Below are 43,709 nucleotides of genomic sequence, written 5' to 3' on the forward strand. Positions count from 1 at the left end.
GCCTGATTTCTTCCGTGTAGCACCCCTAATCGGTATATCTGCCAGGTCTGTTTTACCCTCCAATCATCTACAGCAACCCCATATCCCGGCCTTAAGGAAAACCCGATCATATTAAGCCACCGCGCTTCATATCTAGGATCCGTTCCTCTGCCTTTTTCGTTCTCAAGCAGCACTTCCCAGAGTGAACGCAAAAACGATGGCGGCCAGTTGGAGCGTTCTATTGCACATATATTTTCAACTCTTTTAATTAGATCATCAGCATTGCCTATTCGTTTAGAATCTGTTCTGAAAGTACTAATAACTTCATTCAAGCACAAATTCACTGTTTCTATATCGATCACTCCAGAAGCTTCACCGGCTCCTGAATGCTCTGCAATATCGGTGCGTGTTGCGGAACGAACATCAAACTGTAATCTCCAGCTTCTGTTACCGCCTTTTTCGGAGCACCAGAGGTCAAGAGTACCGATTTCCGTAAGTCGCACATGTACTATCACTTCAACTGTTTTTGCCTCCATGCTTTTTCCGGAACGAAGCACAGTGCGAATCGGAGCCAAAGCATGCATTTGAAGCGGATCTATTTCAACAATTTCTCCAGGCTGATCGGTTGTTCGAATACTCGATACGTACAGTGGAAATTCAACTGGTTGACGTATTAGCAGGTTAAAGGTTCGACTTGAAAGATCAACACTTTTACCCTCCTGAAGCCCAGCAGGAGCAAGGCAAAGTGCAGAGAGTGAAACGCCATCTTCTGCTTTTGTTTCAACCCCAATGTAGTAACTTCTGGCAAGCCCGGCAGATATCCTAACCCCTAATCCACGCCTGACTATTCCAAAGTATGAGGCACCTCTGCTCACTGAAAGCTCTGGTCTTTGATTTGAAAGTACCAGTGGAGACCAGGATTGATCTTGCTTTGAAAACCAGCTTCCAAGTACATCAAGAATTCTTTTTTGAATTAGTGGCGAAGAAAAAACGCCTCCGTTAAAAAGAATGATGTCTGGTCTTATGGCCTCGAGATTTTCACCTGTTTCTGTATCACCAGTGTTTGCTTTGGCATGTGAAGAGAGAAAGGAACCCAGATAACGGGTTACAGCTGCATCAGCTGCGTAAGGTAACCCAAACTCCTGGAACCCGGACTGACGGGATACGGGCACTTCATCTAATCCAACATGCGGAAAAAATCCTTCCACCAATACATCTTCGACCTCTTCTTTGGTCAAAGTTGTCTGAATTGCACCCCCAATTAATGATGTCCCGGTTCCGGCAATATTTACTGTAATCTGGGAAGGTGCATTATTCGAAAGAAGTGTTTCTTTGGCAAACTGACAACTTCTTACAAGTGATGTGAACTGTCTGGGGGTAAGTTTTTTCCCGTGCAGAAGATTTCTCTCAATGTGGTAGGCAAGTGCGAGATCCTGATTATCTCCCCCAAGGATTAAATGATCACCAACAGCAACTCTGTGGAAACTTATATCTCCATCCTGGGGCCTTACCTCAATAAGAGTGAAATCAGTAGTACCTCCGCCTATATCGCAGATTAAGATTTTCTGTCCGGCATTTACCCTTTCGTGCCAATCAGAAATATGCTGACTTATCCAGGAGTAAAAGGCTGCCTGTGGCTCCTCGAGCAGAACGATGTTGTTTAATTTTGCATCCGAAGCAGCCTTGACAGTGAGTTCTCTTGCGACTTCGTCAAATGAAGCTGGTACTGTAATTATTACATCCTGCTCTTCCAGAGGAAATTTTTGGTGTTCGTAATTCCAGGCCTGCCTGATATGTGAGAGCAGCCTAGCTGTTGCCTCTACAGGTGATATTTTTTCCACATCTTCAGTTGCATGCCAGGGAAGAAGTGCTGCAGTGCGGTCAACACCAGAATGACTTAACCAGGACTTGGCAGACACAACAAGCCTTCCGGGCACTTTGGCTCCATGTGTTCTGGCAAAATGCCCCATCACTACCCGTTTGTTGTTTTGATCCCAGGGGAGATTTAAAGCTCCGGAATTAAACTCCGCTTCAGACGCTTCATAATGAGATGAGGGAAACAGGTCTTTATTTGCATACTCACCCGGAGCGGTAACCTGCGGTACTGCAAAATTTTCTATCTTCGGATTTTTAGATTCGGTATCAACGAAAGACACTGCTGAGTTTGTGGTACCAAGGTCAATTCCTACAATATACCTGCACTGGTTTTCCTGATCACAATTCATTGCTTATCCCTTACACTGAACTCTAGTTTCCATGAATCATCTGAAACGGTACTTTTGCACCAGAGCTCAAACATTCCTAGTTCTGTAATTCGTGATTGAAATTTAACAGGCACATACCCCTCCTGAAACTTCTCATCACCTGGTAGATTTGCTTCGAGTGAATCAGTTTCATCCATCTCTGATTCGTTTATATAGGGTAATACATCACCGGCCTGATCCTGTTTTCTTACCGAAGAGCTGAAGAACCTGAATTTTGCCGGCTCTCCCACTACCAGTCCAATTTCCTCACTGGAGACATCGATTTCCGTTCCCTCTTCCATTCCAAAAGGTACTACGCACAAAGCCGAAAGCGGTCTTTCCATTCCCGGAACAGCTGGTCCTGCCGTTTCTATCCCCACATAGTAGGAGCGAGCAGTTCCGCCTCTTATTCTAAGCCCTTTACCTTGTTTTACTATTGCATAATAGGCAGCACCTCTTGATACCGCATAATCAAGATCCGGAGACTGCTCAAGAGGCAACACCTCTTTACCAAACCAGGACTGCACCACTTCAAGAGCACGCATTTTAAAGATATCAGCCTTAAATACTCCCCCATTAAAGAGTATATGGGTTGGGTGAACAGAATGCTCACCTTCCCCCTGAACTCTTAGAAAGCGAGCAAGATGCCGAGTAATACCGGTATCTGTTTCAAATGGAAGCCCAAGCTCCCTGAAACCTGAAGCCGCACGTTTTGCGGGTTGTGCATCTGCAGGACATAATGGAAAGAACCCATCAACAAGAAGCTTTTTTGTTTCATCCGCGGACAAATCGGCTGATACAGTACCACCAATAAGCTTAGACCCTCTCCCCAGAACCGTAACAGGATGTGTAGGTGGTCCTCCTATGCTTAAAAGCTGCTCTTTTGCATTGCGACAGGAATGCCAAAGTGCAACCGATTGCCAGGGATCAAGATTTACCCCCTTGTCTTTAAAAACCTGATGAGCATTGTGGGCCAAAGTGAGATCCATATTATCTCCTCCAACCAGCGTATGGTTGCCCACCGCGATTCGCTTTAGGACCAGATCCCCTTGCTCCTCCTCAACTCCAATAAGAGTAAAATCAGTTGTCCCTCCCCCTACATCAAATACAAGAAGAGTTTCTCCAACCCTTAACTTTTCCCTCCAACTATCACCAGAATCATTTAACCAGGCATACACAGCAGCCTGAGGTTCTTCAAGAAGCACCAGGTTTTCAGAAAGACCGGCCCTGTTTGCAGCTTCCATTGTAAGCTCACGTGCACTGGCATCAAAAGAAGCCGGTACAGTTAATACAACCTGCTGATCACCAATTGGAGCATCGGGGAAATTTTGATTCCATACATTAACCAGATGTAACAGATACCGGTTAGAAGCTTCAACAGGAGAGATCTTTTTCACATCCTGGGAAGCCCCCCAGGGCAATATGTCTTCTCTTCGATCTACCCGGCTATGTGCAAGCCATGATTTTGCAGCAGCTACAGTGCGTGAAGGAACATCAGCGGCCTGACGCCTTGCACACTCACCTACTACATAATCCCGTCCCTTTTCCCACTCCAGATCATAAACCCCTTTTTCTTTCTCCGCCTCAGTGGAAAGATAACAAAAAGAGGGTAAATTTAAACGGCTTTCCACAGTTGATGGAGAAACAAGTTGGGGTATTTCCAGAAGTTTTACTTCCGCCTGCTCATCATCAAGCTTAGCGTAAGCGATTACACTGTTAGTGGTACCAAGATCTATCCCAATTGCATATTGAGATTCCATATACTTTTCCACTCCTTATCTCTTAGACTCTGTTTATGCTCTCAGGGAAGTTCAAGTTCGGCGGGAGCCACAATATCTACCGATTCATCACTTCCCTGCCAAACGGGCAGTTCACACCTGCTTGCTTTCCATCCATGATGCCTTAAAACACCTTTATAGGGCGGATTTCCACTTACATTACCCGTTAAGCGATATTTCTCCGGGTCAAAGTCAGCTACTATTTCAATCTCTTCCCCTTCCTGCTTATCCAACACAGGCTCAACGCCAAAAGAGTTATCCAGCACCGTAGCACATCCCCGATGCACATCCCTGACCGCAGCGCCTATCTGAGCATCGCTGTAGGCATCTATTGGCTCCATAAAAAAATCGACCAGACGCCCCTCTCTCTGCAAAAGGGAAAGAAGGGCAATGGCATCTGAGCGCGCGGGCTTCTCTTCTTCCTTTGGCACTTCCTCGATTTCAGGCTTTTTTTCAGCTATCTCAAGGGGTCTTTCCTCAAAAAACGGGAGAATTTCCTCTCTGAATTTTTTGTTAAAGAAAATCCAGAAAAACGTTCTTATTGCAAGCTCAAACCTGTTCATTTTTTTCCTTTCGATAATTTCGTAGTGCATTTGAGAATTAAATTTTAAAAATGTTAGAAAGCTACGTTTTATAGGAATCAGCCAGATGTTGGATTATACACGAATATAATGGTCACAATCTTAGCGATAGTTATCACTTGCCCAATAAATTAAGAAACGGAATAGAAGGTTGCAATTAGCAGGCCAAAAAAAAAATTAAAATGTAAGCTTTATACCTGTTTCTGTTCCAAAACAGAATAGCTGTTTCAATTTTAAACGTTGCAAAATGAACTCCACACCTTTTGAGTCTCTGTTTCTGAAGGATAAAACGGTGCAGAGTACAGTGGCATACAAGTTGCTAATGTTTAGCGGCTTCAAATTTTATTGCAGGTTATTAAACTTTTTTAAGGAGGCATTCATAATGAACGTTAAGCCCATGGAAGACAGAGTACTGCTTAAAGCAGTTCCAGCAGAAGAGAAAACTTCCGGGGGAATAATTATTCCAGACAGTGCAAAAGAAAAACCTCAGGAGGCTGAAGTGGTAGCTGTCGGACCAGGAAAATCCAACGATAAGGGCGGGAAAGTAGAAATATCAGTTAAAAAAGGGGACAAGGTGCTTTACAGCAAATATGCCGGAACAGAATTAGAAATTGAAGGTGAAGAATACTTAATAGTGCGGGAAAGTGATATCTTAGCGATTGTCTGAATTCACTCTTAAGAGATTAGCTTTATCAGGAGGATATTGGATAAATGAGTGCAAAAATGATTTCATTTGATATGGATGCAAGAGAAAAACTTTTAAATGGCGTCGATACACTGGCTAATGCAGTGAAGGTAACCCTTGGTCCTCGCGGGCGAAATGTGGTGATCGAAAAAAGCTGGGGGTCACCAACTGTTACAAAAGATGGTGTTACTGTCGCAAAAGAGATAGAGCTTGAAGACAAGTTTAAAAATATGGGTGCACAAATGGTTAAAGAGGTTGCATCCAAAACAAGTGATACAGCAGGCGATGGTACAACTACTGCAACTGTGCTTGCCAAAGTCATTGCTCATCTGGGCATTAAAAATGTCACTTCCGGAGCAGACCCAATGGCTCTTAAGCGTGGAATTGATGCTGCTGTAAGAGAGGTAGTTAAAAAACTCAGGGAAGACAGTCGCTCAGTTGAAGGGAAGAAAGAGATCGCCCAGGTAGGCGCGATTTCGGCAAACAATGATAAGGAGATTGGTGACCTTCTTTCTGATGCTATGGAAAAAGTTGGTAAAGATGGAGTAATCACAGTAGAAGAGGCACGGGGTATGGAAACTAATCTGGATGTCGTTGAAGGCATGCAGTTTGACCGGGGTTATCTATCTCCATATTTTGTAACCAACTCCGAGAGCATGGAAGCTGTACTTGAAGATCCTTTTATCCTCATTTATGATAAAAAAATAAGTGCTATGAAAGATCTTCTCCCGATTCTTGAGAAAGTTTCTCAAATGGGCAAAAGTCTTCTGATAATTAGTGAAGATGTGGAAGGGGAAGCGCTTGCTACTTTGGTTGTAAATAAATTGCGCGGTACTCTGAAAATTGCAGCGGTAAAAGCTCCTGGATTTGGGGACAGAAGAAAAGAAATGCTTGAGGATATCGCTGTACTAACTGGTGGCGTTTTAATAGCAGAAGATGCTGGATTAAAACTCGAAAACACCACAGTGGATTCTCTCGGAAAAGCTAAAAGAGTAGTTATCGACAAGGAGAATACTACAATTGTTGAGGGGTCCGGAAAGAGCTCTGATATTAAGGGAAGAATCAACCAGATTAGAAAGCAGATAGAAGATTCCACAAGTGATTACGATCGCGAAAAACTTCAGGAAAGACTGGCTAAACTTGCCGGAGGTGTCGCTGTACTAAGAATTGGCGCAGCAACGGAAACAGAGATGAAAGAGAAGAAAGCCCGGGTTGAAGATGCCCTTCATGCTACTCGCGCAGCTGTTGAAGAAGGTGTTGTGGCCGGGGGGGGAGTAGCCCTCATTCGTGCTTCATCTGTGCTTGAAAAGCTCAAACTTAATGGTGACGAACAGATAGGCGCTGAAATAATAGCACGGGCTTGTGAAGAACCGTTGAGAATGATTGCAGTGAATGCAGGAAAAGAATCTTCTGTCATCGCAAATGAGGTAAAAAAGGGTAAAGGAGCCTTCGGCTATAACGCTTATTCAGATAAATTTGAAGACCTGATAAAAGCCGGGGTAATCGACCCTACCAAAGTAACCCGCTCTGCACTTGAAAATGCCTCAAGTATTGCAGGCCTTGTTCTTACCACAGAATGCATCGTTTCGGAAAAACCGGATAAAAAAGAAGCTGCACCTGCTGCACCGGCCGGAATGCCTGGTGGTGGCATGGGTGGTTTTTAAAACTCTCTAAGAGAAAAATGGAGGGTGTGCAACCAACGCGCCCTCCTTGCATTTAGTTTCTTTTATAAAATGTTCAATCAAGATAATTCTAAAGAATTATAGCCAATATAAAGGCTAATAATACTAAGGCTCCAATAATTGTTCTCCAGGGCAATTTAACCTTTGTTGAGGAGGATTTAGTAGTTCCAAACTCTTTTCTCCGTATCTCCTCATACATCTCCTCATCTACCAAATCTATTCCATCCATATAACTTTGATCAGACCAGCCTGTACGCTCATCTGAGCCACAATGGGGACATGCACTGGCATCAGAAAGGATATCCTCTCCGCAATAAGGACATGGGACAACCTGTTTTGCCATGTCAGATACTCCTTTCCATGACATTTTGTGTTATAAACGTAGTATAAAATTTTATTTCGAAGACACCTGGATCAAATTTTATCTTTTTTCTTCGAACGTTAAAAAAATCTATTCCAGCTATATATTTACGTCAGTTTTGTTAAATAGTGTCTTAAAATAATTGATAGGGTTTTGATTTTTTAAAGAATTACACATTTAATGCTACCAAAAAAGTGTTCATTATACCAAATTAGCTCTTTTTTTTTGAGCTGTTTATAGTTATCTTTGCTTTAGAATTTTCACATTTCTTTTTTATACTTATAATTTTTAAATGCCTAATCTTTTTCACAATGCCAACGCTCAAAAAACCGACACCTCTGAGTGTTTTTACTCAGAAGCCTTACAGGTTCTAAACTGCAGCGATCTAAGCATCAACTTCAGCAATCGACTAAAAAAGGGATGGCGAGTATCAGCCAAAGATTACAAAAGAACTCTTACTCTTCCCTCCTACTTTAAAGATGCCCCCAGACCTGTCGTGCAGGCTGTTATCTCCTGGGCTCTTCTTCCCCACTTCAACAGAGCCAAAAACAACAAGGTAGTGAAAAGCCAAAAGAGAAGTTTTGAACATATAATAAAGGAATACATCTCTAACTCAGATGGTTACGAAAAGCGATGTAGAAGTGATTTAAGTAAAATTGAGAACTTATCACAAGGCAGTTTTTACGATTTACGTCAAATATTTAATTCAGTAAACAACTCTTTTTTCAGTGGTCGCCTTGAGTCCTATCTCAGGTGGGGAAAAAGCGACTCCCGTACATCATATCACACTATTCGTACAGATAAAAGTGGTGTCGACTTTCACCTTATAACCATCGCTGGTGTATATGACTCACCCATTGTGCCCGAGTTTGTCATTAAAGGGATTATGTACCATGAAATGCTTCATATTGCAATCCCGGCATATCTAAAAAACGGGCGGAGAGTTGTACACAGCAGGGAATTTAAAGAAGCAGAAAGAAACTATCCCTTCTACAACGAATGGATAGAGTGGGAGCATAGAAACATGCATCGTCTGATCAGAATAAAGAAGCAAAAAAGAAGGAAAAAGAGTTACTTGAAGTAGGATTAGAACGGCTGCCCAATATCGATATGAAATTCCCATGCGCTTTCTCCACTTCTCCGATCCAGTTTAAAACCGGCATCAAATCTCACCACCATTAGAGGTGTTTTCACTCTTAAACCTGGCCCGGCAGCCCATCGTATCTTTCTAAAAAAATCCTCCGGTGTTTTTATGTCGCCTAAATTCCTCCACACATTTCCAGCATCAAGAAATAGAGCACCTTCAAACCACCAGAACAGAGGAAATCTGAAATCAAGAATATTTGCTACTACATAAAAATTTCCTTTTAAGGGATCACCGTCTGATTGTACTGCCAAATGGTTTTCTCTAAATCCACGAACAGTCCTTCTACCCCCAGCAAAAAACTGCTCCTGAACAGGAGCCTCCTCACTTCTTCCGTAAGGATTTATCCAGCCAGTTCTTAGGGCAGAAGAGAAGAAAAGGGTGGCGCGGTAATTTGAATAGAACCTTGTATCAAACCGAAATTTTAAAAACTGATTTGATTTTCTATCAAGCATGCCGGCAACTTCAGTTTCAAAAAGGGTGAAAATTCCATTTGTAGGTGAAAAAAGATCATTTCGTGTGTCATAATTTACACTTAACCCTAGCGAATGAGTCGGATTTCCGGGTATTTCCAAGGGTAATTTATCATCCTGGGGAGCCTCAATAGAACGAACGTTCTCCCACTTAGCCCACGTTCGAAGAGTTATATTATTATCCGTTTCATGACTTAGGCCCAATCTTAATCCATCGAATACCCCCACATATACATCGGGATCATTATACCTGTTGTAATACACACTGCCATCAAAAAAAAGCGGTAAACGGAAAAGCCAGGGGGTGGAATAGATCATTTCGCCTCTTTGAACCTTTTGTGACACCCTTCCACTTAAGGTTAGCTTATGCCCCAACCTGAACAAATTGCTATAGGAACTTCGAAGTGATGATCGAAACCCATCATCGGTACCATACCCAAAACCGGCCTGAATTCGAAAAAAATCAGCTTCATTCACTGCAACATTGATTTTGTAAGCTGAATCGGGAAGATAAAAACGTTGCTCGGTGGTGTCATTCAACACTGGTTCTATCGCCGCGTAGCTTAATAGCCCGGTTCTGTACAATCTTCTCTCTGAGTTTCTAATTTTGCTTAATGTAAGCGTATCCCCTCTCTCAAATGAAAGCTCTCTTTTTAAAGCTCTACTACGAAGCTTTTCAACACCATCCAATTCGATTTCACCTACCTCTATCAGTGGTCCCTCTTTTATTGTGAATTTCACTGCGGCTTTGTTATCTAACGTGTCGTATTCAATATCCGTCTCAACTAAAGTCTCCTGATATCCTCTCTGAGCCAATAACTCTCTTAGTTTTCTTCTATCCCTGATTAGATAGGAATTTTTGAGTGGTTTTTCTGATGCGCTACTGAGTTTACCCAACACCGTAGAGTCAAGTACCTGTTTTTGAGTTATCAAGGTGACATCAGAAATGAGTGTCTGTGGTCCCTCTTCGATGGTTATCATGATAGTTACCGTATTTCGTGAACTATCTCTATCCACTTCAGAATCAACCGATACACTAAGAAAGCCATTTCCCCTGTAAACTGCTTCTATTATATCTAAATCGGATCGTAATCTAAAATCTGTATAACGAATGCGATTAAAAGGCCACTGTGGCCTCATTTCCATGATGCTTAGCAATTCTCTTCTTAAGAACTCTCTATTCCCCTCAAAATTTACTCTGCGCACCCTCCATTGACCATGAGCAGTAAAAAACAAAACTAAAACGACCATTATGATTCTGTAATTAAATAAAAGATGTTCTTGCTTTTTAATCATAGAAATTCACCTGCTGAACCTGAATATAAGATCAAGTCCGCTGTTACCTTCACTGGTGGCCTGCCCTTCCAGATACAGATTTGGTGTTAATCTGTAGTGAGCAGTCGTTTTGTTATCTCTTAAGTTTTCTACCATCGTCTCATAAGTGACAATAAGGCGAGACGAAAGACGTTTTGTAATACTAACGCGCGCACTCTGATCTCCATTGCCTCCAAATATGTCCCCCGTTATATCGATTCTATCCAAACCCAAAAGCTGTTCGAGCTTTCTTGCACCAAAACCCGCAACCTGCTGAGTCGCAAAGCTTCTAAGACGCTCGCCTAAGTCCGAACCAACAGAACCAAATGTTTGTCCCAGAGTAAGAACACTTATGATATCAAGCTCATTAAGTTCAGGCTCCGAACTAAAACGAAACACCGGACTCTCAAGTGTTCCTGTAAGAGTCATTGTAATTAAATACGGATCCCCACCGGGACTGTTAGGTGATACCGCGATTACATCAGCTTCAGCCCTAAGATTAAGGTTAGGATTCAATTCAAATGGATCTGGGTTGTAAATAGTACCTTCGGTGATATCAAATCTTCGGTCCAGATACAATACATAACCATTTGTGACTGTCAGTTCTCCTGAAACAGCAGGTTCCGCAACAGTTCCTCCAACAGAAACACGCCCATCAATATCTATATTTCCAAGGTTCATATCGATCTGAAGATTATTAGCAAGATCAATATCTACCCTTAAAATCACCTTTTCTAAAAATGGATCAGGGTCACGCTGTAAACTCTGCCCAATCTGGATTTGCTCCACCACATCACTGATACGGACATCACGCATGTAACGAGTCTGACCCAAACTTAAACGACCACCTACAACATAATTTCCATTGCGGCTATTGATATTCATATTCGCAGATTCTATCCCCAGCTGAACTACATCAGGAAGATCCAAATTGAGATTAGTCCCTCTTAGATTGAGATCAACACTACTTACTCCACCAAGGTTCCAGGAGATGTCTCCCCTACCCCGCACCCTGCCATCTCCCCATCGAGCCCTTAACCTTTCGAGCTGTACCAAATCACCATTCAGAGCAATCCTGGCATTAACCGACCCTATGGAAGGGTGAATGTCAGGAATTGAAAACTCTCCGTTCTCTACTATCACATCACCGTTGAGAAGTGGTCTTCGACCTTCTGTAACAAAAGTTCCATTCGCATTCACAACACCCTGCTTTAAATCGTAATCAGGAAGCAATGATGAAAGGAAGCTAATGGGAAACTGATCAACTCTAAAGTCTCCACTGATACCGTCAGAAGTCAGAGGAGAATCAAATGTGCTAAAAGGTATCTTGACCCTGATATCAATATGGCCATCCTCAACAATTGAAATACTTGCAGAATCGACATGTACTGTTTCATGATCTGTTATACCTCTTAGTAGTATCCCTTCTGCCTGTCCCCAGGGTGTAACAAGCGAACCAGCGTTCAGATCAAAAGAAAGCAAAGGTTTATGGATAGTGCCACCCAGTTTTGCCGCTACGTTTATTTCCGATGCGTGAATATTTTCAGGCAAATACTTCAACTCTCCACCGGAGACAAAAATATCTCCCGCCAGGTTCCAGCTTTTATCGATAAATTGTGCATCCAAAGAAAAATTTGTAGGACCATATACCTGAAAATCATCACCAAACAGTAATTCAAAAGCGGACATATCTAAAGAATCACCTTTTGCAACAATCCACGCATTTCGTTCTTCTGATTCATCTACTTTCCAACCACTGCCCGGCTTCAAAGGGATCTCACCTGATACATTCATTTCCATAGCGGGGAAAAAACTAATCCATGAATCAACAGTAAGTAAGGAATCATGCAGTTCAGCACGTAATTCTGCGTCAACCAACCTGTTACCATCATACACCAATTCAGAAGCTTTAACACCTAAAACCATTGAAGGGTTCTCCATAACACCTTCTATCTTACCTTCTGAGTGAATTATTGCAGATAGATCCAAATCAACCGGCAACCAGGGACGTAAAAGCTCCATATCAATTTCAGAAACGGAATAATTTATATACAATGAATCGTTTGGTACACTTAAATTTAAGGAGATTTCACCTTTATTCCCATACTCACCAGATTTACTCCCTGTAACCACAGCATCGATTGAGCTCATTAGGTAGGGGTGTAAAAAAACTTTACCCTTGCCCGATACAGTAACACCATTATCCTGCATCAGCAGGTTATGTAAAAAGAGGGTATCGGTTCCTTTAGCTGTAACCTGGGCTTCTAAACTTTGGATTGCATAGTCTCCGAAAAAGAAATCTTTAGCGTTGATAAACATGTTCATATCCGGATCATACAGTTCACCCTGAACAGATCCTTTTACCTGAACAGTTCCACCTATATCGTGTTCGATCCGTAAAAAAGGTAGCAGTGAATCAATAGAAATATCACCACTTATTGAAGCATTACCAATATAGACACTGTTTATATCAAAACCGTTTGCACTTAAAGATGCGCTAACACTTTCAAGATTAGAGCTACGCCAACTTATATCATCACCTTTAATAAAAGCATCTATCTCAGGATTCAACAACGTTCCGTTTAGCGAAATTCTAGAAAAAACATTACCATAAACAGCTTCATTAATCAGATATTTGGATAAAAGTGATGGTTGATTTAAGTCGGCAGTGAACAAACCCTTTACAACCAGACTATCGGAATCCAGCAAAGACCCTATCCCCCGTAAAACATTTTCTCCCCAGTTAGTTTTTAACTGCCATCGTTTACCGTTTAGATTAGCAGATACTTTTAAAGGGTGTTTATCCAAAAACCCACTGTCTACAGTAGCCTCAAGCTCAATTATTTCTGGAAACGATTCTATTCCACTCCCCTGGATATCAAAATTAAGCTGAGCAGTTTCATCCAAAAACTCATTGGTAATGTTCCACTTATTTAACAGCTTATTTACATTTACCCGGTCCGCGAGACCAGTTAACCAGTATTTTCCAAAATCAGGCTTACTCATCAATGATTTTAACTCTAAACCACCGTTAATAGTGATTAAGCCAATTTTGGATTTTGAACGCACAGTACCTTTAAGCTTCTCATCCAAACCATAGACTGCTCTTACCAAGAGTGAATCGAGAGTGTAAGACTCATAGGTTAACTCATGAGCCTCAAGCCTTGCATTTAATACCGGATTATCAAAAGACCCCACCCAGGATGCTTCACCCTGAACATAGCCGGTATCAGCAAGTTCCGGAAGTGTGCTGAAAAGAACAGGTAGTGGTTTAAGAGTACTTGCAAATTCCGCATACAGATCCCAGTCCTCCTCTGTGGAATAGGTAATTTTACCGTTACCTCTGACGTTTGAACCTGAACCTGAGATCTGTAATGACTCTACGTCGATATAGTTAAAGGTAAGTAATGCGGCGCAGTCGATCCGATCGATTGTGCCGCTCCACCAGGGGCTTAAAAACCGAGCTGATGGAACGTTTAGATTCACCGAAAAAGAGTCGACCTGATGAAATTCCACCATAGCCTCCGCATCACGAATCTCAGCTAACATCTCTAAAGAACTGTCCCGATACACAGCATTGAGATTAACTATCCTGCCTGTGCCAAGAATAAATTTCCAGTCACTCTTCGAGGTATCGGGCTCTGAGGGGTGCTTTGTTTCAGTTTGGAGCGGCAAAAACGGCAACACTATCCCCTCATTGTTCATTAAAACGTTAGCACTAATGTCCCTAACCTCAAAAGACCTTACCCTTACAGTTTTCCGTAGAAGAGCTGCAAGGGAATACCGTACCGATATTTTTCCCACGGTTATTGAGTCACTAAAATCCTTACCATGTGCCCTGACTCCATGAAGCTCCACCCTACTTAAAAGATCGGTTTCGATTCTTTCTATGGAAATTTCACCTTTGAAATAACCATTGAGCTGATCCTCAGAAACACGAAGTACATGCTGTTGAACAGGTGGTAAAAGCAGCAAAAAGTAACCAACAACACTTACAAATAGTAACAGCCCTAAAAACAGGCCAGTGATTAAAGTACTCCAGAATAATAACCTTCTGCCTTTAATCACTGAAGTCCCTTTTTAAGTGGTTTAGTCTTTTTCCATTAACCATCTTTTTACTACTCATTAAGTTTTCCTGTACCCTGTTGCAACGTAAGAACCCAAAACAGATACGACTACTTTAATCTTTTCTCCAACTTTTTTTGTAACTAACCTTTTCTAAATGATTTATCTTAATACTGAATTAATGAAAAACCGATAACTCTATTATGTGCAATACTTATGATTTTTAACGATATAACAGATATAGTACCTCTTCTGCTGTATTCAGAAATCCATTTTCGCTTTTTTAAAGGGTTCCCAAGCCTGCTGTTTAAAAAAGAACCAGAAATTATTTTTGATATGCCACGACGCATAATGCACGGTAGATCGTTGCCTTTGGTTCTTATTCTAAACGATTGTGATCAATACCCAATAAAAATTTCACAAGTTTCGGTACGTGTGTGGTGGCACAACACCCCCCCTACAGTTTATTCTTTTTCGGATTCTCAACTTAAGCAGTACACCTATAAACATTCACTTAACAATTATAGCAAAATCTGGTACATATTATTAGAAGTTGATTTCCCTCCTGATACGGAAATTCACCTCACCGCTTCTCTTGAATTTAAAGAGGGAAATGGTAAGAAAGGTTCTTGTGTCAATAAGATTATTTACAATGATAATCTGCCAACATCTTCAAAGAAACCCTTTCGTTGTTATATAGCGAGCTCAAGCTACCCCGGACAGAAGTTTTGCAGCTACGGAGACCTTCACAGTCACAGCCTCTACTCCAGGAGTCACGTTGAGTTCGGTCCTCCAATTGGTATCCTCGATAAAGTTGCTGCTGCAAGCGGACTGGACTTTTTGGCTATCACAGACCACTCCTATGATCTTGCCTGCAATAAGGACAACTATTTAAAGCAGGATCCATCACTTAGCCTCTGGAAACTATACCAGGAAGAAATACAGTCACACACCTTTTCTACCATTATAGTACCGGGTGAAGAGATCTCTTGCCTCAACTCGCAAAACAAAGTAGTTCATCTTTGTGCTCTAAATGTAAAAGAATACATCCCGGGAACTCTGGATGGTGCACGAGCAAACACCATTTTCAAAAAGCAGTTAACAGTCGATGAAGCCGTAGGTCAGGTTCAATCACAGGGAGGAATCGCTTTTGCCGCGCACCCCGGAGCGCGTAGTGGTCTATTACAACGATTGCTTTTAAAACGCGGCGATTGGAGCAGCAATGATCTTGCGAAAACCCAGGGTATCCAGGCTGCAAACGGCAGCTTCAAAAAATCGTGGAATCGTGGTAAATCACTCTGGGTTAAGTTATTACAGGAAGGTATGAGAATACCCATTTTGGCCGGCAATGATGCTCATGGTGACTTTAACCGCTATCGGGCTATAGAAAAACCATTTATATCGGTGCATGAAGACTTCGAACGTTATTTAGGTTTTGTGCGCACCGGCATTTACGACAAATGCTCAAACTTAAAACAGCTACTATCAGCCATAAAAAAGGGTAAAACATTTGTAACCAACGGTCCCTTTGTCTGCCTAAGTTCCACTGCGTCAGAAAAAGACAGTGTCATTTCAACCAGCCCGCTAAAAAAGGTGCCACCGAAGCTTCACATTGTAGCATCAAGTACTAAAGAATTTGGCATGATTAAACAGGTAAAAGTTCTAAGCGGTCAAACCGGTAGTCCCAATGAAACTACCGTTTTTTTCAGGGACTATAAGCATGATTGCTACATGGCAAGGGAACATTTTTCTACTTCAGACCTCCCACTGAATTGCTACTTAAGAGTTGAAGTGAAAGGTGCTACCCATAATGGACACCCTGTCGCGGCTTTTACCAGCGCCTGTTTTATCCAAAAGTGTCCCTGAATGTTACGGTATGGTCATGTCCCCTATAATATCACCAGTTGTCCGTGTAGCGCACCAGCCTCTTTTATGGCCTGAAGTATTGCAATAACATCCCGTGGAGTAACACCAAGGGAATTTAAAGCTTGCGCCAGATCTGAAACCGTAGTGGTACCGTCCAGAACAACCATTTCTGCATCAGCTTCATCAACCATTATCGCGGGATCCGGAACCACCTCTGTTCTTCCAAGTGTTAGTGGATAAGGCTGCACTACTTCGGGAATATTAACCACCTCTACCTTAACACCACCGTGGGTAACTGCGATTTCTGCTATACGCACATTTCCGCCGGCTACTATAGTACCTGTCCGTTCGTTAATAACCACTCTGGCAGTCGAGGACGCTTCAAACGTCATATTTTCTACGGTAGAAAGAAATTCGATTATATTTAGTTGATCACCAACCAGTTCTTCAATGTGAGCAAAATCCAAACTCACTGTAGCAGCATCAACCGGACTTGCAATCCCATCGATTCCATATTGTTCATTTATAGATCTGGCCATCGAAACAGCAGAGGTAAAATCGGGTGAGTGAAGCGAAAGCGAAAGTTCTTTTTCGTTTATAGTATTGAAAGCGACCTCATTTTGTATTATCGCACCATCAGGGATTCTTCCCACAAGCACATGGTTTCTTTTTATATGACTAATGCCTCTGTTTCTAACATCGTAACCCCCTGTGGCCAAAGCCCCCTGCGCGGAGGCATATATTTGACCATCCGGTCCCTGCAATGGAGTCATAATCAGTGTTCCACCCTCTAAACTGCTCGCATCTCCTATTGAAGAAACCGTTACATCAATCCTTGTACCCTGCCTTCTAAAGGGGGTCAGATGACCGGTAACCATAACCGCTGCCACATTTCTCACCCGTATGTGACGCTCCGGAAGCTCTATACCCATATTTTTGAGCATATTAGTGATTGTTTGCTCAGTAAAAACGGTTTGATTTCTATCCCCGGTGCCACCCAGTCCCACTACCAATCCATAGCCAAAAAGCTGCACATCCTGTAATCCGGTAACCGAAGCAACATCCTTGATTCTCACCTCCTGTTGGGCATAGGACATAACAACACAAAACAGAATGACTAAGGCGGCCTTAAGCTTCATAAATTTTTTTCCTCCCGAAAAAATCAAAACAGCCAATTGATAAACCGTGTAAACAACCCGGGACGCTGAGCAGTATTAGCTGTCCCTGTTCCTGAATAGGTAATCTGGGCATCGGCAATACTTGAAGAGTAAACGATATTATTTTTCTGAATATCCTGTGGTCTGACAATCCCGGTAATCTTTATTATCTCTGTTTCCTGATTGATTTCGACCACTTTACTTCCCTCAATTACTAAATTCCCATTGTCCATAACATTGATAATTCTGGCAGAAACCGTAGCTACCAGATTCCCCTGGCGGCTTGTTCCACCTCTGCCATCGTAGTTAGACTTTTTCCCTCCGCTTGCTCCCAGTGATGGCAGAAAATCTAAAGCACCAGTGCCACCACGCCCTTCCACACCAAAACTGTTTTCCTTATTCGTGTTAGTTCTGCTTTCACTACCGGCTTTTGCCGATTCAACGATCATAACGGTTAAAATGTCATCAACACCCATCGCCCGGTGATCTGAAAAAAGACTATGGATCGGCATGGAAGAAAAAGCTGGACCAACTGATAGTATAATAGTAAACAACGCGGCTAATAGTTTAGTCATATGTTTTCTCCGTTCTGAAACACTGTCACAACCCCTCTCCCTGTTACCTCTGCCCGCAATACTCTCTTAGTATTTTGGTTTTGTACCCATATTCTCTCTCCTGCCCTTCCCTCTTCACGAGCTATTCCCAATACAGATACTCTAACTCTGCTATTGGTAAATGTTATCTGAACCTGATCACCACGCATTATAAGCGGAGCAGCACGAACAATTCTGTCATGTATAATTGTTCCCTCGTTTATTGTCCGCACGGCCTGTTTACCCTCAAGCTGCGAAAATCTGCGCAGTGGCGTATGTGCAAACGTTGTAATATCCAGAGTATCAACAGTGAAACATTCAGTACTAATTCGTTCACCTCTGGTTATAGGCTCTTTAGCAATCAAAACAGGAGAAATAACCCGTATAAAACATGATACCGGAATTCTATAAGTACGTGATCCCTGTGTAATCATCATGATTATATTGGTATTGCCTTTTGCGTGTGGAGAGTTAAGGCCGGTAAATTCAATTTCATACTCTTCATTGTACGCTTTCCAGGAACTTAAAGGGTTGTTGATTGTAACACTCCACTCCCCCTTGTTCCATGCGATATTTGAGGCAATATAGGAATGAATATGCTCCATAAACTCCTCTACCTTCATCTCACGGTAATCGGTGCTTATCTCTACCCTCTTATGCCCCGAAGTTACAAAGCGCGCATCCTCAAAGATAGACTGAAGGTAAAAGGTAATTATGTCTTCAGAACTTAAAAACCTTTTATATCCCGGTGGAGCAGCTTCCCCAACCTTTATTTTTTCTATCTCCCGAACCAAAGCGCTATCTTCAGACCTAACCTCAGCAATATCACTGAGAAGGATATGGGTTTGATCTACGGTTGCAGAATCGTAAAAATTCAACTCAACTTCCGCAAGCGAAGCAAAGGAGTGCCCTATAAATATCGTGGTAATAAGAGTTACGATTTTTTTTGTTGGCACTCTTCCCAGTGTGCTCAATGATTTTACTTTCCTAAACATCTTACTTATCTCTTTAAATTATTTGCTATCTGAAGCATCTCTTCTGCAGTCTGTATGGATTTTGAAACAATTTCAAAGGCTCTTTGTGCAGTTATCATTCCTACCATCTCTTCGACTATTTGGACATTTGAAGCTTCTGTATAGCCCTGTTCGATAACTCCAGCCCCCTCTTCACCAGGATAGGATACCATTGGCAACCCACTGGCATCGGTCATTGAATACAGATTTCCTCCAAGAGACTTAAGTCCCGATGGATTAACAAAACGTACCAGCTCTATTTGACCGATATCAATCGACGTTTCATCACCAGGCATCATTACCGTAACTCTTCCATCGGCTGCAACTGTAAGCTCCTGACTTCCTTCAGGTATCGCGATTTGGGGCTGCAGCATAAAGCCGGATGAGGTAACAAGTGTACCATCGCTTGAGAGCTTAAAAGAGCCATCCCTTGTGTAGGCAGTTGAGCCGTCCGGGAGCATGATCTGGAACATCCCTTCCCCCTTAACAGCAATATCCAGTGGATTTTCTGTGCGATTTAAGGAGCCTTGTTCAAAGATACGTTGCGTTCCGGCAGGCTTAACACCCAGTCCCACCTCAATTCCCGAAGGCGCCATTGCACCTTCAAAATTTCTAACCCCCGGCTCACGCATAGTCTGATACATCAAATCCTGAAACTCTACTTTTGAGCGCTTAAATCCGGTGGTGTTAACATTGGAAAGATTGTTGGAAATGGTGTCCATGTAAAGTTGCTGCGCTTCCATACCGGTTGCTGCTGTTTTCATACTTCTCATCATTGTGATCTATCCTGTTTTTTTAGCGTAAAAACGATTGTTTAACCAACTCTTCCGACCTGATTTACCGCTCTATCAAGCGTCTCGTCCTGCGCGTGAAGTGCCTTCTGATCAGCTTCGAAATTTCTGTGCGCTGCAATCATCTCAACCATATTGCGTATCACATCCACATTAGACTTTTCAAGATACCCCTGCTGAACAGAAAAATGTGATGGTTTCAACTCCACCGCACCAGGCATTTGAGGCCTGAAGTAGCTGTTTCCACCGCGGACAAACTGATATGGCTTGGGGAAATCAACCACATTAATGATCCCCTTACTTTCACTCTCCTGGATAACTTCACCACTCTCAGTAATTTGAACCGGTATGTTGCGCTCTACTCTGATATACCCCTCTGTGCCCATAAGTTTAGAGCCATCAGAAGTAACAATGAGCCCGTCTGGATTTAAAGAGAAATTTCCGTTACGGGTGTAGCGAACCCCATCGGGAGTCATTACCTTGAAGAACCCATCTCCTTTAATACTCAAATCAAGAGGGGATTTGCTTTGCTCATACACTCCCTCTCTATGATCAACGTATACCTCGTCAGCTTTTATATCCCTGTTGGCAAAATCCTGATCATTATCATTAGTTAAATACTTTTGAACAGCTACGGAGAATAATCCGCTTTGCTTATACCCGGTAGTATTCATGTTTGCCAGGTTATTGGCTATCTGGTCCTGTTTTTTGGAACGCAAGGTCATGCTTTGTGATGCTGTGTATATACCCTGTATCATTTTTCACCTCTTTTGCTTTTAAAACCGAATTGTTCTTTAGCATAAAGCGTGCCTGTTTTTATCACTCTTATAAATGATTGATATACAGTGTTTTATACCGATTTCATACTACATACCCTAACTGATAAACAATGAACTTTTTTCCGCCCGGGAGGCATATTTGTCCCGGTAGCGATGAGCCGGATAGCATTAGAGGTGAAAAAAGGGACGGCACTCAGATAACCCCTTCGGGGTATTATATCGACAGTGCCAATGGTTTGTATGTAGGTAGTTTGGCTGGTTTAGCAAAAAAGGAGCACCGCAATCGCTGTTTTATAAAGCAGAGTTGTTCGCGTTGGTATTCGGTCATTTAGTGGACTCCTTTATTTTAGCACTTCTGATTATACAGCCGTTCTGTAAAACCGTCTTCTGTTTCAAAGTCTTTGGCCAGGCGTTCGACCTGACGGTCGAGGAGGTACGTGGCTAGATTTAACAAAGACATTGCGGCATTGGCGGCAAGACAAGCAGAAGACAAGGTCGAGCACGGACTGGCACTGACGTGCCTCGCTGACCGGTTTTCATCATTGGTTCCGCTTGTCCGTTCCAGCCTATGTGTGTCCGTGCTCCTCTTTCTCTCCTGAACCACCCACCCCTGAACTTTTTCAAGGGTTTTGCACCGCAGCTCCTTGAAACGCTCAAGGGCAGGGTGCTGCGGCTCTTTTGCCTGGAACACACACCGTTTTTCTTACAACACACCCCGTTTTGCAGCCTGGAACTTACCCCATGCAGCCTGGAACATGCCCTGTGCAGCCTGGAACATGCCTGTGCAGCCTGGAACATGCCCCGTGCAGCTTGGAACATGCCCCGTGCAGCTTGGAACATGCCCCGTGCAGCTTGGAACATGCCCCGTGCAGCTTGGAACATGCCCCGTGCAGCTTGGAACATGCCCCGTGCAGCTTGGAACATGCCAAAAAACGTAGCACATTTAGTATGTTCCAAGATGTTTTACCCATGTTCCAAGCATTTTGGGCCGTGTTCCAAGGTGTTTTACCCATGTTCCAAGCCTTTTGGTGCATGTTCCAAATGTTTTTACCCATGTTCCAAACATTTTCGGGCGTGTTCCAGGATGTTTGACCCTTGTTCCAAGGATTTTGGACCGTGCGCTATGCCTTTTGTCCCCTTTTATTCTTTATTTGGACTGTTCCGTGGTAGTTTTACACTCATTCAACACTATCGATACCGTGTTCAACAAATTTTTGAAGCAGTTTAAGCGAAACTAAAGTGGTGTTTGTGGTACGTTGTAACTTCTTTTTCGGTTATTTATCGTTTTCTGGTAGGGTGTGAAGATTGTGGCGCAAGCTGCTGTGAAATCAAAAATGTGATGGAATATCATAAAACACATGTGTCGGCAGAGGTACTCTCAGGTTCTGCTCAATAGAGCTTACTATTTTTGGCCGGTTTATGTTGCACCTGTTATCGTTAAAAGAAGTGTGTTCGTTTAAAAAAAGCAGACGTTAAGCGTGCTGTGTGGTTTTATGGAACATTGGTTACCGTTTTGTTTTGGGAGTACCTTATGGATTGCCTCCTTCTTACCTTACTAACATAATTATCCACGTAATACTTCCTGTTTTTAACAAACGCTATTCTTGCGTACTTTTTAATATGCGCGGTGGCTCTCATGCTCAGTGTCAGTAATCGTTTCTTACGGGAGTAGACAGCGCTTACCTCCTTTGCTCCTATCACCACTGAGCCTTTCATCTTTATGAGCGTAAGCGCCCGTTGTTTTACTTCATCGAGGTAGCACTCATCAACACGAATCCCTGCCGGGCAGATCTGTGCCGCTTCAGTGGGATAATCTCTTATAAAGGCCACAAGGTCAACTACGGTAGTCGCGGCATTTGCCTTGCCCCGGTTTTCGATAATTCTGTTATAACTGTTTATCACATCGTCGTTTTTAGGGTTTGAAACGATATGCATTGCCACCTCTCTTAAGACAGAAAGGTTAAAAAGCAGCGTTTCTAACCGCTCATCATACTCTTTTTTGATCTCCGGCATCGCAAGCTCCGCGTTTACTGTTTCAGCAGCCGCAAGAAACAGTAACGCCAGGTACCTGTCATACTTTGGCATCAGCGACCAGTCAAATTGTGCCGCAACAAGTTCGGTTTTGTCCTTTTTTGCCTGTTGAAGCAGCGCGCTGTACTCATCCAGAAATTCATCGATTCTCATGGATGGACGTCTGAACTCTTTGCTGATCAGGGCAGCCATTTCCTCTTCAATTTCTTTATCAATTTCCCTACTGGTATTCATCGTTATATCTTACCCGCATACAGTTGGTAAAGTTAAGGACAGACCCGCGCTACTACGGGTCTATCCCCTTTTCTGAACTTTTTACAATCAGAGCGCTGGTACCACATCCGGTTCGGTGTCTTTAGCCATACAAATAGGCTGAATTTCAATTGGATCATCGTTACCAGAGCCACTACCGCCACTTCTTGTGGGTCGTGTATAGTTGCTGAAATAATAGGGCAGGTTGTTATAGAACGCAGAGCGCGCAAATCGCTTGATATAATCCATAGCCTGAACACAAAGGGTAATGATACGATTTTGATAATCTACACTTTCGCAACGAGGCATTCCATTGGTAACCACCAACCCCCGCATTTGCATCAGTGTAATTGCTCTAATCCTGACCTCTTTAATATACTCTTCATTTACCTCTCTGCCCCCTGGTCTGATTTGTTCAGCCAGATCCCAGTGACGGGAGATCATTGCTCCAAAAGAGATATTATCGGTCATGGTATCGATCATGCCCGCACCGCTTTGAACTTTACGATAAATACGGGCCAGTTGAGGATCATCGGTTTCCTGCAGTATGTGATGAGCCACGATTCTAAGGACCATTCGATCATCTTCAGCTTCAGCCAGAAGTGAATAGTATTTGGCTCTTTCTTCCGGTGATCGCGGTATAGTTGCCACCCGCTCACCATGAGCAATGAGCAGTGTTTCCAAATAACCATCAAATTTTTCCATATTATCCCAAATAAAACCTGAACTGATAAGGGCCTCTTTGTCTCTTCTACACTGCGCTAACAGATGGCTAAACTCCCCCAATCCATCATGTATAGATGAAGGCAACCGAAGGAAATCATCTTCACTCAACGCCTCCATCTCTGCCCTAATCTCCTTTTTTAACTCATCTGATATTGTACCCATTGTACATAACTCCTTCCATTAAAGAATGAAACATGTTTAGTTATTAGTAAGTGAGAAAATCAGAAAGAACTACCGGGCAAACCCTTTTTTTTGTAGAAAAGGGAACTGTTTAGCACTACTGCACTGTAATCAATTAATTCTGTAAGCGTAAGTGAAATAACTACTATGCGGGAAACGATTGGCTATCGTATTAAATAATTTAAATTTCCCGCGTTATAAATTTCAAGTTTTTGTTGATTTTTTTTTGAAGAGAGTTATTAGTAATTACTAATTAAGAAAACAGGAGTTTGAGAAGGTGAGAGAATGAAACAGTGGATGGTGTCCTTCATATTTAATTTAGAATGTATAGCACTCTTTTGAAAAAGAGTTCTTTTGACCCGGTGTAAGTAAATACTGTATTTTGCTGAGCGTGTAGCTATGATGTTAAGAGAAATATTTTGTCCCTACCTGTCCCCCGCACGCTTCGGAAGGTGGACGGGACAAGGAATTTCTATCTTTGTCTGTTTAGCTATAAATATGTAGTCCCTACGGACTATGAAGAAGGAAATATCTCTCCGTTAAAACAAACCTTTCACGCTTACACGAGGCAAGCAAGCCTCTTGGCGCCCCCGTGAGGAACCTATCACTTGCCACCAGACTTCTCTGGGGGGTGGCCACCTTCGCCTCGGGCGACACTGAATCATAAAATTCCTAATAATAATCATCATAAGCTCCCCCACGCCTTCAAAAAAAAGAGACGCCCGTGCGGACGTCTCAATGCAGTTACTATATATTTTTTGTAAATACTCAAGCAGTTCTGTTTAGTCTGCTAAACCAGCATCGGTAATGTCCCACCCAAACTCATTAATAAGGTAGTCCCGTGCATCTGCCGCAACTGAAGAGTATTGGCTGTCCCCACCAGTAAAACGAACAGTATCCTGAACACCCTTCTCTTTAGCCAGATTAGCCCAACCTATAAGCAAAGCGTCATAGTTTTCTACCGAAAGGGTTACATTATTAAACATCCAAACCATTGTGGTCACATTGGACACATCCCAGGAACCGATGTTCTGGTCAAAGGTGGAAGCCCTATCAAACATATAGGACATATCGTTGACATTTGAAACATCCCAGGCTCCAATATCAGAGTTAAAGACAGAGGAACTTCGAAACATATAGGACATGTCGGTCACATTGGACACATCCCAATCACCGATGTCCTGGTCAAAGGTGGAAGCCCCATCAAACATATTCGACATATCGGTGACATTTGAAACATCCCAGACTCCAATATCAGAGTTAAACGCAGAGGAAACTCGAAACATATAGGACATGTTAGTTACACTATTTGGTATATACAGCGGTACACTTTTAAGGTTGCGTGCAGTGTTAAAGGCTGCATAAAAGGAAGTTATCTCAAGATCACCAAAGTTTGTAACTTTATACAATTTTTCATACCCCGGGATGGGATTAGAAGTCGGTGCAAAATAACCAAACCGTTCTAAATTACCTGAAATTGATACAGTGTATAAACCTTCCTCATCATATGTATGAGAGACATTTCCGGCACTGCTGACAGTTTCACTACTGCCATCACCCCAATCCACCGTAACATCAACGACACCATACAGAGGAAGAGCTATCCTTGTTCCGGCTGAAAGTTCTGTGTCAAATACAAGAACCATAGCCGAACCATCCCACTGTGCTGTAAGAGTGACATTTTCAGCAGGCATGGTCTCAGGAAGCTCAGGTTTCCAGCCATCAAAAGTATACCCTTCACGCCTGGGTTCATCCGGTGGGGTCACTGTTGTGCCAAAGTCCTGAGTTATGGCTATAACTTCACTACCGCCGTTACTGTCAAAAGTTATAGTGACGGAGTTAATCTCCCACTGGGCATAGAGCGTTACATCCGCAGCTCCCATGGTAAACTCAGCTTCATCCTCAAAAGAATCACCGCTGCCATCAGCTTCGGTATTCCAACCGGTAAAAGCATACCCTTCACGGCTGAACAGGTTGGAAAATAAAGATGCAGTTTGATCGGTTGCTATCACCTGAAGCTCCATTGAGCCGGTTCCTTCGTTTGGATCGAAGGTTATAGTGTTATCCTTTGCACTCCACTGTGCGTACAGTAATGTCCCTTTTGTACCCATAACAAACTCTTGCTTATCTTCGTAAAATTCACCACTGCCATCAGCTTCGGTATTCCAACCGGAAAAGGTATAACCATCGCGGGTAAACTGGTTGGAGGGAAGAGAAACTGTTTGTTCGCTGGCTATAATTTTCACCTTGATGGCCCCCTTGCCACCGTTTGAATAGAAAGACAAAGCGTGTTTCTTTGCACTCCACTGTGCATACAGGATTATTCCTGTTGTCCCCATAACAAACTCAGAGTTATCCTCATAAGAATCACCACTGCCATCAGCTTCGGTATTCCAATTAATAAACGTATACCCATCACGGGTAAACTCATTTGGTGAAAGGACTGTTGTTTTACCTGTCTCTACAGTCTTAGATTCCATAGTGCCGTCACCCTCATTGGCATCAAAGGTAACGGTATTGGGACGTGGAGACCATTTTGCATAGATGGTGCGATCATTTTGTATCGAAATTTCCTGAAAATCAAATGGTATAGTAAGACTTTTGTCCCTGAACCAGCCACTAAATTGGTACCCTTCCCTTTGTGGAAGATCAGGCTCCTCTGCACTCTCCCCATGTTTAACACTCTGTGCTTTTACCTCCGAACCGCCATTACTCTCAAAATAAACAGTGTGATCCTTTTGCTTCCACCGGGCATAAAAATTTAGATTTTCATCGGTCATAACAAGTGTGTCACCACCGTTAAATATCTCAGACGAAGAGTTACCATCAACACTCCAGCCTAAGAATTCAAACCCATCTTTTGTAAGTTCTCCGCTGTTACCAAGAACAACTACCTTCTGCCCGGCTTCATAGGAGTTTGTATCTACTGGTAATATACCCGAAGAATAGCTGGTACAGTGATAAGCAGTACTGTAAACGGGAGGAAAAACATTCAGTGTCATTTCGGCCGTTCTTTGCTCGTTTCGAATAAAATCAACTGTTATGAAAAGTCTATATGTTTCGGGGGAATCATAGGTAAGGGTTAACAGCAGGTCTTCATCCCAGGTCTCAGTGCGAGTCTCTATACGTTTAGGGTCTCTTGAGTCACCAAACACTACTGTTATTAGCTCAATGTAATTGCCACCGACCAGATCCATTACGACCTTAAAAGGCTCACCCGCTCTAATTACCCTTTCTTCATCATAAAGGTATAAATCCAGCGAGGCGCGTTTAATGGGATCATTTGGCTTACTACATGATATAGCAATTATAATAAGTAAGCAGAAAAAAAACGGTAAGTGTTTCATGTTTTTACTCCTAAAGCAAAGCGAATAGTAGTATATAGTTTGGTAATATAATACATTTGCGCTACTATCGGAGTATATTACTTAATAATACATTTGATATTTGTTGTGAAAGAGAGGAAAATTGTTCTTGTTTCGTATTCTCAAAAAAGATTATCAGTGCACAGTGAACTGTGGATAGTGTCCTGTGCCGTAGGGATGCATCGTTAATACTGCTATACCTAGCAAAAAACACCATGTCTCATTGTAGCTGGGAAAGGAAATATTTTGTCCCTACGGGACAAGGAATTCTGTCTTTGTCTGTTTAGCTATAAATATGTAGTCCCTACGGGACTATGAAGAAGGAAATATCTCTCCGGTAAAACAAACCTTTCACGCTTACACGAGGCAAGCAAGCCTCTTGGCGCCCCCGTGAGGAACCTATCACTTGCCACCAGGCTTCTCTGGGGGGTGGCCACCTTCGCCTCGGGCGACACTGAATCATTTAAAATCCCAACGGGATCAAAAAAACTTTGTGCACTGAAAATGGAATAACATTTGTGTTTTTTGGAGAATGAGTACAAACCTCTCCCGGGAAAACAAACTTTTCACGCTTACACGAGGCAAGCAAGCCTCTTGGCGCCCCCGTGAGGAACCTTTCACTTGCCACCAGGCTTCTCTGGGGGGTGGCCACCTTCGCCTCGGGCGACACTGAGATTATGAGAAGAATTACTAAGAACTACCGTGACTATTTATCGCGCTGCCTCCGTAGCAGTAGCTACTGCGTAAGGAAACCGGGCGACACTTAATCATTAAAACTCATATTTATAAACATTATAAGCTACCCCGCTGCTCCGGGTTTTGTAGAGCACTGTATTTGCACCTACCCACTTAGCAATACCGAATGTAGCTACATCATTTCCCCACTTTTTCGTAACCAATAAACACCAACAGTGCAAATAAGCAAGATAACTTAGCATTTTGTTTAGGTTTATATTTATATTATCTAGACAACAATATAGAACAGAGGATTCTGACTTTGATAGCCAAAACCATTTTTCCTATCTCAATATTATTTATTCTGCTAAGCACTGTAGGATGCTCGGTCAACACACCATCTCCCAGGGCAGAAAACGGAGTAATTAATCTTAACAAAACCGGGGTCTCTAATCAGGTTGTTAAACTCAATGGTGAATGGGAGTTTTATCCGTACCAATTATTAGCTCCACATGAAATCGATACTGTTCAAACAGTGCCTCATTATTTAGAGATCCCCGGATCCTGGCGCGGTAGTACTATTGAAGGTGAAGCATTAGACGGTCGCGGGTGTGCGACATTTCGACTCAAAATCGAATTACCACGGAAGCAAAAAAACTACTTCCTTAAGCTCTACTCAATCCACTCAGCGTATACCGTATGGATTGACGGTGAATTATCAGGGTCCGTGGGCACAGTAAAGAGTTCCGCAGCAAGCGCAAGGCCTGTTCGCAAACCGCTCACCATCGAAATACCATCTGCAAAAGATTCAATAGAAGTTATTATTCAGGTATCCAATTTCCACTACAGAGCCGGGGGTATTAACACTCCTGTTGTTATAGGCAATTCAGTAACGTTTCTTGAAACTGCAGGTCAGCAGAAAGCAATCGCTTTTTTCCTCATCGGTGGTATTCTTATCATGGCATTATATCACCTGATACTCTTTTATCTAAGAAGAGAGGATCGTGCGTCATTATTTTTTGCGCTCTTTTGCTTTTTTGCATGCCTTCGAATTCTTATCACCGGTGAAATGTTTACCGCTACAGTTTTTAACCTGACCAACTACCGATTGTCGCTGCAATTAGAGTACCTGACGGTATATCTGATGGTTCCACTTTTCATTTTATACACCAAAGAGCTTTTTCCTCTTGAGATAAATAAGATATTTGTAAATCTATCACTCCTGATAGCGTCTGTTTTCACTTTAGCCACTATACTTTTTCCAACCTACCAGTTCACATATCTTATGCCTGTGTACCACCCGTTGCTCCTCGTGCAATTTATATGGCTTATTGTATCCCTGATTATTTCAAAAATAAGGAGTAGAAAAGGTGCTTCAATATTCCTTACTGGTTTTACACTACTGTTTTTTACTTCCCTTTATGATGCTCTTTTTACATACGTATTTATAGATGGAACCTATGTACTTCAATTCGCTATCTTTCTTTTCATTCTCTCACAATCATCCATACTTTCCATACGATTTGCGGATATCTACAAAACAGTGGAAAAGAATGAAAAAGAGTTACAACGCCTGATAAACCTGAAAAACGACTTTCTTGCCCGTGTGACTCATGAGCTGAGAACCCCCCTTTATGGAATTGTTGGAACAGCCGAAATGATTTTAGAAAAAAAAGAGTCCTCCCTTACCGATAATGATCGTAAATGTCTGAATATAATAGTTTCGGATGGAAGAAGACTAAACAGACTTGTTAATGATATACTGGACTTTTCTAAACTGAAAAGCAGCGAAATAATGCTTTTCAGGAAACAAATCGACCTTTTCTCCCTAACAGAAAGTATGCTTATTCTTCTTCGTCACTCAAGCGCGAATAAGAATGTCGAGCTCATCAATTTAGTCCCTCCTGATCTGGATCTTGTATATGCCGATGAGGACAGGGTGCAGCAAATCCTTTATAATTTGGTTGGCAATGCACTAAAATTCACTGATACCGGGAAGGTTGAGGTTTTTGCGCAAAACAAGCGATGTGGTTTCATCACCATTTGCGTTAAAGATACCGGAATCGGAATACCGCACGATAAACTTCACAAAATATTTGAACCCTTCGAGCAGACCGAATCGTCTGATACGAGGGCTCATGAAGGAAGTGGTCTGGGGCTCCCTATCACAAAATACCTCATCGAGCTGCATGGTGGAACGATTACAATTGATTCGGAGCCGCAAATCGGAACAACAGTTTCTTTTTCAATACCCCTTAGCGATACTGCTTCAACAGAGTTCACTGACGCTACCCCGCCGGATAAACCCTTTGCGCAGAGCACTGACATTGACCAGGATCTCTATCCACAGCTCATTGAAGGCAATCATTTTCATAACTATCCGCAGAATTCTGTACCTTCACATTCAAATGAGCTTTCTGGAAAGATTTTGGTAATCGATGATGATCCGCTCAGCCTCAGTATCATTGAAGACGCTTTAACTTCTGCTAATTTTGGAGTTATCAAAGCACAAAACGGATTTGAAGGTCTAAGACAGATCAACGAAGATTGTTTACCCGATGCAGTAGTTTTAGATATGATGATGCCCGGTATGTCGGGATTGCAGTTTTTAAAAAGAGTGAGAATAAACTTCTCCCCCTCAGAGCTTCCTATACTTATGGTAACAGCCAAAAACCAGTTATCCGATCTGCTAAAAAGTTTTGAATCAGGTGCCAATGACTATCTGACTAAACCGTTCATACGCCACGAGTTGGTAACAAGAATAAAAACTCAGGTAAATATCAAAAAAGCCCTTATCACTGCCTGTGAAAACATACAACTCAGAGAAGAAATCGATTTTCAAAAAAAGCAACAGGAAAAACTACTGCTGCTGCAGAATAGACTTTCATTTATGATGGACACTGTTGAAGACGCTGTAATGGCCGTGGATAACAAACTACAAATATGCTACATGAACAGACCATGTCTCAGGACCCTGAAATACGGGGAGATCAAAAAAGATCTTTTACTCGAGAAATTGATCGCAAGTAACGGGAAAAAACTTATCAATCATCTTCGCTCTACCCCTACTGCCGATTCTCGTGTATTCAGGCAAATCCGACTTAAAGCTCAATCTAAAAGCGAACCAGTGGTGGATATTTCTGTTTGCGGCTTTAAATATGATACTAACCAGCTCTCTATTCTGGTGCTCAGAGACAGTAAAAGTAGCAGAAAAAAAGCTGATGCTTCTGTTGAAACCTTTTTGTCTATGCTGCACAACAGTTCCCAACGATTCAGTCTTTTAGGACAGGTCCTTGAGAAACTTAACCCCGATATTCTAAGCAAGAATCCACAACTGCACAATGACCTTCACAAACTTAGTTCAGCCATTGAAACCATTAAAAATTACCCGGAGCTCAAAACCGTACCTGCCGATCGAAAAAATGTAGCCGTGAATTTATTGAATCGAGCCATTGAAGTATGCACAGAACACACTACGCTTACGAAATTCTCTCTGGCAGAACAATCGGGGCTGTGGAAAGTTCATACAAATGCCGATGGGTGGCAAAGGACCCAGACCTTAGACCGCTATCTCACCACCAGGACCTTCCCCAAATATCCTAAATGGGAAACCATCGAAAAAACAGTGAAGTTTGTAATCGCACGGCTGGACAAAAAACCTGCGCTGCAACAGGAGCTGGAAGAGATGTTACGGGTGTATAAAAGTATGGGGTGATAACAGCGGGTCTTCCTCTCGCCGACCAGGTCTTCACCGGGTCATTTTTCTCTAAGTAACTCTTGATTCACAGTTATTCAGCCATTCCAACCTCTAGTCGCTTCCGGTCTACTATTTGCTTGGTAAAAGGGATTAATTCCTAAATACAAATTATGAAAAAGTGAAAGTTCCGTTCTTTTTCGCATAGTTTTTCCTCCTGTTTAAAGATAACGCTTAAGACTCATCAATAAGACTGGAAGCTAGTTGGATAAATTTAACAAGCTAAAATTCAAGTAGATTAAAATCAGACTCTATATTGATATACATACTTACAAGACATCGGAAAGAAACAGTGTGTTCAGCAGGAATAAAAAGCATAAGTGATTGTATATAGATAAATTATACACTACCAAAATTTTTAACAATTTTTAACAATTTACATTGTTGTAATTATTTTTTATAGTCTTTATTTTACTATCAATGATTATCTCTCTAGGTGATATAAAAAACGGCTTAGTTCAGGTAAATCCTTTTTTTTTCATCTATCCAACAATCGAATATTTTCGTTTTTTATAAAGTTTAAACAAGGAGAATATCTATGAGTAAGTTTTCCGTACCAGAATTTTTATTAGTATTGCTAATGATGCTACTCCCCTCTTCTATCAATGCAGATAAGATTAATCTTTCGGGAACAGTTCTTAACGATTCCAATGAGCCAATTGCCGGAGCAAATGTCCGTCTTATTAGCAGAGATACTCTTACAACCACAGATTCTGAAGGGAAGTTTGAAATAATCGGAGAGCTTACATCAGTATTGGCAAGAACCAGCCCACTTCAGCCATTTGCTAAGGTTAATGGTTCTATTGTTACTGTTAATCTTACAGCTTCATCCCCAATTGATATAGCAGTCTACAGTCTTAACGGAAAAAAAGTATATGGTTATGATACTCCATCCAGTAAGGCAGGTATTCACAGATTCGCAATACCTATGCACCAATTGGGTACCGGTGTTTATATGGTTGCAGTTACCCACCAGGGAAAAAGATCTGTTTTCAGGCATATCTTTAATAGGTCGTTCTCTGGATTTCAAAGTGGTGAGGGCAGGATAAGTAGTGATGGTGTTCAGTTGGCCAGAAAAGCTTCTGGTAACACTATAGATACACTCGTAATTTCTGCTGATGGATTTGGGATAAAAAAGCATCCTCTCCGGTCATTAGTCGAAAACGATATCAATATAATACTTTCATTTGAAGGCTATAGGGTAAAGTATAAATGTACTAATCATACTGATGGTACACCACCTGTAGACAATACAGTGTATGAAGAGGGTGATGGTGTCCAAGTTCTTGGCAACAAAAACAGCTTGACCAGAGAGGGATATATTTTTGACGGCTGGAATACTTCACCTGATGGAAACGGTACTGACCATGAACCCGAATCTTTTGTTGTCATGGGGACTTCTGATGTAACACTATATGCCAAATGGATTGCTGCACTTACTGTCAGCTTTGAGAGTAATGGGGGGAGTGATGTAGAAAACAGCTATGTGGGCCCGGGAGATCCTGTATCCCCTCCGCCTACTCCGACAAAACCGGGATATGCATTTAGTGGTTGGTTCAGTGACTCATTATTCACATCAGAATGGGTTTTTACCAGAAATATTTCACACGATATGACACTTTACGCTAAATGGATTGAATTAGAACTCGGTGATGGAGTTACAGATGGAGATGGAAATGTTTATGAAACTGTGATAATAGGTGAACAGGAATGGATGATGCAGAATCTACGGACAACCAGCTATGCTGATGGCGAGCCTATTATGCGTGTAACAGGTGACCAAGCGTGGAGAAATCTTACTGATCCGGCATACTGCTTTTACAATAATACAACCGATTCAGATAGCATGGAGCTGTTTGGGGCACTGTATAACTGGTGGGTGGTGGATCCTGAGAACGCAAACGATATTGCGCCAGAAGGTTGGAGAGTACCTACCGACAGAGATTGGCTTGCTTTACTTAAATATCTTGATCCAAATGGAGATGAAAGGGACAACATTGCAGGCAGTAAGATGAAAAAAGGTGGAGCATTTGTTAGTTTTGGGGGCCAAACAGATGAAAACGCGACAAATGAAAGTGGTTTTTCAGCTGTTCCCGGAGGTGAGCGCAGAAGTTATTTCGCTAACATGAGAACCTTTTGTTTCTTCTGGAGTAGTACAACTGATAATAGACGATCATCGGATGGTCTTGCTGCTCACCTCAGAGCGGACATGGAAGATCTTACCTTTGGGGCAATGGGAAAAAGCCAAGGTCTATCTGTTCGGTTAGTTAAAGGGCCGAGATATTTCGAGTTGAGTTTTGATCCTAATGGTGGTTACATCGACTATAGGCATCAATCAATGATAATTGCCGAAAACTCAACAATTAGTCTTCCTGATATTGAAGCTACTGATTATCGAAACACACACATTGGCTGGAACACAAAACCTGACGGTAGTGGCGCCTCATACGGCCTTGAAGGGGATTTTACCATGGGAACAGAAGACGTGACACTCTACGCTCAATATGGTGATGAAGACGACCTGGATGATGATGGAGATGACGAAGATGATTCAGATGATGATCATCAAGACCTCCTGGAAAAATACAACGTACCAAGAAATTCCGCTCTGCCTTCCATTGATGACCAATATACCAGTTTTCAAGTTGATGGAAACGGTGTTGATATGAGTAATATTACAGAACTTACATTTAGATGGGATGAAGCATCAGGAGATTTATTTTTGTTTTCGGGTATTTCTCAAGTTTCCCCTTTTTATCGAAATTTTATCGTTAACCACAATTTTGGTTCTACACATCCAGATTTTTCCATTACAGATACCAATATACCAGGATTTGATGGTGACTATTACATTACAATAGATGGTACTGATCTGATCTTTGTACATAAATCAGGAGATCATGCTATAATATGCAGACCCTGAGTGTAGAATAACTAATGTTGAAGTTGGCAGTTTATTGATACAAAGTAGCAAAGCTTAAAGGGCTGTGTTCAAATGTTTGATAACGTAATATTTGGCACAGTCCTCTAAAGCAGTACCATTCGGCCACTTAAAAGAATAAGTGCTCTCTTCCACACTCCCAAGACATATACTCTCAAAGTGCACTGATTTGCGGTTTAGCCATGTTCACTAATTATTCTTGAAGTATTACACGGGAGTATAGCTGAGTCTCAATTGTAGTATACAAGGTTAAAGAGCGCTAAAAGCGGGGGTTAATTTTAAGAAACGCTCTGCTGCAAACTACACATCACCTTTCCTAAACAAAACAACTCTACGACCATCACATCCTGTAGCCGTAGTGCGATACTGTTTCAACATAACCGTAGCGGGTTTCTTATTTAACGGTGCGTGTTTCTTAGTTTTTGAACCCCTGTAGCTCTGTTTTCCGGTGTTATTACAAAAAACTTCACACCGGTAGTTTTTAAACGGCTATTGATGATATTTTAAAGGAAATGTGTAGTTTTTTTGGCAAGAGCTGTGGGAATCAAATACTTATAGGTATGGGTCGCTTGCCCTTTCCCAGCACTGAGTTTACAAATCGACTAAATATGAACAAAATGCAACATGTGGGGTTTTAATTAAAGATTGAAGATCTTATATATTGTAGTCTTCTACTTTTTGCTTCCAGTGCTTACTATTACATCTCCTTCTTACCTTATTGACATACTTATTCAGATAATACCGTCTGTTTTTGAAAAAACGATCCTTGCATATTTTTAATTAGTTTCTGTTCAGAATAAGCTCAATGATTACTGTGATACATGCATAAAATTGGATCAGAAGTTTAGAGAACTGTATTACCGCTGCCTGTTCACAGGTGCTCCAGACTCTTGTGAGTAGCCATGTTCTCCACTCTGATAATAAATCCACAGGGAATTCTTCTTGAAAACGACACGTCATGCACGCCCGGTTTATCGGAAAATAGAATGCTCAAATGTTGCTTTTCAACATTTTCTCACCCACCGGTGCATAACTTAGGCATTATTAACCGAGTAACGTAATCACCAGCTGCATCAATACCCATAAAAAGCAAATCCCATGGGTCTTCTTGTCCAGTTATAACATTTACTGTATTATCGCTCGAACTAATAATTTTTCCATATAAATAACCACCCAATGAATTATAGAATTCAGGATGGGAAGCATATTTGATTCCTAAAGTGACAGTTGTTTTAGAAATTGCCGAAATGACAATTTTAGAAGCTACAGCTGTGCCTACAAGTGCGGATACTGAAATAATAATTTTTCCATTTGGGTCTATGTAATTCAACGGATCATTGCCGCAATACCGAAACAAATTCCCGTCCCCTCCGGAAAACCTAATCGGATCCTTAGCAGTCCACCTCCCCGCCTCCGCATCATAATCCCTTGCCCCAAACCTCACCAGTCCAGTCCGGTAATCATACAATCCGCCCGCAAACCCAAAGGGCTGAAATCCTGGATTACTGTCAAGGAGCACATACCCGAACTCATCGTAATCTATTCTCTGGGCGACTTCACCGGTCTGGGCGTTAACCACCAACCGCACGCTTCCAAGATGGTCACTTATAATTCTGTATTTAATGCCGGCTTTAATAATATAGTCTGGCACATTTATTTTGGTTCCGTAGACAAAAGCAGAAATTACATTCCCTGACGCATCAAGCTCTGCGACTGGATTGAGTTGGTCCTGATAGAGATAGCCGCTGACAAGAGAACCGTTCACTTTTCTGCCGATACGGCGGTTACGCCCATCAGTAATATATTCAATAACAGTTCCATCTGGTAATGTAACTGACAGGAGGTTTCCAAGAACATCGTAGTTGTAGTGGGTAGTCCCTTCGGTGTTTGTTTTTTGTAGCAGTTCACCATTGTCGGTGTACATATATGAGTTTGCGCCGTAAGATAGCATACGGTCCTGATTGTCGTAAGTACCAGTCTGGTTTCCGCGAGGACCGGTGTAGCTTATCCTGTTACCGTTGGAGTCGTACCCGTACGAAGAGTAGAGTGAACCGTTGCGGTACACTTCTGTGAGCTGACCGTCAAGGTCGTAGTTATAATGGTAAGAAACCGACTCACCTTCCACGGTTTCTGTCCTGCTCACTATTCTGCCCAGTTTGTCGGTCTCAGTGTGCTGAACGCTGTACATTTCCGCTCCACCCTTTCCTGCAGTATAGGATACAAGATCTCCGAAACTGTTGTAAGCAAGATTATCGGAAACAGTTCCCAGAGAAGAACCTGTAAGTCTTCCATTCTGAGGGTCGCGATCAATGTTAAGGTCTCCCGCAGATACAAGCAGACCATCATTGTCGTAGGCATAATCTATAGAATGATTGTTATTTATGGTTCGGTTCACTAATTGTAAATTATCATTAAAAGCAACTCCTACACTTCCGTTTATACCACCTGTCCATTCTGTAGCGGTTAAGAGAGAACCATCATAAACGTAGGAAATATCCGCTCCTGAAGATAAGATGCTTACCAGGTTGTTTGTGGTGTCATTGAAGAGATAACCGATTTGACCATTGGGAAGCACAATCTCTACAAGACGTCCGACATGGTCGTATTCATAGTCAATAGTCTGACCGTCGGGTCTGGTAATAGTTGTAAGCTGTTTATTCAGATTATAGTTATAGCGGGTAAAATTAAACCCAGCGCCCACATTGGGGGGAGTGTAGGTATCGAGCATGTTAACAGATGTGTAATCAAAAGAGTGGTCAGGCCTGCCCGGAGGAGTAAGTGAACTCATATTGCTGTTAGCATCGTAGGTGTACTCTACAATCCGGCCATCAGGAAGCGTTTCTCTTGTGATACGTCCCGAGAGATCGTAGTTAAACTGTGTGCTTCTTCCCAGTGCATCGGTTATACTCTCCATATAACCCTGGCTATTGTAGAGAATAGTGCTCTGTCGAGCACTGCTTCCGCTGCCCTGCTTCACCAGAGCAACTCTTCCATGACTGTCGTACTCATACTCTACAGGCAGCACACCTGGAACCTCACTCAATACCACTCTTCCTTTATCATCGATTGTAGTAATCGATTGCCGGCCTTCGGGGGAAATGGATGTAATGTTTTTTGTCTGTGCATCGTAAATAGTGATGTGGAGCTGGCCATTAATAAGTACCGAGTCGGTAATTGTTTGCACACTAAACAGATCACCTGGATCCTCAAGCTCTGCAGTGCGGCTTGAAGTCATGGTGTAGGTCAAACCGGATGGTGTGGTTACCGTTTGCTCTGTGATTACAGGTGCCTGCATACCGAACCTGGGGTCCGGGCCATATCTGGTAAATGAAATAGTGCTGTCAGGTGCAATTATCCGTTTGCTGCCATTGGTTCCTGTAATAGCCTCAACTTGTCCCTCCCCACAGCATGTTGTAGTGACCTGGCGTATTTCGCCAGTTGCCAGCCTTTCGGTAAAATAGGATGTTTCATATTCGTTGTGCTCATCCTTGCTTTCGATTTTTCTTACTATATACCCTCTTTCTGTTCTTTCTCTTTGCAGTTCTGTATAGCCGCCGGAAGCGTTCTGAGCTCTGATCAGGCGGCCCAGGTCATCGTAAGTGTAGGTAGAGGTATTGTTGTTTGCATCAGTAAAAGTGGCCATGAGTCCGCCCTCATGGTAAGTACAGCTTACAGTTTCTTCTGCAGCATTTGTTACTGAAATTATGTATCCGCCACTGTTTAGAGTGAGATTTGTTCTCTGCCCAAAAGGTGCGACAATAGCTGTGGGGTTGCCGTTTGCATCGCGTTCTATTGTAGTGATATTGCTGTCAGCATCAACGATGCTGACAAGGTGGCCAGCATCGTTATAGATGAATTCGTAAACTAAAGTGCCGTTAAGGGCATCTACTGTGCGAAGATGTTTTCCACCTGGATTGAAATGAAAAATATGCCTTCCGTCTTCTGAGGGTGTGAAAACATCACCGATTGTAGAGTGGGAGAAATTAGAAGTGATTTTCCTTACTCGGTTATTGAATCGGTAACTATCAGTAACGTAAACATTTCCATCCGGCCCTACAGCAATATCAGCGGGAATATCAAACCTTGCATCAGTTGCAGGCCCACCATCACCACTGTATCCTCTTTGAGATTCTATTCCGGCAAATGTGTTTATTGTCCCATCGGGTCCTATTCGCCTGACAATATGCTGACTATCATATGCAATGTAAATACTTCCATCCGGCCCTATGGTAATACCTCTGGGATTACCTCCAGCGACTATTGTATTTATTATCCCATCGGTGCCTATTCTGCGAACCCTACGCTGCCTTATATCAGAAACGTAAATAGCGCCATCCGGCCCCACAGCAATACCCGAAAGTAAATAGAAACGAGCCTCAGTTGCAGGACTACCATCGCATCTCGCATCAAAACCAACTTCACCATTACCGGCAATGGTGGTTATTATTCCGTCCGGATCTATACGACGAATACGTCTGCCAAAATATTCGCTTACATAAACGCTACCATCGGGTCCTACTGCTACATCCGAAGGAAAAGCAGATCCAAAATAAAAAGCCGCATCAGTTGCAGGTCCACCGTCACCTCCATAGCCAGACCTCCCTCCGGCGAAAGTTGTTATTATTCCGTCCGGTCCTATACGACGAATGCAATGATTGCCTGATTCCACAAAATATATGCTTCCATCCGCACCTATATCTATACCTTTTGGACTATTAAGTTCTGCATATGTTGCAGGGCCACCATCACCACTATACCCTGTCTCACCAGTACCGGCAATTGTTGTAATTATACCATGAGGATCAACACGACGAATACAGTGATTTCGTGCATCTGATATATAAAAGCTGCCATCAGGCCCTACAGCAATGCCACTGGGACCATTAAGTTGTGCATCGATCGCTGGACCACCATCACCGCTATACCCTTTTCTACCTATTCCGGCTACCGTCGTTATAATATGTGAAATGTTGTTTGCAGCATATCTTCTCCCATTACCCAAATAAACCATATTTTCTGTGGGACCATAGAAATGGTGATTATCTATTGCCCAACCACCTAAGCATCTCTCCTTTTCATTATAATTTCCAATAAATGTTTTTTGTTTTTGCCATAATGCTACTTCTGTTCTTTCCCGGTCACCTGTAATTGGTACACCTGAGAGATGTCCAAAGCTCTGTCTACGATCTGCAGGTTCATGGTATACACCATCATACACATAACCAATATCGATTGTAACAGGCCGTTTTCCCTGAACATTTCGCCCATAAGAATCTATCCCATCCCATGTAAATTCAAATTCCAGATTGGGTGATGGTGAGAATGATTGTTCATAAATTTTTCCTGCAACTTCTATTACATATTCAATCCTTTTAAGTGAGTTTGGAACTTCAGCATCTATAAGTGGCATTTCAATATTGTATCCATCCTTACGACCAGGAGTCCTCTCACTTGAATAGTGCAGGTCAAAAGGTGTACCAGAAATATTTATTGCCTGTCCAAGTACCTGGTGTTGATCTTCTATAATTGAGCCGGATGTTATGCATGACTCATCAATTAGATCTTTTTCTACTTCAGGCAACATAGGTGCAACAGCATCAAGTGGCGGTCCATACGGCCAGTTACAATCCCACGGTGTAAAATGGGTCATAGGCACACGCCAGAGACTCTGCCCTGCAGTGTACAGTGATGCCAGATAGGCCAACTCCTCATCCCCTATATCCAAATCTTCAAGATCTTCCGGCTGTGCAGCCTGACCATTACCCTCTATATCTATAGAAGCAATTCCATTTTCAACAGAAAGAATATCTATTATGATGCCATTGTCGGATGGAATCCAGGCGGCTTTCTGCTTATCATAATACCCGGTGGGAACAATTCCTCCAACCGGAAAATCCAGAAAGTTTTCCAGATAGAAATACATGGGTTTATTGAATTTTACATCCTCGGCCCCATCCACACTCAACTCAACACAATAGGTGTATGCGATATGAGAGGGCAGCTCAGCAGGCATCGCTTCAGGGCCATTATCCCCTACAGTATATTCTGTTGCACGAACATTGATCGTTTCAGCATTGAAATTGGTCACCTGAATGCCGGGAGGAAAAAACATGGTCGCCTGCCTGGTACCATCATTATCTGACACCACACTTCCTCTGGCTACCTGCATCTGTGTATTATCAACGAGTGATATCGGAGTAACCACCGGATCAAATTGTACGAGGACCACTTCCGGTGCCCACACATAATCCTGCCAGGGAGTTCTGACCTGTCGTTGTGCATCAAGATACTGTGCCTTTTTGTATTCCAATGTTAATAAACCCCCGCCATTAACAGCAAGGTCGAACATTCCATCAGCACGGGTTAAAGTGTATCCAAACTGGGGATGTGAATGAACAGAAACTCTCACTCCGGGAAGCGGATTCCCATCTCGGTCAAGCACCATTCCCTTTATTACCGCTACCCTGCGTGGCTCAATAGTTTCCGGAGACATACCCCTCTGAACAGGATTGTTTCCGGTATAGAGAAACTCAGTAGCGCTCTTCATATCAGTTACGACAGTGTTGTCCAGAGAAGGCGCAACTGTTACTGGATCGGGCGGTAGTTCAATGGCTATGAGGTTGAATGTCACAGAAGCCTGAGCATAATTTCCTGCATTATCCCACACCTTTACCAGTACCTCGTAGGTTCCCGCTACGAAATCATTTGAAGGAGTGTAACTGAAACTTGTTTCTGAGATGGTAATAGGCTCATTTGTCCTGTTTCCGTTTATGTATAATTCGAGAGATGTCGGATCTATCCCGGAGAGTTCATCCTGTAAAGTACCCGATATCGAGGGCCGGGTAGAATAGATTGTGCTGCCATTTTGTGGAGAGAGACCACCTATTACCGGAGGCTCTGTATCCAGAAATACCTCAATTGATGCTGTGCCTGTTTCTCCCACAACATTCACTGCAGAGCGGGAAATTGTATTTTCACCCTCTGCAAGCTCTTCGGTGAGTTCTGTATTCTGCTCGACCCCGTCTACTCTCCATACCACGTTGGTAGTAGACTGATTTGTAAAAGACCCATCCTGCGGAAAAATTATTTCAACCACAGGCGGAAGTGTGATAAGAGTTACTGTGATTGAAGCAACCCCGATATTTCCGGCCATATCAGTGAAGGTACGGGTGATCGTGTTTGCTCCTTCACTGAGTTCTTCTGTGTTTTGATCAGTCTGTTCAACTCCATCTACTGTCCAGGATACCGAAACAGTGGATTGATTTGTTATGTAACCATCAGCAGGGCAAGTAATTTCCACCGCAGGAACCGTTGTTTTGAGTGTAAGATTTATTGAAGCTGTCCCGGTGTTACCGGCTACATCCGTGTAGCTTCTGGTAATAGTATTTATACCCTCTTCAAGAGCTTCGGAAAGATGTTCAGTCTGTTCTACTCCATCTACTGTCCAGGATACCGGAATAGTTGATTGATTCGTGATTAAACCATCAGCAGGGTAAGTAATTTCTACAACGGGAACCGTTGTTTTGAGTGTAGCAGTTATTGAAGCAGTTCCGGTGTTACCTGCTGAATCCGTGTAGCTTCTGGTAATGGTGTTGATCCCCTCTTCAAGAGCTTCGGTAAGCTGTTCGGCCTGCTCGGCTCCATCAACTGTCCAGGACACTGGAATAGTGGATTGATTTGTTATGTAACCATCAACCGGAGAGGTAATTTCCACCACAGGAACCGTTGTTTTGAGTGTAACAGTTATTGAAGCTGTCTCGGTGTTGCCGGCTGCATCAGTATAGCTTCTGGTTATTGTATTTACTCCTTCTTCAAGAGCTTCGGTAAGCTGTTCGGCCTGCTCGGCTCCATCAACTGTCCAGGACACTGGAATAGTGGATTGATTTGTTATGTAACCATTAACCGGAGAGGTAATTTCCACCACAGGAACCTTTGTTTTGAGTGTAACAGTTATTGAAGCTGTCTCGGTGTTGCCGGCTGCATCAGTATAGCTTCTGGCTATTGTATTTACTCCTTCTTCAAGATCTTCTGTAAGCTGTTCAGTCTGCTCGGCTCCATCAACTGTCCAGGACACTGGAATAGTGGATTGATTTGTTATGTAACCATCAACCGGAGAGGTAATTTCCACCACAGGAACCGTTGTTTTGAGTGTAACAGTTATTGAAGCTGTCCCGGTGTTGCCGGCTGCATCAGTATAGCTTCTGGTTATTGTATTTACTCCTTCTTCAAGAGCTTCAGTAAGCTGATCAGTCTGCTCGGCTCCATCAACTGTCCAGGATACCGGAATAGTGGATTGATTCGTTATGTAACCATCTGCAGGGGAAGTAATTTCCACCACAGGAACCGTTGTTTTGAGTGTAACTGTAATTGAAGCTTTCCCGGTGTTACCGGCTGCATCAGTATAGCTTCTGGTTATTGTATTTATCCCCTCTTCAAGATCTTCTGTAAGCTGATCAGTCTGCTCGGCTCCATCAACTGTCCAGGATACCGGAATAGTGGGTTGATTGGTAATGTAACCATCTGCAGGGGAAGTAATTTCCACCACAGGAACCGCTGTTTTGAGTGTAACAGTTATTGAAGCTGTCCCGGTGTTACCGGCTGCATCAGTATAGCTTCTGGTTATTTTATTTACTCCCTCTTCAAGAGCTTCAGTAAGCTGATCAGTCTGCTCGGCTCCATCAACTGTCCAGGATACCGGAATAGTGGATTGATTCGTTATGTAACCATCAGCAGGGGAGGTAATTTCTACAATTGGCATTGTTTTTTCACCCTCACCGTAAACACCAATCAGAATTGCACTCCCTGGCCTGCTCTTTATCATAACTTTGATAGTATTTACATATTGAAGTGAAACATCTCTTTCCAGAAAACCAACATTCTGATTAAAATCTTTTTCAGTAAAAACCTGTTCACCATTCAACCAAACTACAGCACTGCTGACATTTTGATAATCCTGAGGACCATTTGTAATTCTGAGTGAATAGGATTTATCAGTTTTCGTTAAATCAAAAGCAACTGAATCAACAGTAGGTTTTGAAGTCGAACGGATAAAAATTGTTTCCATAAAGGCTTTTTCTGAGGCGTAACCTTTTAATAAAGCAAGCAAAATCAGCATTGCAGAAAATTTTATACAGCGCACGATCCGTTTCCCTCCATTAACATTTAACCCGATTCAGTTGTTAATTAAAATGTAAACTTACTACATTATAACCGGCAATGGTTACAATTCCCGTATATCTTCCAAACCTTACAAAAAAAAACACGGTATCAATAAAAAATGT

The 43,709-nt window shown here is 42.4% G+C and carries 24 protein-coding genes (1 of these 24 only partly in view); 8 read left to right on the plus strand and 16 right to left on the minus strand.

The genetic code is table 11. From position 1 onward, the window contains the following. The 3 genes in view from QA601_09915 to QA601_09925 are tightly spaced (at most 41 nt apart) and all read right to left on the minus strand, a layout consistent with a single transcriptional unit that may run on beyond the window. Positions 1-2,204: the 5' portion of a hsp70 family protein gene (locus QA601_09915; protein ID MDG5815396.1), read on the minus strand. 643 nt of this gene lie to the left of the window's left edge; only the first 2,204 of its 2,847 coding nucleotides appear in the window; it begins with the start codon at positions 2,202-2,204; its stop codon lies beyond the left edge, outside the window. Then, the gene (locus QA601_09920; protein MDG5815397.1) at positions 2,201-3,982 is read right to left on the minus strand and encodes an Hsp70 family protein; all 1,782 of its coding nucleotides are present in this window, start codon (positions 3,980-3,982) and stop codon (positions 2,201-2,203) included. Before QA601_09920 ends, QA601_09915 begins: the two co-directional genes overlap by 4 nt. A gap of 41 nt (positions 3,983-4,023) precedes the next feature. Continuing rightward, positions 4,024-4,563, minus strand: coding sequence for a DUF2760 domain-containing protein (locus QA601_09925; GenBank protein MDG5815398.1), 540 nt, complete (start codon positions 4,561-4,563; stop codon positions 4,024-4,026). A gap of 400 nt (positions 4,564-4,963) precedes the next feature. Here QA601_09925 and groES point away from each other — a divergent pair, with 400 nt between their 5' ends. Continuing rightward, a complete protein-coding gene (gene groES / locus QA601_09930) occupies positions 4,964-5,248 on the plus strand; it encodes a co-chaperone GroES (protein MDG5815399.1) in 285 nt (94 codons plus the stop codon). 44 nt (positions 5,249-5,292) lie between these two features. Continuing rightward, the gene (gene groL, locus QA601_09935; GenBank protein ID MDG5815400.1) at positions 5,293-6,930 is read left to right on the plus strand and encodes a chaperonin GroEL; all 1,638 of its coding nucleotides are present in this window, start codon (positions 5,293-5,295) and stop codon (positions 6,928-6,930) included. Between the two features lie 88 nt (positions 6,931-7,018). Here groL and QA601_09940 read toward each other — a convergent pair whose 3' ends face one another. Beyond that, positions 7,019-7,291, minus strand: coding sequence for a zinc ribbon domain-containing protein (locus QA601_09940; protein MDG5815401.1), 273 nt, complete (start codon positions 7,289-7,291; stop codon positions 7,019-7,021). Between the two features lie 310 nt (positions 7,292-7,601). On the opposite strand from QA601_09940, the gene QA601_09945 reads away from it, so the two are divergent. Next, positions 7,602-8,393, plus strand: a complete 792-nt coding sequence (locus QA601_09945; protein MDG5815402.1) for a hypothetical protein — start codon at positions 7,602-7,604, stop codon at positions 8,391-8,393. A 2-nt stretch (positions 8,394-8,395) separates the two neighbouring features. Here QA601_09945 and QA601_09950 read toward each other — a convergent pair whose 3' ends face one another. Both QA601_09950 and QA601_09955 read right to left on the minus strand, forming a co-directional pair. Further along, positions 8,396-10,222 (minus strand): BamA/TamA family outer membrane protein, encoded by a 1,827-nt coding sequence (locus QA601_09950; protein MDG5815403.1) that lies wholly within the window; start codon positions 10,220-10,222, stop codon positions 8,396-8,398. Between the two features lie 6 nt (positions 10,223-10,228). Beyond that, complete coding sequence (locus tag QA601_09955; protein ID MDG5815404.1) at positions 10,229-14,308, minus strand: translocation/assembly module TamB; 4,080 nt, start codon at positions 14,306-14,308, stop codon at positions 10,229-10,231. Between the two features lie 213 nt (positions 14,309-14,521). Between QA601_09955 and QA601_09960 the strand changes: the two genes are divergently transcribed. After that, entirely contained in the window at positions 14,522-16,171 is a 1,650-nt protein-coding gene (locus QA601_09960; GenBank protein MDG5815405.1) for a CehA/McbA family metallohydrolase, read from the plus strand. 23 nt (positions 16,172-16,194) lie between these two features. Here QA601_09960 and QA601_09965 read toward each other — a convergent pair whose 3' ends face one another. The 5 genes from QA601_09965 to flgF are packed head-to-tail and all read right to left on the minus strand — an operon-like array spanning position 16,195 to position 20,483. Next, positions 16,195-17,310, minus strand: a complete 1,116-nt coding sequence (locus QA601_09965) for a flagellar basal body P-ring protein FlgI (protein ID MDG5815406.1) — start codon at positions 17,308-17,310, stop codon at positions 16,195-16,197. A gap of 23 nt (positions 17,311-17,333) precedes the next feature. Further along, positions 17,334-17,903 (minus strand): flagellar basal body L-ring protein FlgH, encoded by a 570-nt coding sequence (locus tag QA601_09970; GenBank protein MDG5815407.1) that lies wholly within the window; start codon positions 17,901-17,903, stop codon positions 17,334-17,336. Next, positions 17,900-18,916 (minus strand): flagellar basal body P-ring formation chaperone FlgA, encoded by a 1,017-nt coding sequence (gene flgA, locus QA601_09975; GenBank protein ID MDG5815408.1) that lies wholly within the window; start codon positions 18,914-18,916, stop codon positions 17,900-17,902. Before flgA ends, QA601_09970 begins: the two co-directional genes overlap by 4 nt. Before the next feature lie 5 nt (positions 18,917-18,921). After that, positions 18,922-19,710, minus strand: coding sequence for a flagellar basal-body rod protein FlgG (flgG, locus tag QA601_09980; protein ID MDG5815409.1), 789 nt, complete (start codon positions 19,708-19,710; stop codon positions 18,922-18,924). A 38-nt stretch (positions 19,711-19,748) separates the two neighbouring features. Continuing rightward, the gene (flgF, locus tag QA601_09985; protein MDG5815410.1) at positions 19,749-20,483 is read right to left on the minus strand and encodes a flagellar basal-body rod protein FlgF; all 735 of its coding nucleotides are present in this window, start codon (positions 20,481-20,483) and stop codon (positions 19,749-19,751) included. 131 nt (positions 20,484-20,614) lie between these two features. On the opposite strand from flgF, the gene QA601_09990 reads away from it, so the two are divergent. Together QA601_09990 and QA601_09995 are read left to right on the plus strand one after the other, a co-directional pair. Next, positions 20,615-20,836, plus strand: a complete 222-nt coding sequence (locus QA601_09990) for a hypothetical protein (GenBank protein MDG5815411.1) — start codon at positions 20,615-20,617, stop codon at positions 20,834-20,836. Between the two features lie 312 nt (positions 20,837-21,148). After that, positions 21,149-21,442 carry a hypothetical protein gene (locus QA601_09995; GenBank protein ID MDG5815412.1) on the plus strand — a complete coding sequence of 98 codons (294 nt, stop codon included), beginning with the start codon at positions 21,149-21,151 and terminating at the stop codon, positions 21,440-21,442. Positions 21,443-21,447: 5 nt separating this feature from the next. On the opposite strand, the gene QA601_10000 is transcribed toward QA601_09995, so the two are convergent. From QA601_10000 to QA601_10015, 4 genes are all read right to left on the minus strand, one after another. After that, positions 21,448-21,570 (minus strand): hypothetical protein, encoded by a 123-nt coding sequence (locus QA601_10000; GenBank protein MDG5815413.1) that lies wholly within the window; start codon positions 21,568-21,570, stop codon positions 21,448-21,450. A gap of 425 nt (positions 21,571-21,995) precedes the next feature. Further along, positions 21,996-22,769: a hypothetical protein gene (locus QA601_10005; GenBank protein MDG5815414.1), complete on the minus strand. Its 774-nt coding sequence runs from the start codon at positions 22,767-22,769 to the stop codon at positions 21,996-21,998. An 87-nt stretch (positions 22,770-22,856) separates the two neighbouring features. Next, positions 22,857-23,675 (minus strand): hypothetical protein, encoded by an 819-nt coding sequence (locus tag QA601_10010; GenBank protein ID MDG5815415.1) that lies wholly within the window; start codon positions 23,673-23,675, stop codon positions 22,857-22,859. A gap of 800 nt (positions 23,676-24,475) precedes the next feature. Then, positions 24,476-27,040: an InlB B-repeat-containing protein gene (locus tag QA601_10015; GenBank protein ID MDG5815416.1), complete on the minus strand. Its 2,565-nt coding sequence runs from the start codon at positions 27,038-27,040 to the stop codon at positions 24,476-24,478. A 1,015-nt stretch (positions 27,041-28,055) separates the two neighbouring features. Here QA601_10015 and QA601_10020 point away from each other — a divergent pair. Then, on the plus strand, positions 28,056-31,448 hold the full coding sequence (locus tag QA601_10020; GenBank protein ID MDG5815417.1) for an ATP-binding protein: 3,393 nt from the start codon (positions 28,056-28,058) through the stop codon (positions 31,446-31,448). A 577-nt stretch (positions 31,449-32,025) separates the two neighbouring features. Then, positions 32,026-34,410, plus strand: coding sequence for an InlB B-repeat-containing protein (locus QA601_10025; protein MDG5815418.1), 2,385 nt, complete (start codon positions 32,026-32,028; stop codon positions 34,408-34,410). A 1,033-nt stretch (positions 34,411-35,443) separates the two neighbouring features. Here the strand turns inward: QA601_10025 and QA601_10030 are convergent. Then, positions 35,444-43,567, minus strand: a complete 8,124-nt coding sequence (locus QA601_10030; protein MDG5815419.1) for an RHS repeat-associated core domain-containing protein — start codon at positions 43,565-43,567, stop codon at positions 35,444-35,446. Positions 43,568-43,709: the final 142 nt, after the last annotated feature.

The sequence above is a fragment of the Chitinispirillales bacterium ANBcel5 genome, assembly GCA_029688955.1.
GTDB lineage: Bacteria > Fibrobacterota > Chitinivibrionia > Chitinivibrionales > Chitinispirillaceae > Cellulosispirillum > Cellulosispirillum alkaliphilum.

Bases quoted from the DNA above. Each gene is read 5' to 3' on its own strand.
- QA601_10000 (MDG5815413.1), bottom strand. From the start codon at position 21,570: ATGTTTGGAACATGGGTAAAAACATTTGGAACATGCACCAAAAGGCTT.
- QA601_10010 (MDG5815415.1), bottom strand. From the start codon at position 23,675: ATGGGTACAATATCAGATGAGTTAAAAAAGGAGATTAGGGCAGAGATG.
- groES (MDG5815399.1), top strand. From the start codon at position 4,964: ATGAACGTTAAGCCCATGGAAGACAGAGTACTGCTTAAAGCAGTTCCA.
- flgA (MDG5815408.1), bottom strand. From the start codon at position 18,916: ATGTTTAGGAAAGTAAAATCATTGAGCACACTGGGAAGAGTGCCAACA.
- QA601_09990 (MDG5815411.1), top strand. From the start codon at position 20,615: ATGAACTTTTTTCCGCCCGGGAGGCATATTTGTCCCGGTAGCGATGAG.
- QA601_10005 (MDG5815414.1), bottom strand. From the start codon at position 22,769: ATGAATACCAGTAGGGAAATTGATAAAGAAATTGAAGAGGAAATGGCT.
- QA601_09945 (MDG5815402.1), top strand. From the start codon at position 7,602: ATGCCTAATCTTTTTCACAATGCCAACGCTCAAAAAACCGACACCTCT.
- QA601_09925 (MDG5815398.1), bottom strand. From the start codon at position 4,563: ATGAACAGGTTTGAGCTTGCAATAAGAACGTTTTTCTGGATTTTCTTT.
- QA601_09920 (MDG5815397.1), bottom strand. From the start codon at position 3,982: ATGGAATCTCAATATGCAATTGGGATAGATCTTGGTACCACTAACAGT.
- QA601_09965 (MDG5815406.1), bottom strand. From the start codon at position 17,310: ATGAAGCTTAAGGCCGCCTTAGTCATTCTGTTTTGTGTTGTTATGTCC.
- QA601_10025 (MDG5815418.1), top strand. From the start codon at position 32,026: ATGAGTAAGTTTTCCGTACCAGAATTTTTATTAGTATTGCTAATGATG.
- QA601_09950 (MDG5815403.1), bottom strand. From the start codon at position 10,222: ATGATTAAAAAGCAAGAACATCTTTTATTTAATTACAGAATCATAATG.
- QA601_09960 (MDG5815405.1), top strand. From the start codon at position 14,522: ATGATTTTTAACGATATAACAGATATAGTACCTCTTCTGCTGTATTCA.
- flgG (MDG5815409.1), bottom strand. From the start codon at position 19,710: ATGATGAGAAGTATGAAAACAGCAGCAACCGGTATGGAAGCGCAGCAA.
- QA601_10015 (MDG5815416.1), bottom strand. From the start codon at position 27,040: ATGAAACACTTACCGTTTTTTTTCTGCTTACTTATTATAATTGCTATA.
- QA601_09970 (MDG5815407.1), bottom strand. From the start codon at position 17,903: ATGACTAAACTATTAGCCGCGTTGTTTACTATTATACTATCAGTTGGT.
- groL (MDG5815400.1), top strand. From the start codon at position 5,293: ATGAGTGCAAAAATGATTTCATTTGATATGGATGCAAGAGAAAAACTT.
- QA601_09940 (MDG5815401.1), bottom strand. From the start codon at position 7,291: ATGGCAAAACAGGTTGTCCCATGTCCTTATTGCGGAGAGGATATCCTT.
- flgF (MDG5815410.1), bottom strand. From the start codon at position 20,483: ATGATACAGGGTATATACACAGCATCACAAAGCATGACCTTGCGTTCC.